This window comes from Curvibacter sp. GW821-FHT09D12 (assembly GCF_059416245.1).
In genome coordinates, this window is record NZ_JBWKOU010000008.1 from 169,866 (window position 1) to 226,903 (window position 57,038).

Below are 57,038 nucleotides of genomic sequence, written 5' to 3' on the forward strand. Positions count from 1 at the left end.
GCCACCTCATCCAGGTCGAAACCCAGGGCTCGGTGGGTGCCCAGAACACCCTGAGCGCCCAGGCCATTGCCCAGGCCGACCTGGTGATCATTGCCGCCGACACCCAGGTGAACCGCGATCGCTTTGTGGGCAAGCGCCTGCATGTGACCGGCACCAAGGCCGCCATCCACGACGCAGGCGCCGTGTTCAACGAGGCGGCACGCCAGGCGGTGGTCTGGAACACTGCCACAGACCCCACAGCGGCGGCTTCGGCCAGCGCAGCACCGGCCGGCCCCCAGGCCCGCACCGGCGCCTACAAGCACCTGATGACCGGCGTGTCGTTCATGCTGCCCTTTGTGGTGGCCGGTGGCCTGTTGATTGCACTGGCCTTTGCGCTGGGCGGCATCTATGTCTATGACGATGCCCACAAAGGCACGCTGGGCTGGGTGCTGTTTCAGGTGGGGGCCAAGGCCGGCTTTGCGTTGATGCTGCCGGCCCTGGCCGGCTACATCGCCTACTCGATCGCCGACCGCCCCGGCATTGCACCGGGCATGATCGGCGGCCTGCTGGCCGGTACCGTGGGAGCCGGGTTTCTGGGGGCCATCGCGGCCGGCTTCATTGCTGGCTACAGCGTGCAGGCACTCAATCGGACCATGCGCCTGCCCCGCGGGCTGGAAGGCCTCAAGCCCGTCCTGCTGTTGCCGCTGCTGGGCGCGGCCATCACCGGCGTGCTGATGCTGATGGTGATCGGCGAACCCATGGCCGCCGTGATGAGCGCCCTCACCCACTGGCTCAAGGGCTTGCAGACCGGCAGCGCCGTGATGCTGGGCCTGGTGCTGGGCGGCATGATGGCCGTGGACATGGGCGGGCCCGTCAACAAGGCGGCCTATGTGTTCTCGACCACCTTGATCGGCTCGGGCGTGACCGAACCCATGGCCGCCGCCATGGCCGGCGGCATGACCCCGCCATTGGGCATCGCCCTGGCCTGCTGGCTGTTCCGCAGCCGCTTTCTGACCGAAGAGCGCGACGCCGCCAAGGCCACTGCCGTGCTGGGCCTGGCCTTCATCTCCGAAGGGGCCATCCCCTACGTGGCGCGCGACCCCCTGCGCGTGATCCCGGCCTGCGTGCTCGGCTCGGCCGTGGCCGGTGGCCTGAGCATGTTCTGGCACATCGGCCTGCACGCCCCCCACGGCGGCATCTTCGTGCTGGCCATCCCGAACGCCGTCAACCAGGTGCTGCTGTATGCCGCCGCGATTGCCGTGGGCACGGTGGTGACGGCGCTGGCGCTGGGGGTGGTGAAACGGGAAGTGGCGGCCAAGGCCACCTGAACGTTCAAGGCCTGCCCTCCCCGACACCCCCTCACTTGGCAAGGATGTGAGGCAACAGGGGCCGGGAAAGCCGATTCACCCACCACTTCAGCGCCTCGCCCTCGTGGCCGATCTTCCAGCCCAGCCAGAATTGCTCGTCAGGCCGGGATTCCAGGCAGGGCAGTTCGACCAGGGTGCCGCGGGCCAATTCAGCCTGTATGCAGGCCAAGGGCAGAAAGCCGTGGCCCAGCCCCGCCACCTGGTAGGCCACCTTGGCCTCCATGGAGGGCACGGTGATCCGCTTCTGGCCCAGTTGCACCCCCACCGTTCGCTCTGACAGGTGGCGTGCGCTGTCACCGACCACGATGGCGGTGTGCTTCAACAGCTGGTCCCGGCTCAAGGGCTGCGGAGCCCTGGCCAAGGGGTGGGTTGGCGCCACACAAAAGCCGAAGGCGAGCGAGCCCACGTTGACCGCCCTGTACCCACCCCCGGCAGGGCCATCCCCGGCCGCGATGACCAGATCGGCACGGTCGTCACGCAGGGCCTCCCAACTGCCGGTCAGGGCCTCGCAGGCGATGCGCAAACGGGTGCCGCAATGCAGGTCTTCGAAGGCACAGACATCTGGCGCCAAGGCGCTGGGGGGGATCAACGAGTCATGCACCAGGCGCAACTCGGACTCATAGCCGGTGGCGATCTGACACATCCGAGACTCCAGATCGGCAGCGGCATCGAGAAGCCATCGCCCCTCTTTGAGCATCTCCCGCCCCGGGGGCGTGAGGCTGATGCGCGGCCCGTTTCGCACAAACAAGGCCATGCCCAGCTGCGATTCCAGCTTGTTGATGGCATAGGACACGGTCGATGGCACCTTGTGAAGCCGCTCCGCCGCCGCGGCGAACGAGCCATGCCTGTCAATCGCGTCCATCAACTCAATGGCTTCAAGGGTGATCTTCAACATGCGTGCACTGCCCCTCTATGTTCGGATTTTTTGATTATGAAGCATGAAACTCTTCAATCCAAGCAGGCTTTTGGAAGTGGAAACTAGCATCTCTTCATCGGAAATCACCCACTGACGAGTTGATTCGATGAAATTGATCATCAACCAGATCGAAAGATCAACCAGTCCGGAGAGCAGCATGCTTGAACTTCGCAAAGCCGACCATCGGGGCCTCGCCAACCTGGGTTGGCTTGAGTCTCGTCACACCTTCTCATTTGGTCACTACCGCGACCCCCAGCAACAGGGCTTTTCTGAATTGCTGGTCATCAATGACGACAGGGTGCAGGCCGAGCAGGGCTTCGGCACCCACCCGCACAACAACATGGAAATCTTTTCCTATGTGCTCGAAGGTGCGCTGGAGCACAAGGATTCGATGGGGACCGGCTCGGTCATCCACCCCGGCGACGTGCAGTTGATGAGCGCCGGCGCCGGGGTGCGGCACAGCGAGTACAACCACTCGGCAACCGAGCCGCTGCACTTTCTGCAAATCTGGATCGTGCCCAACATCCGGGCGGCCAAGCCGGGCTACCAGCAAAAGCACTTCAGCGAAGCGGACAAGCGGGGCCGGCTGGCGCTCATCATCTCGCCGGACGGTGCGGAGGGCTCACTGCGCATTCACCAGGACGCCCGCGTGTATGCCGGCCTGTTCGACGGCGACGAGGCCAGCACTTTGGCGCTGGGGCCCGACCGCTACGCCTATGTCCATGTGGCACGCGGCAGCCTGGAGGTGAACGGCCAAAGGCTCGCCGAAGGCGACGGGGCCCGTGTGCGCCATGAAGAGGTGTTGCATCTGAGCGCTGGCCGGCAGGCCGAGGTGCTGGTCTTCAACCTGCCGCCGCGCGAATTGCCCTCGCGTTGACGCCCACCTCGACACCGCCTTGACCACCTGACAAATCTTCAAGACGGCATCGAACCGCCTTGGCACGATCGGTTCGCTTCCATTGATTTTTCCCCCACACCTACAAGGATCTCACCATGACACTCACCGCCACCCCGACACCCGGCGCCACCTTGCTCACGCCATCGGACCACGCCCTGATCCTGATCGACTACCAGTCACAGATGTCGTTCGCGACGCAGTCGATCGATGCCATCCAGCTGCGCAACAACGCGGCCCTGATCTCGCGCGCCGCCAAAGGCTTTGGCGTGCCCACCATCCTCACCACCGTGGCAGAAAAGAGCTTCTCCGGCCCCATGTACGAAGAGATCACCTCTGCCTTCCCGGGCCAGGCACTGATCGATCGCACCTCCATGAACACCTGGGAAGACGCCAACGTGATCCAACAGGTCAATGCCATCGGGCGTGACCGCGTGGTGCTGGGCGGGCTCTGGACCTCGGTGTGCATCGTCGGCCCGGCCTTGTCCGCACTGGCTCAGGGCTATGAGGTGTATGTCATTGCCGACGCCTGCGGTGATGTGTCGGTCGAAGCCCACAACCGCGCCGTGGACCGCATGGTTCAGGCCGGCGCCCGCCCCATGACCGCGCTGCAATACCTGCTGGAACTGCAACGGGACTGGGCGCGCACCGACAGCTACGAGCTGACCACGGGCATTGCCAAGCAGTACGGCGGCGCCTATGGCCTGGGCATCACCTACGCCAAGACCATGTTCGGCGCCCACGAAGGCTGACAGGCCATGAAGCCCTATCTTTTGGCACTGGCCGTCGGTCTGTTGGTGGGTGTCATCTACGGGGCGCTCAATGTGCGGTCACCAGCGCCCCCCGTGATTGCGCTGGTCGGCCTGCTGGGCATCCTGGCGGGCGAGCAGATCCCGTCTCTGCTCAGGCAGGTTCTTCAGGAGCGCGCGCACCGCGTGTCCTGGTTGAATGAGCAGGTCAAACCGCACATGTTCGGGCACCTGCCCAAAGCCCCGGTGAGGGCCCGTGAAACCAACGCCGAAAGGCAGGACAGCTGATGAACCCCGACAACCATCCCGACCTGATCCTCCACCGTGGCCTGTTCACCACGCTCGATCGCAGCCAGCCCCATGCCAGCGCCGTGGCAATCCGGGACGGGCGATTTCAGCAGGTGGGGCGCGATCACGAGATCCTGCCGCTGGCAGGCCCGAACACCCGGGTCATCGACCTGCGCGGCAAGCGCGTCCTGCCTGGCCTGATCGACAACCACATCCACATCATCCGCGGCGGTCTGAACTACAACATGGAGCTGCGCTGGGATGGTGTGCGCAGCCTGGCCGACGCGATGGCCATGCTCAAGCGCCAGGTCGACCTGACCCCCGCGCCGCAGTGGGTTCGCGTGGTGGGCGGCTTCACCGAGCACCAGTTCCAGGAGAAGCGCCTGCCCACGCTGGAAGAACTCAACGCGGTCGCACCGGACACCCCTGTTTTCATCCTGCACCTGTATGACCGGGCCTTGCTCAATGGCGCCGCCTTGCGGGCCGTGGGCTACACCAAGGACACCCAGGCCCCGCCCGGAGGCGAGATCCTGCGCGACGCGGGTGGCAACCCCACCGGTCTGTTGCTCGCCAAGCCCAACGCAGGCATCTTGTATGCCACCCTGGCCAAAGGCCCCAAATTGCCCATCGACTACCAGATCAACTCGACGCGCCACTTCATGCGCGAGCTGAATCGCCTGGGCGTGACCGGGGCCATCGATGCGGGTGGCGGCTTCCAGAACTACCCGCAAGACTATGAAGTGATCCAGACGCTGGCCGATGCGGGGCAGCTGACCCTGCGCCTGGCCTACAACCTCTTCACGCAAAAGCCCAAGCAAGAGAAAGAAGACTTCCTGCAATGGACCGCCACCTCGAAGTACAAGCAGGGTGACGACTACTTTCGCCACAACGGGGCGGGCGAGATGCTGGTGTTTTCGGCCGCCGACTTTGAAGACTTCCGCCAGCCGCGCCCTGACATGGGTCCCGAGATGGAGGGCGAACTCGAGGCCGTGGTGAGTCTGCTGGCGCAGAACCGCTGGCCTTGGCGCCTGCACGCCACCTATGACGAGACCATCAGCCGAGCCCTCGACGTGTTTGAGCGCGTGAACCAAAGCGTGCCCTTGCAAGGGCTGAACTGGTTCTTTGACCACTGCGAGACGATCTCCGAGCAGTCCATCGACCGCATTGCGGCGCTGGGTGGGGGCATTGCGGTTCAGCACCGGATGGCCTATCAGGGCGAGTATTTTGTTGAGCGCTATGGCCGGGGCGCTGCCGAGGCCACCCCGCCCGTGGCCCGCATGCTCGAAAAAGGCGTGAAGGTGTCGGCAGGCACCGATGCCACCCGCGTCGCCTCGTACAACCCCTGGGTGTCCTTGTCCTGGCTGGTCACCGGCAAGACGGTGGGCGGCCTGCAGCTCTACCCGCAGCGCAATTGCCTGGATCGCGAGGCCGCCCTGCGCATGTGGACAGACAACGTGACCTGGTTCTCCAACGAGGAAGGCAAAAAGGGCCGCATCGAAGCCGGCCAACTGGCCGACCTGATGGTGCCCGATCGCGATTTCTTTGCCTGCCCCGAGTCCGAGATTGCCGACACCACCTCCTTGCTGACGCTGGTGGGTGGCAAGGTGGTGTACGCCTCGGGCCTCTTCCAGGATCACGACGAGGCCGCGCCTCCCCCTGCCATGCCGGACTGGTCTCCGGTGCGCACCTTTGGCGGCTACGCGGGCTGGGCTGACGAAGGCGGAGCCCCCTTGCAAGCCAGTTTGAAGCGTCAGGCCGCCGCCTGTGCATGCAACGTGAGTTGCGGTGTCCATGGCCACGAACATGCCACGGCCTGGAGCCGCAAGCTGCCCATCGCCGACCTCAAGAGCTTCTGGGGGGCGCTCGGCTGCGCCTGCTGGGCCATCTGACCCCGACCGAGACGAGCATGCTCAGATCATCGACGGATCAGCCGCCCCAAGGGCCAGCGCATCACCTGGCATCGGCCATTCAATGGCTGGCCCTGCTCGGGCTTTGCGCGGCCTACCTGCAGGGGGGCGTCAACAAGCTGCTTGACTTTCCGGCAGCGGTGCAGGAGATGCAGCACTTCGGACTGGCCCCCGCCCCACTCCTGGCGGGGGGCACCATCGCACTGGAACTGGGGGCGTCCCTCATGGTCCTGACGGGTTGGTGGCGTGGGCTCGCGGCCGCCCTGCTGGCGTGCTTCACCGTCGTCGCGACCTTTCTGGCCAACCGCTACTGGACCCTGGCGCCACCGCTGCGCGACGGCGTGGCCAACGCCTTCTACGAACACCTGGGCCTGGTGGGCGGCTTCGTGCTCGTGGCCGTACAAGACTGGCGGGCTCGGCAGCGATGACGAACGCGCCCTCCCGCGACGGGAAAGCCCCGTCCAGACCGCAGCACCAGGTGATTGCCTGGCGCACCGATGACATCGGCTTTCAGCGCGTGGCGATCTCCACCGATCAACCGCTGGCCTTCAACCGGGTGTTCCACGATGACATCACCATCCTGGCCTTTCGGCAGTCCTATTGGCGCAGCGAGCAGGACCGGCGCCAGCACGATGAAACGCCTGATCACCTGGTGATTCGCAATGCCGGTCAGGTCTTTTCAGCCTGCCTCATGGAGGCCCATGCCAGCGCGGATACCGAACCCGAATGCCGGGAGATGCACCTGTCCAGCGGGCGGTTGGCGCAGATCTATGAACAGTCGCACGGCGTTCTGCCCGCGGTCGATTTCTCGTCGCCCGTGATCATGAGCCCGGAGCTGGTGCAGCTGTTCTGGGACACGCACTGGCTGTTCGAGCATCGCAACGAATGCAGCTTGCTGGCCACGACCTACCTCAGCTGGCTGTTGTCGGCCATTGCCCAGCGCAGCAGCGGGCAGGGCCTGAAGGCGTCGACCGCCCCATGCACCCATCGCCCCATTCGGGCGATCGAATACCTCAGAGCGCATTTCCAGGACAAGATCAGCCTGAGCGATCTGGCCCAGGTGTGCCAGACCAACCCTTACACCCTGCTGCGGCAGTTCAAGAAGGCCTTCGGCATCGCCCCGCACGACTACCTGCTGGCCTACCGCATCTTTCGCGCCAAGCAATACCTGCAAGCCGGCTTGCCCTGCTCCGAGGTGGCCCACCTGTGCGGCTTCGCAGACCAAAGCCATCTGAACAGGCGCTTCAAGCAGCGGCTGGGCGTGAGCCCGGGCAGCATCATCCCCAGAACGCGCAGCTGAAAGGCCGTGGGCCCCAGTTGCACGCTGGGCGGGCCGCGGCCCACAAATCAAGCACAGATGGCCAAACGATCGTCGGGTGATCTCCGCTTGATTTCTGCTTGATTTCTCCTTGATGGCGGGGCGCATCAATAACGTCCAAGACGACGCGGGACTTGATCACTACGCTGAACACATTGCCACCGTATTCAACCCACACCGGAGACGCCATGTCCCTCAATGCACCTGTCGATCGTCGCCAAGCCCTGCTGGGGGCGGCCGCTGTTCTGCCCACCCTGGCCATGGCCAAGGACAAACCCGCCACCCCGGCATCCACTCTGTCACACCCAGGAGCCCAGTCCATGACCCAAGGCAATGTCATCGTCACCCAAGACAAGACACGCATCTTCTACAACGACTGGGGCCAAGGGCAGCCTGTCGTCTTCAGCCACGGCTGGCCCCTGAACGGCGATGCCTTTGAAGATCAGATGCTGTTCCTCGCATCGCGCGGGTATCGGGTCATCGCCCATGACCGGCGTGGCCACGGCCGCTCGTCTCAACCCGGCTTTGGCAACAACATGGATCAGTATGCCGATGACCTGGCCGCCTTGACCGAGGCGCTGAACCTCAAAGACGCGGTGCACGTCGGCCACTCCACTGGTGGCGGCGAAGTGGCGCGCTACATCGGCCGGCATGGCACGAAACGCGTGGCCAAGGCGGTGCTGATCGGCGCGGTCACCCCCATCATGGCCAAGACCGACTGGAACCCGGCCGGTGTGCCCCTGTCGGTGTTTGACGGCATCCGTGCCGGTGTGCAGGCCAATCGGGCCCAGTTCTACAAAGACCTGACCCTGCCTTTCTATGGCTACAACCGAGCCGGCGCCAAGGTGTCAGAAGCCGTGCGCGACACCTTCTGGCTGCAAGGCATGACAGGCAGCATCCTGGCCCAGTACGAGTGCATCAAGGCCTTTTCGGAGACCGACCTGCGCGAAGACCTCCAACGCATGACAGTGCCCACCCTCATCATCCACGGCGATGATGACCAGATCGTGCCCCTGGAAACCACGGGGCGGGAGGCGGCCAAACTGGCACCGCGATCCAAGCTGGAGATCGTGCCAGGCGCGCCCCATGGCCTGTGCACCACGCACAAGGACCGAATCAACGAGTTGCTGCTGGCCTTTTTGCAGGCCTGAACAACACCACCGGGAGTTCACCATGGGATATGTCACCAAGATGGATCTGCCGCCGCTGGTGCGTGGGCAGGTTGCACGCTTGTTGCAGCAGCGCCTGAACGACGCCATCGACCTGGACGCGCAACTCAAGCATGCGCACTGGAACGTCAAGGGCCCCCAATTTCTGCAGCTGCACCAGCTGCTGGATTCAGTGCACGACGCGATCGAAGAGGCGGTCGACCTCATTGCCGAGCGCATCACCGCCCTGGGCGGCACGGCCGATGGGCGCCTGAAAACCGCCGTCAACGGAAGCTCTCTGGCGGAGTACCCGCTGGGCCTGAAGGGCGGCGCGGCCCACCTTGACGCCGTCAGCGGGGCCCTGAGCGGCTTCGGGACTGGCGTGCGGCAAGACATTGAGGTGGCCAGCCATCTCGGTGACGCCGGCACGGCCGACCTGTTCACCCAACTGTCGCGCGAAACAGACAAGCTGTTGTGGCTGGTCGAGGCCCACCTGATCGACGCGCCCAACCTGGAGTCTGCCAATTGAATGCCGCCGTCCTGCAGGCATCGGGCGGGGGGCTGTCCCGGCACCATCGCATTCAGGCCTTGTCCATGTTCGAACTCTGCGGGCAGGCCCATCCCCATTGCACCGTGACCGCCGTGGCACGCCAATGCGGCCTGTCGCGGGGCCACTTCAGCGTGGCCTTCAAGGCCTGGACGGGTTACAGCCCGGCGCAATGGCGCCTTGCACGCAAGATTGACATGGCCAAACTGTTGCTCAAAGGCACACTCTCGATCGCAGACATTGCGAACGAATGCGGCTTTGCCGACCAGGCCCACCTGACACGCACCTTCCGCGCTGCGGAAGGCCTCTCGCCAGGCCAGTGGCGCAGCCAGTTCCGTGCCCACTGACACCCTCTTACCGCACCGAGACCACCCCACCATGAAACCCTTACCTGCCCACCACGGCGCCACACTTTTGGCGGGGGTGGCCGGCTTTGTCGACACGCTTGGGTTTGTCGCCTTGTTCGGCCTGTTCACCGCCCACGTCACGGGCAACTTCGTGTTGATCGGTGCCGAACTGGTGCAGCCCGGGCGGGGCGTTGCGCTCAAGCTGCTGGCGTTTCCGGTCTTTGTGCTGGCGGTCGCGCTCTGCCGTTGGCTGGCTTTGGCACTCGAACGCCAAGGCCGGCCGCCTTTGGGCCCCTTGATGGGCCTGCAAGCCTTGCTCTTGCTGGCTTTCATGGCGGCGGGTGTGGCCTCAGAGCTTGTGCCAGGGCATTTTCAGCCCCTGGCCTACGCTGCAGGCCTGTTTGGCGCTGGCGCCATGGGCATGCAGAACGCCAGCAGCAAGATGCTGCTGGCCAAGCTGACGCCCAACACGGTCATGACTGGCAACGTCACCCAACTGGTCATGGAAGCCAGCGACTGGATCGCCGGGCGCCGGGATGCGGGCCTGAGCCAGCGCATCAGCCGGCTCTTCTACCCGGTTTTGACCTTTGCCCTGGGGTCGATCGCGGGTGCCCTCAGCTATTCGGCCGTCGGCTTTGTGGCCCTGTTGCTGCCGGTGACGGCCATCGCCTGCATCGCCACCGCAGGCTTGCACACCACCGAGCCCTGACGCCCGAACACGCCAAGCCGAATGCTTTGGCTTGAAATTGACTCAGCCCGTTTTGTGAGCGATACCAGCAGACGGGTGCGCGCCAAATGGGCAAGACCCTGCAACCGGGGTTCAGACTCTCTGAACCCCATTTTCAACAAGAACCCAACCGTTCTATTTCAAACAGGAATCAACATGAAAAAGCAAATTTTGATCGCCGGTCTTCTGGTCTCGCACGCCTTCATCGGCACCGCCTTCGCGGCCGGCGAGGTCGATGCTGCAGACAGCAAGGCAGCCCCCACCAAAATGGTCACACCGGAAGAGAAGAAAGCCGCACGTGCAGAGCGCAAGGCCAACGGCGCCGCGGCTGCCAAGGCAACACCGATTCCTCAAGGGGGCGAAGTGGCCCTGGGTGACAGCAAGGCGGCGTCATCGGGCAAGGTAAGCGCCGAAGAGAAAAAGGCAGCCCGTGCCAAAAGAAAGATGGAAGGTGCCGCCGCAGCGAAGGCCGAAAAGAACGGCCAGTAAAGCACTGAGCGCTCCAGGTGCGCCGGGATGGGCACACAGGCCAGCGCGTCTATCCAGTGCCGACCTGGGCCCAAGGGCCCATCGCGGGTGCCTGAGCCCTTCGGCCACCAGCTTCATCGCCTGGCGGCTGCCGATGACGCCCATCACCGGCTTCGCCAGCGCATGCCTGCCGACCACCGCGCCCTGAGGCCACAGCCAGGGAAGCAGCGAACGCAGCGCTGGCACCGAGATCCTCGCCGCCCAAAAGGGCCTGCCAAAGGGGCGATCGAGGGCTCAGCGTTGCCCAACTGACCCTGCGCCCCCCGCTTGCGCCGCCTTGCCACCCTTGCCGGCCTCCAGCTCCGACGCCAGGTCATGGCTGCGCTTGACCAGGTACTGGCGAATCAGCTCCACCTGATCCATCGTCAGCACGCCATTGAAGCTGGGCATGCCCTTGGGGATGCGGGCGCCGTAAAGGATGCCGGCAAACTGCTGGTGTTTGGCGGGGGTCAGGTAGCGCAGGTCGGGCACCACGCCGCCGCTGATGGCGTTGATGCCGTGGCAAGAGGCACACAGGCCATTGAACAGGGTGCGCGCCTGCTGCACCTGCTCGGCGCTGGCCGTCAGCGTTTGCAGCGGGGGCAGATCGCGGGCCTGTTGAGCCGGTGCGGGCAGCTTGGCCTTGCCGTCGAGCTTGAAGGTGACCACGCGCGCTTCGGGCTGCACCTGCGCACCCAGCGACAGCGGCCCCCCGATCAGGGGCAAGGCACCGCCCCAGCCCACCATGAAGGTCACGTATTGCTCGCCCTTGACCAGGTAGGTGACCGGGCCCGCCATGGCGCCGGAGTTGACGCGCTGCTCCCACAGCTTGCGGCCGGTGTCTGCGGCATAGGCCACGGCCCGGCCATCGGCCGTGCCCTGGAACACCAGGTTGCCGGCAGTGCTGAGGGTGCCGCCATTGCCCGGGGCCTGGTAGTCCACCGTCCAGGCCGGCGCCTTCTTCACCGGGTCCCAGGCGATCAGGCGGCCCTTCCAGGCGTCGCGCACCTGCGCTGTGATCTGCGGGTCTTCAGGCAGGTCGGGGGCATTCAAGCCCAGGTTGACCACCGATTTGGTGGGCAGAAACTCGGGCGCCTTGGCCGCCTCCAGGCCGGCCACCGTCTCTTGCGCCGGCAGGTAGATGTAGCCCGTCTGGGGGTTGAACGACATGGGCTGCCAGCTGTGGCCACCCAGGAACGAGGGCACCACCATTTTCGGGCCCTTGTTGTAGTCGGCCTCGCCCGTCATCACGGGCCGGCCCGTGCTCAGGTCCACATGCGAAGCCCAGTTGGCCGGCACAAACTTGTCGGCCGACAGCAGCTTGCCCGTCTGCCGATCCAGCACATAGAAAAACCCGTTCTTGGGCGCCTGCATGATGACCTTGCGCGGCTTGCCCTCGATCATGATGTCGGCCAGCACCATGTGCTGCGTGGCGGTGAAATCCCAGCGGTCGCCGGGCGTGGTCTGGTAGTGCCACACGTACTCACCGGTGTCCGGGCGCACGGCCACGATGGACGACAAAAACAGGTTGTCGCCCTTGCCTTCGCTGCGGAACTCGTAGTTCCAGGGTGAGCCATTGCCCACGCCCACATAGAGCAGGTCAAGCTCAGGGTCGTAGGCCATCGAGTCCCACACCGTGCCGCCACCGCCCCACTTCACCCAGCCATTGCCCGACCAGGTCTTTAGGGCCATCTGCATGGCGGCGTTCTCGGGCGGGTTCTTCGGGTCGCCAGGCACGGTGTAGAAGCGCCAGGCCTGCTGGCCGGTGTCGGCATCGTAGGCCGTCACATAGCCCCGCACCCCGAACTCGGCGCCGCCATTGCCGATCAGCACCTTGCCCTTCACGATGCGCGGGGCGCCCGTGATGGTGTAGCTCTTCTTGTGGTCAATGACGGTATCGACCTCCCAGACCTTGCGGCCGTTGCGGGCGTCAAGCGCGATCAGGCGGCCATCGAAGGCGCCCACATAGACACGGCCCTTCCAGACGGCCACGCCGCGGTTGACGATGTCGCAGCAGCCGGTAGACAGGCTTTCCACCCGCACCTGCGGATCGAACTTCCACAAGGGCTTGCCCGTGCGGGCATCGAGCGCATAGACGATGCTCTTGGCGCCGGTGGTGTACATCACGCCATCCACCACAATGGGTGTGGCCTCGACACCGCGGTCGATGTCGAGCTTGTAAGTCCAGGCCACACCCAGCTGGCCCACGTTGCCATCGTTCACCCGCTTGAGCGGGCTGAACCGCTGCTCATCATAGGTGCGGCCATGGCTCATCCAGTTGCCGGGCTCTTGATCCGCCCTTTGAATGCGGTGCCCATCCACATCCGCCGGCGGGCGCAGGGCCATGGCCGGCGCAGCGGTGGTGAAGAGCCCCCCGGCCAGGAGGGTGAGCGAAAGCAGGCGATGGCGGCGTGAGCTTGACATGGACAGTCTCCGAGTTGTTCTGCCGCGAATTGTCTGAAGTCAAGCCCGTTCGCGCATCGCGAACAATCGTTAAGGGTGAGCCCTAGGCTGGCGGGGGGTGTTGGGGGGTATTCAGACTGCGGTGCTGGCCTGTGAAGAGCCCATTGGCTCAACAAAGACCAGCGCGCAAGCGAGCGGCCCTCCCTCCGACGCGCTTGCGATCAAGCAAACCCGTATGGCCCCTCAAAGTCACCCATGTGGCTCACGTGGCTGATCATGCCGTGGGCCTCGTCCCACAAGTGCAGCATGCAGCCGCGCGGGCCGATGTGGGACTGCGGCTTGGCATCGGGAGCCAGTTGCAAGTCAATTTCCGTGGTGGTGCTAGGGCAAGAGCACAAGACGGTTCCACCCCAACGCCGCACCATGGTGCGATGAACATGCCCACACAGCACAAGCTCGATGTTGGGCGCCGCCCGCACCACCGCCTCCAGGGCCTGTGCCGTCATGTAGCGGTACTTGTCCATGTAATGGATGCCGCTCATGAACGGCGGATGATGGAGCATCAAAAGTGTGGGCTTGACCCTGTCTTGAGCCAGCACGCCGGCCAGCCACGCAAGGCCTTGCTCGTCGATCTGCCCGTGGTGTTTCCCTGTTGGGCACGAGTCGAGTCCTATCAGGCGAACTGGATAGTCGTCGTTGCACCAGTGCAGGGGGCCCGTCGTGGGCAAATAGGGCTGATCCTGAAACGCGAGACGGAAATTCTCACGGTGATCGTGGTTGCCCGGAATGACGAAGACGGGTATGCGCGAAGCCGCCAGCAACTCGCGCACCATCGCGTACTCCGCAGGCAGCCCCTCATCAACCAGGTCACCCGTGATCAGCATCAGGTCCGGGAGTTGATCAAGGGCGTGAACATGGGCGATCGCTTCCGCGAACATCCGGTTGGAATCCGCAACGCCTTGGTACAGCTCGCCTTTGGGACGGATGTGCGGGTCTGACAACTGAGCAATGAGCATGAGAATCCCCAATGAACCTGGCGTCAGGCTAAATCAAATCCAAGGAAGGTCTGTAAAACCTCCGCGTCCCGATCCAGATTCGACCCTGAGTTGCGCGAAATCCATGCATTGGTAAATGCCTTTGGAATTGAAGCCCAATCGGAGAGTTACGAGCCTACGGCTGCGCCTGGCCGGCAGCCGAAGCAAGCGTGCAACAGCGCTCAGCGCACCAGCGATTTCCTCATGTAGGCCAGGTAGAAGCCGGGCGCATAGTCCTCGACCCGCGCGTACTCTTCGTAGCCGTGCTTTTGGTAGAACGCGGGTGCCTGCCACTCGAAGGTGTCGAGCTTCGAATTTTTGGCACCCAGCTCGATGGCTTGCCGTTCTGCTTCCGCGAGCAGGCGACTGCCCAAGCCATGGCCGCGTACCTCGCCTTCGACAAACAGCACTTCGATGTTGAGCCAGTAGAGAAACACAAAGCTTCTCAGCCCGCCGACGCATCGGCCGTTCTCATCTCTGGCAGTTAACCGAATGTACTGCTGCTCGGGATATTCACCGACGAAGCCATAGTTGTAGCGGCGCAGCTTCAGGCCGAGCTCGCTGGAGCGGAGTTCATCGGGTGTGGCGGTCGTTATGGTGATGTTTTCCATTCGGAAGAATGGTAGTGGAACTGCTCAGCAAAGGTCGGCTTCTGGCCTTTTTCGGCCCTCCAATCAGGGGATTCGCCTACGATGTCCGCATGGACAAGCAGGCCGCGAGCAAGAGCACCAACCGCCACGACTACGAGCAGGCCGCATCACCCCTGGGCGTGATGCCCAAGGATTATCCAGACGGCTTCGTCGTCGGTTGGCACGCCCATGTCCGCGGGCAGCTCATTCACGCGGTTTCCGGCTTGATGAAGGTGCGTACCGAAAAGGGCTTCTGGCTCGTGCCGCCTTTGCATGCGCTGTGGATGCCCCCGGGCCTGACGCATGACATGCAGGCTTGCGGACCAGTTGCCTTGCGCACGCTATACGTCCACCCGGCAGTGCTGTCCCAACTGCCGGTGGTTCCCAAGGCGCTGGGGATCTCTCCACTGCTGCGCGAGTTGCTCGTACGAGCCTCTGTCATACCCATCGACTACCCCGCTGGCAGCCACGAGGCGCAATTGCTCCAGGTTCTTCTGGGCGAGGTGCAGGGTGCGTGCGAGGCCATCGATTTTCACCTCCAACCGGCCCGGGACAGGCGCTTGGCCCATGTCTGCGATGCGCTGGTCGCGCAGCCCGGCGACACCCGAGAGCTGACGCAGTGGGCCGAATTGGCGGGCTGTTCGAGTCGCACGCTCGCGCGCCTGTTCAAGCAGGAGTTCAGCCTGTCCTTCAGCACCTGGCGCCAGCAAGTGCGTCTGATGGCCGCGCTTACGCGCCTGGCGCGCGGGGAGCAGGTGACGAGCATCGCTCTGGACCTGGGCTACGGAAGTCCTGGGGCGTTCACAGAGGTGTTCCGGCGCTGGCTCGGTACCGTGCCCTCCAGTTACTTCGGCGGGATATAGCACCACCTGCCTGCTGCAGGCGTTCAGTTTGTCTGTTCTGCCGCAGTCATTGTCCATTTGGCCGCAGCGGGTCAAGCGGCGGTCTCCTAACCTTGGCTTGGGCTTTTTCGTATCAGACGCGAGTCCACGACACAAGACACCAGGAGACAACACTTTGACTTTTTTGATTCACCTATCGACAGATCACGTCTCGCTCAAGAGCCGCCGACGCGTCGGTCTATGCCTGATGGCTACCATGCTCTCCACTCTCCACGCCCCATTTGCACAAGCCACACCATCCGTCTCCCCCGATTTGGCGGCCAAAGCCGCCTTCGCGCCGCAGGCCAGTTTCAGCCGCCAGGACGTGGCTTTCGATGCCGATGGTGTTCAACTGAGGGGCTGGCTCTACTTGCCCGCCGGCAGTGGGCCAACGCGACGCGCGCCGGCCGTGGTGATGGCTGGCGGCTACGGCACCACAAAGGAGATGTTCACCGACCGCTATGCCGAAGCCTTCGCGGCGGCAGGGCTGGCCGTGCTGCTGTACGACCACCGCGGCTTCGGAGCCAGCGACGGGGAGCCGCGGCAGGAGATCGATCCCTGGCGCCAGGTGGAAGACCTGCGGCACGCCATCACCCATGCCAGCAGCTTGCCGGCCGTGGACCCGGCGCGCATCGGCGTCTGGGGCAGTAGCTACAGCGGCGGTCATGCGCTGGTGGTCGCCGCCACGGACCGGCGTGTGCGCTGCGTGGCCGTGCAGGTGCCCACCACCCATGGCAGCCAGACAGCCCAGCGTCGGGCATCGGGTGAGGCTGAGGCCGCGTTGCTACGCCGTTTTGCAGAAGAACGCTTGCGCCGCGCCCGTGGCGAAGCCCCGACCCGGCTGCGCCTGATGGGCGACGCGACTTCCAATGCGATCTACCGCAGCCAGGAGGCCGCGGACTGGTACACCGCCGCCTATACACGAGCCCCCGGTGCCGTACCGGAGGTCACGTTGCGGTCGGTGGAAGCGGCACGTGGCTACAACCCAGTGGATTTCATCGACCGCATCAGCCCGACGGCGCTGCTGATGCAGGTGGCCGAACACGACAGCGTCACCCCCACGGATCTGGCGCTGAGCGCTTATGCTCGCGCACTGGAACCCAAGGCTTTGCGTATCGTGCCGGGAGCCGGGCACTTCGACGTCTACGAACGAGACTTCGACAGCACATCCCAGGCGGCGATCAACTGGTTCCAGCGTTACCTCGGTGTACGCTGATCGGCTTACCCGGCCATGTGATGCCAATTCGAGACGGGACCCCCAGTCGTTCCTTCACCCTGCAACCACTTCTTGCAGATCTGGGGCCACCGTCTGATCTGGCGCCCCCAGCGGTCAGTAGGCATCATCGGTCCAAGGTCTGCAACCACACCAGAGCCGACTCCCGTTGCTGGGGGCCGCTTCAGGCTGGTCTGCAGACATACGGGACGCTTCCGCGAATGAGTACTATCGGCCAAGAGCCGTCACTCCCCTACCGCCCTCATCGAAGGCCCCAGGCGGTAATGCGCTTCAATTGAAATGACCCCAGAAAACGACATAGGTATTCGACTCGCTGCACTCGAACTGCAGCTTGGAGCGCCGTTGCCAAAGGACTACCTCGATTTTCTATCCTCGCATCGTGCGGTCGATGAGCCGAGCATGTATGTCTCCTCCAACCCCGACTATTGGGGGGTGCGCTCGCTTTTCAAGTTGGGAACCGGCGCAGATTTCGACCAAGTCGATTCGGTGTTCAAGATGGTCGGCGGCGTTTTGCCATCTTCATGTCTACCCGTTGCTCAGGACTGGTCAGGCAACCTATACCTGTTGGACTGCACTGAGAAATCTTCAAGCCGAGTTGTTTGGTGGAACCATGAACGGGACGTGGACGATATGTCCGTCGATTTCGTGGCTCTGTCGTTTGCTGACTTTGTCGCTTTACTAGCCTACGACAGGCTTGACGATGAATAGCAATGACAGCTCAGGAGCGACGGCAGTGTCGGCAACGGGCCCACCGGGGTCCTCCGATGTAGGGCAGAATCCGGCCGAGGCTGTGTGAAAACACTCCACGGCTTGTAGCTTCAAAAATAAAATAGGACACCCCATTTCCAGCGAGGGTGCCCCATGAAGCGATTCATCGAAGGCGAGTCCCGCCAGCAAGTGAGCTTGCTGCCTGAATGCCTCGACGACTATATCGGAGAGGACAACCCGGTGCGCATCGTCGATGCGTTCGTTGAAGAGTTGGACTTGTCGTCACTCGGTTTCAAAGGCGCCGATCCGGCCTTCACAGGTCGTCCTGCCTACCACCCGGCAGTCCTGCTCAAGCTCTACATCTATGGTTATCTGAACCGCATCCAGTCCAGCCGTCGCTTGGAGCGTGAAGCCCAGCGCAACGTCGAACTCATGTGGCTCACAGGTCGCCTGGCGCCCGACTTCAAGACCATTGCCGACTTTCGCCACCACAACGGTGTCGGCATCCGCAACGTCTGCAAACGCTTTGTTGGTTTGTGCCGCGAACTCAAGCTGTTCACCCAGGCCATCGTGGCCATCGATGGCAGCAAGTTCAAGGCCGTCAACAGCCGGGATCGCAACTTCACGCCCGGCAAGATCGAAGCCCGCCAGCGGCAGATCGAGCAAAGTATCCAGCGCTACATGGACGCGCTGGAGACGGCAGACCGCACGCAGCCCGCCGAGGTTGAGGCCAAGACCGAACGCCTGACGGAGAAGATCAAGACGCTGCGTGCGCAAATGCGGCAACTCGACCAGACGCAGGAAGAGCTTAAACAAGAGCGCGACGGCCAACGCTCGACCACCGATCCCGATGCGCGCTCGATGAACTCACAGGCCAAAGGCACCGGCCTGGTGGGCTACAACGTACAAGCGGCGGTCGATGCCAAACACCATCTGGTCGTCGCCCACGAGGTGACCAACATCGGTAACGACCGGGCACAACTGACCAAGATGGCCTTGGCGGCACGGGCGGCCATGGGCAAGAAGAAGCTGCAAGCCTTTGCGGACCGTGGCTACTTCAGCGGCACCGAACTCAAAGCTTGCGAGGACGCCGGCATTGCCACCTACGTGCCCAAGCCGATGACCTCGGGTGCCAAGGCCGAGGGACGTTTCGATAAGAGCGACTTTGTCTACATCACCGAGCATGACGCCTACCGTTGTCCGGCGGGCGAGCACGCCATCTACCGCTTCAACACGGTGGAGAAAAATGGCCTGAACGCACGCGTCTATTGGACAAGCGCCTGCCCTCAATGCCCGATCAAGGCGCAGTGCACCACCAGTAGCTACCGGCGCGTACGCCGATGGGAACATGAAGATGTGTTGGAGCGCGTGCAGCAGCGACTAGACCAGAAACTGGACGCGATGACGTTGCGACGGCGCACCGTGGAGCATGTGTTCGGCACGCTCAAGCACTGGATGGGCACAACGCACTTCCTGACCAAGACCCTGGCACATGTGGGCACCGAGATGAGCCTGCAGGTGCTGGCTTACAACCTCAAGCGGGTAATGCGGATTCTGGGTATCGAGAAGACGCTACAGGCGATGCGGCTGGTGGGGGCGTGAGCCTCTTTATGTGCCTTTGTCGCCATGCAAGACCGAAGCAAAGATGAAGGTGCCGCCACGCGCAAACAGCGCTTCTAGAGCTGCGTGTGAGGCCAGCCAGGTCATGCACAACGCCAGGATTCGGCATACTGTTAGGCAGAGTGCGTTTCCACACAGCCTCGGCCATAAGTGGACGTTCAGACCTGCATTAGCATCATCGAAATCCTTCTTCATCGACTCAAAAGCGTTTTCTACTCATACGTCCTGTGAGTATGCGTATCCCTTCAATCCTCACAGCTATTTTCGTTTGGCTGGCAGCATCGCCTTCTGCATTTGCCCGCGACCAGCATTTCTATGACGTAGCACGAAATTGTCGCGCGAATGTTGAAGTGCATTCCTTTAGCATTCGATTTTCCATTGATACACATTCAACTTTTGCATTTGTCGAAGACACGCCATTTACTCAATGCTTAGCCCAAGGAGCTGCCTCCAAGGATGATGATGGCAGGGCGGTCTCAAACTTGAAGTGCAACACCTGAACCCCAGGTAATTTGCACAGATGACTTCACGATACACACACTTGCAGCCAGAAGATCGCCTGACTGTGGCTTCTCTTTTGCAGCAAGGCCATAGCCAACGATCCATCGCCCACCTGCTCGGGCGCAGCCCCAGCACCATTTGCCGTGAGCTTTCCCGCAATGGCTCGGCCTGTGATGGCTATGCCTTCAAGCCTGCCCAGGCAGCCTGTGAGGCCCGCCGCATCGCTTCTCGGCCTTTGCCCAAGCTGCACCCGCATGGCGCGCTGTGGCGTGTGGTCTGTGATCTTTTGCTGTGGCGTTGGTCTCCCCAGCAAATTGCCCGCACACTGCAGGGCATGCATCGTGATGATCCCAGCCAGCATGTATCCCATGAGACGATCTACAACGCCATCTATGCCTATCCCCGTGGGGAGCTCAAGAAGCAGTTGATTGCGTTGCTGCGCCAGGGGCATAGTGGCCGCAGGCCCCGCTCGGCGGGGCAGGATCGGCGGGGCCAGATTCCCGAGATGGTCAGCATCCATGTGCGTCCTCCCGAGGTCAATGACCGGCTCATGCCTGGGCACTGGGAGGGGGATTTGATCAAGGGTGCCAACAACCAGTCTGCCGTGGGTGTGCTGGTGGAGCGCCGCACGCGCTTGGTGCTGTTGTGCAAGATGCCCAACGCGACGGCCGAAAGCGCTCTGGCGGCCTTCACGGCCAAGCTCAACCAGGTGGCGCAGCCCATGCGCCAAGCGCTCACCTACGACCAGGGCAAGGAGATGTCCCGTCATCGGGAACTGGCCCAGGCCACGGGTGTGAAGGTGTACTTCTGCGATCCGCACAGCCCTTGGCAGCGGGGCAGTTGCGAAAACACCAATGGGTTGCTGCGCCAGTTCCTGCCCAAGGGGACGGACCTGAGCGTGCACGATCAGGACGCATTGGATTCCATTGCTGATCTGATGAACAACAGGCCGCGCGAAACGTTGGGCTGGAAGTCTCCATACCAAGCCTTCCAGCAGTTCATGCAGGCGATTGCACAGCGCCAGAACGCTACCATTCACTGATTCTCAAATCGCTTCAATCAAGCAGTGGTGTTGCGCTTCGGATTTGAGACCGCCAGCGTTTAATCCTGATAGGAGCTCATATAAAAAAAAGCGATCAAGGCACTCGGCCAAAGCCTTGCGCTGGCCCGCCGGCGCCGGGGGCTGTCGCAGGCCGATCTGGCCTCGCGCATGGGGGTGTCGACCAGCACGGTTCGCCGGCTGGAAGACGGGCACCCCGGTATTGCACTGTCTTACCTGGCAAGCGCCCTGCAGGTGTTTGGTGAGCTCGACAAGCTTCGCCTGCTGCTGGACACGGCGACCGATTCCGTTGGCCTGGCGCTGATGGATGCGGAGCTGCCAACGCGCATCCACAGCAAGCGCCGCAGTGCCCCCAAGGCCTTCTGAAGCTTGCGCGATGCCCAGGACAGGTTTCCGGGGTCGGTCCTTGCGGGGCGACGAGCCACGCCGCGGATGCTTGAACTGGGGCAGATGCTCAACGCGTCAAAAGCCGTGGAGTTGGGCCAGGAGACAGCCGAAGATTTGGCTTATCTGCGGGGCAAGGCGACGTCTTTGGGCGGCATGCGGCCAAAATGCAGCCTCCTGGATGAGCAAGGGCATCTGGCCCTGGGAAAGTTCCCCAGTGTGAAAGACGAGCGCAACGTGACCCGTGCGGAAGTCCTGGCGCTGAAGTTGGCACGACGGGCCGGCATGGATGCCGCCCACGCCCTGGTGGCCATGGTGCAAGACACGCCGGTGGCAGTGGCGTGAGTTGGGCTTGTCACCCGAGGTGGGCATGACGCCGCAAGAGCTGCAGGCGTTTGCTCTGGCCTTCGAACACCCGGACGCGGCACTGGCCAGAACATGGGTGGCTGGGTGAGCGCTGCCTCACACCGAGGCGCCTACTCAAACACCGGCCGAAAAAAGCTGCGCTCGTAGCTGAGGATGCAGCGGGTGTCCTCGGCCAGCTTGAAGGCGGCCTGGCATTCGGGGTCGGTTTGCGAGCGGGTGCGGTAGACCTCGTAGGCCGCGAGCGAGGGGAACGAGAACGAGGCCAGCGCAATGTTGTTGGCGCCTTCGGAGGGCAGCAGGTAGCCATGGTGGATGCCACCCAGGCGGTTCACCAGACCGATCCAGAGTTTGCCGTAGTGCTCGAAGGTTTGAAGCTGGGTGGGATCGATGACGTAGCGCAGATGGCAGGTGATCATGTTCGGGGCCGGGCCGGGTTGTTGAGGTCGGGGCAATATACCGTGCCTTGCGGCCGTGGCGCGCCCGTGGGCAAGGGCCCTGGCCGCCGCATGAAACCCCTCCGGCCGCGCGTCACACCCCGTGCAAGGCCTGGCCATAAAAGGCCTCGCCGCCCATCTGGCCGCCTTTGAGGATCAGCTCCAAGCCATCGCGCCGCGGGTTCGCTGACCAGGCCCGACACAGAGGCGCGCCGGGCGTGATGCGGGCCAGCACCGTAAGGGCCTCGATGCCCAGCACACTGGCCACCTCGCCCGAGCTGTCGCCACCGGCCACCACCACGCGCTGCAGGGGATGCTGGTCCAGCAGTCGTTTCATGACCTCGGCCAGGCCCGCGCCCACCGCACGCGCCGCCTCGGCCCGGCTCAGGCCGGCCCGGGCGGCGTGCTGGTCAAAGGCCAGCACCTCGGGGTCGTCCGGGCCTTCGGCGCTGAAGACCAGGGCACTGCGCCCGACCGAGAGGGCAGCGCCGGCCTGCGCCAGCACGCGCTGCAGTTCGGCCTCGCACCGCTCGGGCAGCAGGCAGGCTGCGATGTCCAGCCGCTCGGTGGCAAAGCCATGGGCCCTGGCCCAGCGGATCTGGCCTGCCGAGACGGGCGAGCAACTGCCACTCACCGCCGCGATCACCGGCACAGGCGCGGCCTCGGGCAGGTCAGCACTGGCGGGCAGCCAGCCCTGGCTGCGCCAATAGGCCGTGAGCGCGTAGCTGAGACCCGAAGACGAAGCGCTGAACAGCCCACCGCCGCGCTGAGTCCAGATCAGGCGGCCGGCTTCGAGCAGCGTCTCATCGTCCAGCACATCGATGAACACGATGGGGGCCGCAACGTCGGCCTGACGACAGACCCTGAGTTGGGCCAGGGCATCGCCGGCCTTCAGTTGCACCATGTCGACCAAGCCCGTGCGACGCGGGGTCTGCGCGGCCAGGTGACGGCGCAGATCCGATTCGCCCATGGGGGTGACCGGGTGGCGCGACATGGTGGGATGGCGGTCCAGGCGATAGCCCACGCCCTCCACAGCCGCGAACAGGTGCCCGAACACCTGGTAGCGGCGCAGCCGGGGCGCGCCCACCACCGAGGGGCTCCAGTCGCCCCCCATGTGCTGCAGCCCGATCTCGATGGCGCAGCCGATGGATCCAATGGCGGGCGACGAGTCAAAGGTGGAGCACACCTTGTAATGCAGGATGGGCGCCCCCAGCGCCTTCAGGCTGGCAAAGGCCTGGGGCAGGTGGCGGGCCATCCACTCAGGGCTGCGACCGCGCGACGAGCCCGCCAGGCCCACGCAGCGCACGCCCGGAAAACGCTGCAAGGCCTCTGGCGCAGGTGGCTCCAGGAACAGCACGGTGGGCACGCCAGCAGCGGTCATCGCCTCCATGGCGTCGGTGGAGCCCGTGAAATCATCGCCGTAGTAGGTCAGCAGCAAGCCCTCGGGCAAAGCCGCCTGCAAGGGGCTTTCTAAGGCATTCATCGCATTCATCGCCAGAACCCCAGGGCCTGGGCCAGGGCCGGTGAATCCAGGGCCGCCCGCTCCAGCTCAATGCCCTCTTGCGCCGCCTGCCAGGCATCGCGAAACGACTGTACCCCTGCGGCCACGCCACCCGGGTGGCCAAAGATGCCACCGCCGGCGGTGTGGATCAGGTCGGCACTGCCCAGGCCGGCGTAGGTGTCGTGCGCCTGCAGCCCGGTCTGACCCGAGCTGAAGACTGGCATGCCGGTCATGGGGGCGCTGTCCATCACCGGGGCCAGCACGGCGCGGGCGGCCGCCATCACGCTGTCGTCGGCTTCGCTGAACTTGTTGCGCAGCCCGTTCACGTGCAGGTGGTCGGCCCCGGCCAGGCGCCACAGCTTCTGCCAGGGCGCGTAGTCAAAGCCCAGTTGCGGCGAGCGGCTCAGGTAACCCCAGCCGGCACGGTGGGCGTGGATCGGCAGTTGGGCGTGGCGGCGCAGCTCGGTCATGCCGACCAGGCCGATCGAGTTCAGGCAGGCCATCACGCAGGTGCCGCCCTCGGCCAGCACCAGGTCATGGCGGCGCTTCATCTGGTCCAGATTGCCGGTCAGGTTGAAAGCCACCATGGGCATGCGGCCCAGCCGGTCAGCCGCCGACCGCACCACGCGCATGACGGCCTTCACGCGCTCGTCGAAGGGGCAGGCCGGGCCGTCGGCCTGCAGCTCGTCGTCCTTGATGAAGTCGATGCCGCCATCCACCAGCAGCTGCACCTGCTCGGCCGTCTCCTGCACGCTCAGGCCCACGCTGGGCTTGATGATGGTGCCGATCAAAGGCCCGCTGGACACGCCGCTGAGGCGGCGCGTGCCAGCCACGCCAAAGGCCGGGCCGGGGTAGGCCTGGGCAAAGGCCGGGGGCAGTTGCAGATCGATCAGGCGCAGGCCGGTGACGCAGCGCAGCTCGTACAGATTGCCGGCCACGGTGGCCATCAGGGTGGGCAGGCAGGGCCCCAGATTGGCCAGCGGCCACGACAGCTCCAGCAGCGCCCGCGTGTAGCGCCCGTTGGCCGCGGGGGCGGGCGTGGGCAGGCTGGGCACCAGGCTGCTGTCGAGGATCTGCAGGCGTTCGACCCGGGCGCCGGCCCGGGCCTTCAGCTCAGGCGTCTCGGTGGGCAGGGCCACAAAGGTGCCGCTGGACTGTTCGCCGGCAATCACCTCGGCCGCCCGGGCCGGGTCGTCGCCGGTCTCCAGCCAATAGGTGGCGTGTATGCGTTCCATGGGGTGCCTTGCTCAGGTGATGCGGCGGATGCTTTCGGCGATCTCTTCGCGCTCGAAGACCTTGATCCAGTCGTCGCGCATCAACCGTGGCTTGCCGAAGGTGATGGCCTTGTTGCAGGCATCCGAGAAGGCGCCCGGGATCTCCTTGAAGATCACCGCGGCCAGGATGTTCATGTGGCCCAGCAGAAAATCGCGCGCGCACTCGGCCGGCACCCCTCGGCGCACGGTTTCGTCCATGGCCTCGCGCATCACGTCGAGCAAGGTGGCACAGACGGTTTCTGACAGGCCCGGCTCCAGCAGGGCCATCTGGTCCACCGTCAGGCGGTAGGAGTTGAGGATGGGTGCATAGATGGTCTTGGCCAGTTCCTCACCCAGGTCAAAGGCCGACTCGGGGCCCTGCATCAGGGCACTGGTGATCGATTGCTTGGCAAAGCCGCCGCCAAAGTAGTCCTTGCGCGCGGCTTCGCTGGTCTCGTTGTTGTAGATCGGTGGGTGGCAAGGATGGGCCACAAAGTAGGTGAGGTCGGCCCGCTGGGGCAGGTGGCCGGCAAAGGGGGCGGCGGCATCCAGCACCATCACCATGGCGCCGGACTTGAGCTGGGGTTCGATCTGGTGCGAGATCTTGCCGATCAGGGTGTCGGGCACGGCCAAAATGACCACGTCCACATCCTTCAGCGCCTCTTCGGTGCTGACCACCGACAGGCCCAGCTCATCGTGCAGGCGCTGCTGCCCCGCCGCGCCGGGTTCGACGTGGGCCACGCGAAAGCGTGAATTGAGCAGATTCTTGGACAGGCGCACGCCCATCTTGCCGCCAGCGCCAAACAAGGCAATTTTGGGATTCATCTGGAGTTCTCCTTGAAGTCGATGGGCCCAGGCTTGGGCCCTTGCAGAAAAAGCTGCGCTGAGCGCAGAGGGTTCAGGCCAGCGCCGCGGCACGCGGCATGGCGGGGTGTGCCACCTTGAGCACCAGCACACCGGCCACGGCCATCAGGGCGCCGACCACCAACATGGGCAGCTGGTAGCCGCCGCTGCTGTCTTTCAGCGCGCCGGTGATGAAGGGGGCGGCAAAGCCGGCCAGGTTGCCCACGGTGTTGATCAGCGCCAGGCCCGTGGCGGCCCCGGCACCGCTGAGGAAGCGCGCCGGCAGCGCCCAGAAATTGGGCAGCGCGGCAAAGATCGCGCAGGCCGTGACGGTGATCACCGCCACCGTGGTCACTGGCGACTGCATGTACAAGGCGCAGGGAATGCTGGCCGCCCCAATGAAGGCGGGCAGCCCGACATGCCAGCGCGACACCCCGTGGCGGGTGGCATGCTGGGTGGCCAGGTACAAGGCCACGGCCGCCGGCAGGTAAGGGATGGCCGTGATCAGGCCCTTCTGGAACACATTGAACTTGCTGCCGAACTGGGCCTCGAAGCCGCCGATCACCGTGGGCAGGAAGAAGGCCAGCGCATACAGGCCGTAGATGAAGCCGAAGTACACCAGGCTGAACAGCCACACACGGCCATCGCGCAGCGCCAGACCCGCCTGGGCGCCGGGGGTCTTGGCCTTCTGGCGGGCCTCCTGAGCCAACTCGTCAGTCAACCAGCGCTGCTCTTCGGCACTGAGCCAGCGGGCATCGGTGGGCTTGTCGGCCAGGTAGAACCAGGCGATGAAGCCGACCACGATGGCCGGCACGGCCACGCCGAAGAACATGATGCGCCAACCCGCCAAACCGAACAGCCCGTTGGCCTCGATCAACAGGGCCGCCAGCGGCGCACCGATCACGGTGGTCAGGGGTTGTGCCAGGTAGAACAGGCCCAGGATGTGACTGCGGTAGCGCGCCGGCACCCACTGGCTCAGGAACAGGATGGCGCCCGGAAAAAACCCGGCCTCCGCCACCCCCAGCAGAAAGCGAAGTGCGTAAAGGCCCTCGACGTTGCTCACCCAGGTGAACAACAAGGCCACCACGCCCCAACTCACCATGATGCGCGACAGCCAGCGACGCGCGCCGTACTTGTGCAGCGCCAGGTTGCTGGGGATCTCCAGCACGATGTAGCCCACAAAAAAGATGCCGGCGGCCATGCCGAACTGAGCCGCCGACAGCGCCAGGTCCTTGCTCATGCCGTTGGGGCCGGCAAATGAAATCGCGGTGCGATCCAGGAAATTGATGAAAAACATCAGCGCCACAAAGGGCACGAGCCGCCACGACACCTTGCGGATCGCGCTTTGCTCCACGGTTTTGACAGAACTGTTCACGAAGTCTCCTCGTTGTTTTGAGCCGCCCCACGTCATGGACAGGGCCTCTTCCAGCTGGTCTGATGAACTGGTGTGATGAGTAGACCATTGATTGAAAAATCCCCGCACTGGGGTTTTCACGGAGGACGCCTACCTGGCTTGGCGAGGGCCGTGACCAGGCCTCGGAGTGAGTCACTGACGGGCCATAATCGAAAATCGCCGATTTCGCCCAGCCCCTGCCACCGAGCCCGCCCGTCATGACCGAACCGATCCAGCGCCGCAAACTGTTCCAGGAGGTTCTTGATCGCCTGATGACGCGCATTCGCTCAGGCGCCATCCCACCGGGCGGGCAGTTACCCTCCGAGCGCGAACTGATGGAGGAATACGGCGTGGGCCGCCCTGCCGTGCGCGAGGCACTGCAGGCCCTCGAACGATCAGGCATCGTGGAGATCGCGCATGGCGAACGCGCCCGTGTGGTGGTGCCTACCGCCGACCGGCTGATCGCTCAGATTGCTGGCGGTGCCATGCACCTGCTGCGCAGCCAGCCCGACTCGCTGGAGCATTTGAAGGATGCCCGGCTGTTTCTGGAGATCGGCATGGCCCGCCAGGCCGCCGAACGCGCCACCGAGGAAGACATCGCCCGTTTGCGCCTCGCGGTGGCACGCCACCGCGCCTCGCTGAACGACCTGGAGCGATTCATCGAACTGGACATGCATTTCCACCGTGAATTGGCCACGGTGAGCGGCAACCCGATCTTTCCGGCCATCGTCGAGGCCCTGTTCCGCTGGGCTGGCGAATACTACCAAGCCATGGTGCGCGCCCCCGGGGTGGAAGACCTGACGCTGGCCGAGCACGACCGCATCGTGGACGCCATTGCGCTACACCAGCCCGAGGCCGCCGCCGAAGCCATGCGCGCCCACCTGACCCGCGCCAACAAGCTCTATCTAAACCCGCAAGGGCAGACCGTGTGACGGCCCCGGGCAGCCAGAACCCGGGGTGCTCAGCCTGCACTTTCACACGTGAATAGCGCCGTCATGCCATGACGGCCTCCTGAACCGATCCAGGCACCCGGTCCCACCACGCCGGCTCACCGATGGCCGCCCGCAGGTGGGCCATGAACAATCGTGCCCGCTGAGAGCGGCCCCTGCCCGGCGCACGCACGGCGTGGATACCTGGCAAACCCGCAGCCGGTGGCGCACCCAACTCCTCCGGGAACAAGGCCACCAGGCTGCCGTCGCGCAGGTGGTCGCTCACCACCCAGGTGGCGATGTGCAGCACGCCCAAACCGCCCAGCGCCGCTTGCAACATGCCGTCCTTGTCGTCGGTGCGAAACCGCCCCCGCACGGCCAGGGGCTGATTGCGGTTGACGCCCGCATAGCGCCAGATGAACGACGGCGCTGGCGGCGTGGCCACACTGATGCATTCGTGCTGCAGCAGCTCGATCGGCGAGGCCGGCCGCCCGGCCCGCGCCAGGTAGGCCGGGCTGGCACAGGTGACCAGGCGCACCGGCGCCAGCAAGGTGGCCTGCAGGTCGCTGTCGGGCAGCACGCCGATGCGGATGGCCACATCCACCCCCTGCTCGGCCAGGTCGATCACCTGGTCGCTGAGGTGCAGATCCACCTCCACACCGGGGTACTGGTGCATGAAGCCAGCCACGGCCGGCACCACATGGCGGCGCCCTAACACGGTGGGCGCCGCCACGGTCAGCGGGCCACGGGGCAGGTCGTCGAGTTGGTGCAAGGCATCGCGGGCCGCGGCGATCTCGCTGAGGATGGTGCGGGCCCGTGGCACGAACTGCTCGCCCGCATCGGTCAGGTGGATGCGACGCGAGCTGCGGTGGAACAGTGGCGTGCCCAACTCGGCCTCCAGCGCATCCACCTTGCGGGTGACGGAGGACACCGCCACATCCTGCTGGCGTGCCACCTCGGAGAAATTGGCGCTGCTGGCCACGGCGAGAAAGGTCTTGAGAGAATCGATCATGGGGCTTGGGAACCGAACCGGGTCAGGGAGATGAACGCTGCCAGAGCCTGCGGGCAGGCCCGCATTGACTTTGCAAACATCGCAAAGATACTTTGCACATCTTCGTATTGTTCTGTTTTTCGCAAAAAACAACAATAGCCGCTGTTTCCATTCCATCCCTGCAACCTGCACCCAAGGACACTTCATGAAAACATGGCATTCAAACCCCATCTCCAAGCCCGCAGCACGCCTCGGGCTGGCCCTGGCGCTTGCTCTGGGCGGCTTGGCCGGCACCGCCAGCGTGGCCCAGGCCGCGGCCCCGATGCAGAAAACCCAGGCCCCGGGCTGGTACCGCCTGATGGTGGGCTCGTTCGAGGTGACGGCCCTCAGCGACGGCACCGTGGACCTGCCGGTCGATCAACTGTTGCACGCCCCCAAGGGCCGGGTGGCCCAGGGCCTGGGCAAGCACTACCTGAAGGCCCCGCTCGAGACCTCGGTCAACGCCTTCCTGATCAACACCGGCAGCCGCCTGGTGCTGGTAGACGCGGGCGCTGGCGCCCTGTTCGGCCCCACCCTGGGGCGCCTGTCAGCCCAGATCAAGGCCGCGGGCTACCAGCCCGAACAGGTGGACGACATCGTCATCACCCACATGCACCCCGACCACGTGGGCGGACTGGTGTCTGAGGGCAAGGTGGTGTTCCCCAACGCCACCGTGCACGCCGACCAGGCCGACAAGGATTTCTGGCTGTCGCCCGCCAGCCTGGCCGCTGCGCCCGATGCACAAAAAGGCTTCTTCCAGGGCGCCATGGCCTCGCTGAACCCCTATGCCGAGGCCGGTAAGCTCAAGACCTTCCAGGCCGATGGCGAGATCGTGCCGGGCCTGCGCAGCCAGGCCACCCATGGCCACACCCCGGGCCACAACGTGTATGTGCTGGAGAGCGATGGGCAGCGGATGATCCTGCTGGGCGACCTGATCCATGTGGCCGCGGTGCAGCTTGAGTCACCCGAGATCACCATCGGCTTCGACAGCGACGAGGCCCATGCCCGCACGGCCCGGGCCAACGTGTTCAAGGCCCTGGCCAAGGACGGCAGCCTGGTGGCCGTGGCGCACTTCCCCTTCCCCGGCGTAGGCCGCCTGCGCGCAGCGGGCAAGGGCTTTGTCTGGGAGCCGTTGAACTACAGCAGCCAGGTGAAGTAAGGTCAGGCGGGCCTCAACGCCCGCCCAGACACTCCAACTCAAACAAAGGCAGATCGGCCTGGCGGCTCAGCCAGACGCCACCGCCCAACTCGACAAAGCCCTCCTGCAGGCCGCGTCGGTACAGCGCGGCGCGGTGACGGAACAGGCGGGCGTCGGTCAGGTCTTCGTCGATGATGTCGCGCTCATAGTCCTCACGGGCCACGGCCTCCACGTAGAGTGCGCCCTTGCACAGCCGGGCCAGATTGCGCAGCGCCAGGGTCAGATCGGCGGGGCTCAGGTAGGGCAACACGCCCTGGCAGATCACCAGATCAAAGGGCTGCGCGCTGGCGTAATCGACCACCGAACCCTTTTGCCATCCATAGCGCTGGCACAGGTAGTCGCTGTACTCCACGCCCTGGTAACTGGCGCCCGGAAAGTGGCGTGCGATGGCCTCGCGCCACAGGCCGATGCCGCAGCCCACATCAAGCACCCGGTGCACCGGCACCCGCAGGTACTGCAGGTAATGGCAGACAAAGGCCCCCAGACGCTCGGCATGACCGGCGTCCACCACACGGGTCTTCTTGTCAAAGTAAAAGCGCTGGTAATACGCCTCGTCAAACCACTGCTCACTGGCTGATTGCACAACGGATCCTTGTCACCAAAACCCCCAACCGCTGGGGGAGCCGGGAGTATGGCGCAGCGCCGCCCAGGTGAGGGCACGGCGGCTTGCAGTTTTTGACTTTCAAATTCAAATACGAATCATTCTCATACAATTCAGACTCTGACATCACCACCAGCCCAGCGGCCTGACCCATGCCCATCCTGAAACGCCCCAGGCGCAATGCCCTGTCCCTCCTGCTTTTCACAACCCTGGCCCTGCCCGGCGCCCGAGCCCAAACGGCGCAGCCCCCGCGCGAAGGCGAACCCGAAGCCGCGCTGAAGACCGTGACCGTACAGCAGGCCCGCGCCGACGGGTTTGTGCCCGAAACCGTGGAGGCCGGCACCTTCCGGGGCGCCTCGGTGATGGAGGTGCCCTCCACCGTCAACGTGGTCACCCGCGAGGTGCTGGAGCTGCAAGGGGCCAGCGGCCTGTACGACGCCCTGCGCAACACCGCCGGCGTGACGCGCCAGCAAAACGGTGGCGAGACCTGGGATCAGTTGGTGATCCGCGGCATGCCGGTGGAAAACCGCACCAACTACCGCCTCAATGGCTCGATGCCGATCATGAACTTTGCGCAGATCCCCATGGAGGACAAGGAGCGCGTCGAGGTGCTCAAGGGCGCCTCGGCGCTGTACTACGGCTTCACCTCGCCGGCAGGCGTGGTCAACTTTGTCACCAAGCGGGCCGGGGCCCAGCCGGTGAACTCGGTCGGCATCACGCTGGACAACCAGGGCCGGGCCATCGCCAGCGCCGAGATGGCGCGCCGCTTCGGCAGCGAGCAAGAGTTCGGTCTGCGCCTGAACGCAGCCGGCGGCTCGCTGGGCTCTTACCTGGAGAACACCGGCAAGGGCCAGCGGCGGTTTGCCTCGGCAGCACTGGATTGGCGGGTCAACAGCCGCCTGAAGCTGCAGGCCGACCTGTCTTATGACAAGCGCCAGACCAACGAACAGATCGGCATCAACCTGCCCACGGCCGTGAACGGCACGATCACCCTGCCGCACCCGGTGGATGCGCGCAAATTGGTGGCGCCCGCCAACACCGCGTTCGACACCGAGTCGAGCCTGGCGCAGTTGCGGGCTGACTACGCCCTCAGCGACCAATGGGCGCTGACGCTGGAGGCTGGCCATTCGCAAACCCTGCGCGACCGCAACCTGGCGATCTTCCGCTTCAACGACCAGGCCTCGATTGCCACCGGCGCCGGGCGCATCACCGGCAACAGCCAGCACCTGGCCGTGGGCTCAGACCTGCTGCGCGCCGAGCTGTTCGGCAGCGTGCAAGCCCTGGGCCTGCGCCATGAGCTGACCCTGGGCCTGAGCCGCACCGACAAAACACAAGACCCGGTCTACCAGCGCAGCTACAGCGTGGCGTCGCAAAACCTGTACAGCCCGGTACCGCTCACCAGCGTGGTCTGGGGCTCTTTACCCACCAGCCCCACCACCGCCGGGCTCAAGACCAGCGACACCGGGCTGTACGCCGTGGACCGCATCGAACTGCGCCCCGGCTGGCAGGTGATCGCGGGCCTGCGCCATACCCGCTACCGCAGCGAGCAGGGCACGGCCCTGTACGACGTGGCCAAAACCACCCCGATGGCCGCGCTGATCCACCAGATCACCCCGCAGGTCTCGGCCTACGCCAGCTACGCTCAGGGCCTTGAAGAAGGCGAGGCAGGCCCCACTGGAACGGTGAACCAGAACGTGCGCCTGGCCCCCGGCGTGAGCCGCCAGCAGGAGCTGGGCGTGCGCTGGCAGCGCCCGGCCGGCCTGCTGCTGTCGGCCGCGGTGTTCGACATCCGCCGGCCCGGCTACTACACCAACAGCAGCAACGTGTATGTGGCCGACGGCCAGCAGCGCTACCAGGGCCTGGAGCTGGCCGCTCAGGGGCCGCTCACACGTCAGTGGTCCTGGCAGGGCTCGGCCCAGTGGCTGGACCCGCGCTTTCAGCATGTGAGCAGCGCCTATGAAGGCAAGCTGCCCGAGAACGCCTCACGCCAGACGCTGAGCAACTTCGTGTCGTACAACGTACCCGCCCTGCCGGGCCTGTCGCTCAACGCCGGGGCCTATACCACCGGGCGCCGGCCGGTGAACGACCTGAACCAGGCCTGGCTGCCCGGCGTGACCCTGTACAGCCTGGGTGCCCGCTATGTGGACCGCACCCTGGGCCAACGCAGCACCTGGCAGGTCAACCTCGACAACGCAGCCGACAAACAGTACTGGGCCGCCGGTGGCACCCGCCTTGCCGCGGGTGCACCGCGCACATTGAAGGCCTCGTTGAAGGTGGAGTTCTGATCTGTCGACACAGGCCCGAAGGCATCGCCAGGCTCAGACCCTGCGCCCCTGCGCATCCACCACGGCCTGACCGTCTTCCTTGGTGAAGGCGGCCTGCTGGGGCTGAGGCAACAGATCCAGCACCCACTCGGAGGGCCGGCACAGGCGTGTGCCCAGGGGGCTGACCACGATGGGTCGGTTGATCAGGATGGGGTGGGCCAGCATGGCGTCCACCAGTTGGGCGTCGCTGATGCCGGGGGCATCCAGGCCCAGCTCCTTGAACACAGCCTCCTTGGTGCGCACCAGCTCGATCACCGGCTGGCCCGTGGCGGCGATCAGGGCCAGCAGTTGCGCGCGATCAGGTGGCGTCTTGAGGTAAAGGATGACCTCGGGCTCGACGCCGCTGTTGCGGATCATGGCCAGGGTGTTGCGCGAGGTTCCGCACGAGGGGTTGTGGTAAATGGTGATGTTGCTCATGGGCGGTATTGTTTCAAACTTGGGTGAAGCTGGGATGGCAGCGGTGCACAAGCCCGCCCGGCGCCTGAACAAATTCAGCCCCGTCTGCCTGGCAGGCCGCTCCGGCGTCCACAATCGCCTCCCATGAACCTGCGATTCGTCGAAGCTTTTCACTGGGCCGCCTCGCTCAAAAGCATCACCCGTGCGGCTGAGAAGCTGCACATCACGCAATCGGCCATGTCCAACCGCATTGCCTCGCTGGAGGAAGAGCTCGGCGTGGTGCTGCTGGACCGGCGCGAAAAGCAGTTCCGGCTCACGGTGGCCGGACAGCGATTCCAGCTGCATGCCCAACGCCTGCTGGAGCTGCAGCGCCAGGTCAAACAGGAGCTGGGCTCGGGCAGTGGCGGGCCGATGGCGCTGCGCATCGGGGCCATCGAATCGGTGGTCCACAGCTGGCTGCCGGGCTGGTTGCAGGAGGTGCGCCAGCAGCACCCCGACTTCGAGCTGGAGCTGACGGTGGAAACCTCGCCCGTGCTGGTCGACCAGATCCGGCGCGGCGCACAAGACCTGGTGTTCACCTCGATCGCGGGCAGTGACAGCGAGGTGCACACCCGGCTGATGCCGGCCATGGAGATGGTCTTCGTCGGCCACAAGGCGCTGCACGCGCAGGCCCGCTACACGCTGGCCGACCTGGCGCAGCACGATCTGATCACCTTTCAGCGCGGCTCTCAGCCCCACCAGAGCCTGCTGCAGCGCTTTCAGGAGGCGGGTCTGCCGGCCCCGCGCATCCATGCGATCTCATCGATTTCGGCGATGGTGCAGCTGGTGGAAGGGGGTTTTGGCATTGCCACCCTGCCCCGCGCCGCCACCCGCCACCTGTCGAGTCGCCTGTTGCTGCGCATCCTGCGCTCGGAGGTGACCTTGGCGCCCCTGCCCATCCACGCCAGCTACCGCGCCGACCCCGGCTCGGGGGTGGCCGAATCGGTGCTCGAATCGGCACAAGCCTACGTAGGCCGCACCAAGCCGGTACGCCGCAGCCGCGCCGGCGCCTGAAATGCACCAGCCTGGCGCACCGGGCCCCTGGGGTAAGTCCTGATGGCCTTGGCACGCATTTCGCAATATCGAGAATTCTCTCGGCGTCATCGATTTTTTCGATGACAAACACAGCAAATTTTGCGTTGGATTCAAGGCGCGGTGGCTTCCACAATCCGCCCCATCGCCACTGATCACGCCTGATGCGTGATGGCAACTGAAGACACGCACCATGAACAGCCCGAGCACCTCCGCCCAGACCCCCACCCCAGGCACCCTCCAACCGACCGCCCTGCCTGGCCCCGATGCCAGCGCCCTGACCGTGCGACTGGCCGCCCGCTCAGGCCGGCTGCAAGGCCACACCAGCGGCCTGGCCCGCGAGCACGTGCAGGTCAACCTGGCCATCCTGCCGCAAGCCCTGGCCGAGGACTTCAAGCGCTTTTGCGAACTCAACCCCACGCCCTGCCCGCTGCTGGCGGTGTCCGAACCGGGCTCGCCCGCCCTGCCCGCGCTGGGGCTGGACCTGGATGTGCGCACCGATGTGCCGCGCTACCACGTGTGGCGCCACGGTGAACGCGTGGCCGAGACCAGCGACTTGCGCGACTGGTGGCGCGACGACCTGGTGACCTTTGCGCTGGGCTGCTCGTTCTCGTTCGAGCACGCGCTGCTGGAGGCCGGCATCGCGCTGCGCCATGTCGAGCAAGGACTGAATGTGGCCATGTACCGCAGCAACATCCCGACCCGATCGGTCGGTGTGTTCCATGGCCCCACTGTGGTGTCCATGCGGCCGCTGAAGGCGGCCGACGCGATCCGGGCCGTGCAGATCACGGCCCGCACACCGCAGGTTCACGGCGCCCCCATCCACATCGGCGACCCGGCCCTGATCGGCATCGCCGACCTGACCCGACCCGACTACGGCGATGCCGTGGCCGTGCACGACGACGAGCTGCCCGTGTTCTGGGCCTGTGGCGTGACGCCTCAGGCTGCCATTGCAGCCGCACGTCCGGCCTTCTGCATCACGCATGCACCGGGCCACATGCTGGTCACCGACCGGCTGAACCGCGAGCTGCGGCAAGCGCACTGAGCGCCGCGGGCCTGGTGCCCGCCCCCTGTCCGAACCTTTCAGGCCCCAACGCCCAGTGCGCGGGGGCCGGGACCCGCACAACCCGGATTTTCTTCACCCTCCCTCAACCCTCAACCAGAACCTCACCATGTGGCTACAACAAACAACCCCTTCTGAGCGCCGCACGCTCACCGCCACCTTTGCCGGCTATGGCGTGGACGGCTTTGACTACATGATCTACACCTTCCTGATCCCCACGCTGCTGGCGGCCTGGAACATGAGCAAGGCCGAGGCCGGCTACATCGCCACCGGCGCCCTGCTGACTTCGGCCGTCGGCGGCTGGGCCGCCGGCGTGCTGGCCGACCGCTTCGGCCGGGTGCGGGTGCTGCAATGGACGGTGCTGTGGTTTGCGCTGTTCACCTTTCTGAGCGGCTTCACCAACTCCTTCGGCCAACTGTTCTTCACCCGCGCCATGCAGGGCTTCGGCATGGGCGGCGAATGGGCCGTGGGCTCGGTGCTGATCGCCGAGACCATCTCGGCGCGCCACCGCGGCAAGGCCGCCGGCCTGGTGCAAAGCAGCTGGGCCGTGGGCTGGGCGGCTTCGGCGCTGGCCTTCTGGGGCATGTACGCGGTGCTGCCGCCCGAACAGGCCTGGAAGGTGCTGTTCTGGATCGGCATTGCGCCCGCCGTGCTGATCCTGTACATCCGCCGCAACCTCGGTGAGCCCGAGGTGTTCCTGGCCGAGCAAGCCCGGCTGCGCGCCAGCGGCCAGCGCAGCAATTTCCTGCGCATCTTCCACCCCAGCCTGCTGCGCACCACCGTGCTGGCCAGCCTGCTGGCCACCGGCATGCAGGGCGCCTACTACTCGGTGACCACCTGGTTGCCCACCTTCCTGAAGACCGAGCGCCAGCTCTCGGTGCTGGGCACCAGCACCTACCTGCTGGTGCTGATCGCCGGCTCATTCGTGGGCTATCTGACCAGCGCCTGGCTGTCGGACGCCATCGGCCGTCGACGCTGCTTCATCTTGTTTGCCGCCATGGGCGCCGCCCTGGTGCTGAGCTACACCCAGATCCCGATCACCGACAGCCTGATGCTGGTGCTGGGATTTCCGCTGGGCTTCTTCCTGTCGGGCATCTTCTCGGGCATGGGGGCCTTCCTGTCGGAGCTGTTCCCCGGCGACGTGCGCGGCTCGGGCCAGGGCTTCAGCTACAACTTCGGCCGCGCCATCGGCGCCATCTGCCCGGCCCTGATCGGCCAACTGAGTGCCACCTTGCCCCTGGGCCAGACGATTGGCTGGATCTCGGCCTTCTGCTACGGCCTGGTGATCATCGCCGCCCTGGCACTGCCCGAAACCCAGGGCCGAGAACTGAGCCCCAGCGCCGCCCCGGCGCGCTGACCCCTTTCTGCCTATTTTTGACCGAGCACGAGCATGTCCTCCATGACCTCCCCACTTGAAAACCAGACCCCGAGCCACGCCAGCAACAACGCCCTGTGGGAGTTCTGGATCGACCGCGGCGGCACCTTCACCGACCTGGTGGGCCGCGACCCGGCCGGCGGCTTCCACACCCTGAAGATGCTGTCGGAAAACCCCGAGCAGTACCGGGATGCCGCGGTCGAGGGCATTCGCCGCCTGCTGGGCCTGCAGCCCGGCGAGGCCATCACGCCGCAGCGCGTGGCCTGCGTCAAGATGGGCACCACCGTGGCCACCAACGCACTGCTGGAGCGCAAGGGCGACCGCACCCTGCTGGTCACCACCCAGGGCTTTCGCGACGCCTTGCGCATCGCCAACCAGGCCCGCCCCAAGCTGTTTGCCCGGCACATCGAACTGCCTGAGCTGCTGTACGAGCGCGTGATCGAGGCCCAGGAGCGGGTGGATGCCGACGGCGGCCTGGTGCAGCCCCTGGACCAGGCCGCCCTGCGCCAGGCCCTGCAGACCGCCTTTGACGATGGACTGCGCGCCTGCGCCATTGTGCTCATGCATGGCTACCGCTATCCGCAGCACGAACTGCAGGCCGAGGCCCTGGCACGCGAAATCGGCTTCAGCCAGATCTCGGTGTCACACCGTGTGAGCCCGCTGATCAAGTTCGTGCCGCGCGGCGACACCACCGTGGTCGACGCCTACCTGTCGCCCATCCTGCGCCGGTATGTCGAGCAGGTGGCCCAGCAGATGCCGGGCGTGCCGCTTTACTTCATGCAAAGCTCGGGTGGCCTCACCGAGGCCCAACGCTTCCAGGGCAAGGACGCCATCCTGTCGGGCCCGGCAGGGGGCATCGTGGGCATGGTGCGCACCGCCGTGGCGGCCGGCCACGACAAGGTGATCGGCTTTGACATGGGCGGCACCTCGACCGACGTGAGCCACTATGCCGGGGAGTTCGAGCGCACCTTCGACACCGAGGTGGCCGGCGTGCGCATGCGCGCCCCCATGATGAGCATCCACACGGTGGCCGCAGGGGGTGGCTCCATCATCAGCTTCGACGGTGCCCGCCTGCGCGTGGGCCCCGAATCGGCCGGCGCCAACCCCGGCCCGGCCAGCTACCGGCGCGGCGGGCCGCTGGCCACCACCGATGCCAACGTGATGCTGGGCCGCATTCAGCCGCAGTGGTTTCCGCAGGTGTTCGGCCCGGCGGCCGACCAGCCGCTGGACCGCGGCGTGGTGCAACAACGCTTTGAAGCCATGGCCGTGGCCATGACCGCCGCCAGCGGCCGCCCCACCCACGCCGAAGAGGTGGCGGCCGGCGCGCTGCAGATTGCGGTGGGCAGCATGGCCAACGCGGTCAAGCGCATTTCGGTGGCCCGCGGCTATGACGTCACCACCTACACCCTGCAATGCTTTGGCGGCGCGGGGGGTCAACACGCCTGCCTGGTGGCCGATGCCCTGGGCATGACCCGGGTGCTGGCCCACCCGTTTGCAGGCGTGCTGTCGGCCTATGGCATGGGCCTGGCTGACCAGATCGCCCTGCGCGAAACCTCGATCGAATTGCCGCTGGACGCCGCGGGCCTGGCCGATGCCGCACGACAGGCAGCCACCCTGCAGGCCCAGGCCGAAGGCGAGCTGAGCAGCCAGGGCCTGGGTGCTCAGGCGCTGCAGACCCGCCTTCAACTGCAGCTGCGCTATGCCGGCACCGACACGGCCCTGCCCTGCCCCTGGGAGCCAGCGGCTGCGGCCCCCGAGGCCCTGACCGCGCTGCGCGAGCACTTCGAGACGGCTTACCGCCAGCGCTTTGCCTTTCTGATGCCCGAACGCGAGCTGGTGATCGAAGCGGTGAACGTGGAATGCACCCTGCCCGGCGTGAGCACCGCCGCGCCAACCCTGGCCCACGCCGCGGTTGAGCATGTGGCCAGCCTAGTCTCCAGCGTGCGCATGTACTGCCTGCAAGACGAGGCCCCCGCTGGCTGGCGCGACGCCGCCTTGTACCAACGCGAGGCCCTGGCCCCTGGCGCCACCCTGAACGGCCCGGCCGTGATCGCCGAGCGCAATTCGACCACCGTGGTCGAGCCCGGCTGGCGGGCGCAGATGGGCGCCGACGGCTGCCTGCTGCTGCAGCGCGTGTTGGCCCGCAGCACCGTGCACGCCGTGGGCACCCAGGTGGACCCGGTGATGCTGGAGGTGTTCAACAACCTGTTCATGAACATCGCCGAGCAGATGGGCCTGCGCCTGCAGAACACCGCCTACTCGGTCAACATCAAAGAGCGGCTGGACTTCAGTTGCGCGGTGTTCGACGCGGCTGGCCAGTTGATTGCCAATGCTCCGCACATGCCGGTGCACCTGGGCTCGATGAGCGAGTCGATCCGCAGCGTGGTCGAGCGCAACCCCGGCATGCAGCCCGGCAACGTGTACGTGCTCAACGACCCCTACCACGGCGGCACCCACCTGCCCGACATCACCGTGGTCACCCCGGTGTACCTGCAAGACGACGACGCCCGGCCCAGCTTCTTCGTGGCCTCGCGCGGGCACCATGCGGACGTGGGTGGTACCACGCCCGGCTCGATGCCGCCCTTCTCCAGCCGCATCGAAGAAGAAGGCGTGCTGATCGACAACTTCTTGCTGGTCGAGCGTGGCGTGCTGCGCGAAGCCGAGATGCTGGCCCTGTTGCAAAGTGGACCCTACCCCAGCCGCAACCCGGCACAGAACCTGGCCGATCTGCGCGCCCAGATCGCCGCCAACGAAAAGGGCACGCAAGAGCTCAAGGCCATGGTGGCCCGCTACAGCCGTGCCACGGTGGCCGCCTACATGCAGCACGTGCAGGACAACGCCGAAGAGTCGGTGCGCCGCGTGATCACGGCCCTGAAAGACGGCCAGTACACCTTGCCCCTGGACAACGGCGCACAGATCCAGGTGGCGGTGCGGGTGGACGCAGGGCGCCGCGCAGCGGTGGTCGACTTCAGCGGCACCAGCCGCCAGCTGCGCAACAACTTCAATGCCCCCAAGGCGATCACCATGGCGGCCGTGCTGTACGTGTTCCGCACCCTGGTGGACGACGCCATCCCGCTCAACGCGGGTTGCCTCAAGCCCATCGAGGTGATCGTGCCCGAAGGCTGCATGCTGAACCCGCGGGCCCCGGCGGCCGTGGTGGCCGGCAACGTCGAGACCTCCAGCTGCGTGACCAATGCCCTGTATGGCGCGCTGGGCGTGATGGCCGCGGCCCAGTGCACCATGAACAACTTCACCTTCGGCGATGCCGAGCACCAGTACTACGAGACCATCTCGGGTGGCTCGGGTGCGGGCCCCGGCTTTGCCGGGACCAGCGTGGTGCAGACCCACATGACCAACTCACGCCTGACCGACCCCGAGATCCTGGAGCTGCGCTACCCCGTGCGCCTGGAAACCTATGAGATCCGGGCCGGCTCGGGCGGCAAGGGCCAGTGGCAGGGCGGCAATGGCGGCAGCCGGCGGGTGCGCTTTCTGCGGCCGATGACGGCCTCGATCCTGAGCAACAACCGCCTGCAGGGTGCCTTTGGCGCTGCCGGGGGCCAGGCCGGCGAGCCGGGCTGCAACCGCGTGCTGCGGGCCGATGGCCGCACCGAGACCCTGGACCACATCGGCCAGGTCGAGATGGGCGTGGGCGATGTGTTCATCATCGACACCCCGGGCGGCGGCGGCTACGGCGCGCCCACCTCGGCTGCCACCGCTGGCGCAGCCCCCCAGGCCCAAGCCTTGACCACCGAGGCCTGACGGGCCGCGCCCCTGCCAACGGCCCCAGGGGCGCTGGCAGGGGCCATCTGCTCTCCCCCCATCCCACCGTCTGGAGTCGATCACCATGCCTACTTTGTCCCTGCGTCAAAAACTCTGGCTGCCGCTGGTGCTGGCCTGGCTCAGCCTGCTGGCCCTCAGCGTGTTCCATGCCTGGCAATCGCGTGAGCTGCAGTTCGAGGCCCGGCGCGCCGCGCTGGCCGACATCACCGACATGTCGCTGAGCCTGGTGCGTGACCTGGCCCGCCAGGCCAGCGAAGGGCAGCTCACCGAGGCCGAGGCACGCGAGCAGGCCCTGGCCCGCCTGGCCGCCCAGCGCTATGGCAAGGATGGTTATGTGACGGTGGTGGGTGCCGACTCGGTGATCGCCATGCACCCCATCAAACCCGAACTGAAGGGGCGCAACATGATCGCCTTCAAGGACGCCAAGGGCACGCCGCTGTACGTGAACATTGCCGCCGCAGGCGCCTCGGCCGAAGGCCACGGCTACGTGGACTATTGGTGGCCGCGCCCGCAAAGCGAGGCGCCCAGCCCCAAGATCGCCTGGGTGGTGCGCTTCAAGCCCTGGGACTGGGACCTGGTGGCCGGCGACTATGTGGACGACATCGAGCAGGGCTTTCACCACGCACTGCTGCAGTCGGGGGCCGCCCTGCTGGTGCTGGGCCTGCTGATGTCGGCCCTGAGCGCGGTGCTGGCGCGCAGCATCGAGCGGGCTGTGGGCGGCGAGCCAGCCCTGGTGGCCCGCCAGGCCCTGAGCATGGCCGAGGGCGACCTGGCCAGCGAACTCGCCCCCCGTGGCGCCCAAGCCCACAGCCTGGCCCATGCCGTGAACCACCTGCGCCTGCAGATGGGGCACAGCCTGGCCCAGGTTCGCGAAGCCACCACCACCATCGACCATGCGGCACGCGAAATCGCCCAGGGCAACCTTGACCTGTCGCAGCGCACCGAGGCCCAGGCCAGCGCCCTGCAACAGACGGCGGCCACCATGGACCAGTTCAGCACCACGGTGCAACACAACGCCGACAACGCCCGGCAGGCCAAACAACTCGCGCTGGACGCCTCCGAGGTGGCCAGCCGGGGCGGCAGCGTGGTGGCCCAGGTGGTGCACACCATGAAAGGCATCAACGACAGCTCGCGCCGCATCGGCGACATCATCGGCGTGATCGACAGCATCGCCTTTCAGACCAACATCCTGGCCCTGAACGCCGCCGTCGAGGCCGCCCGGGCCGGCGAGCAGGGCCGCGGCTTTGCCGTGGTGGCCAGTGAAGTTAGACAGCTGGCCGGCCGCAGCGCCGAGGCGGCACGCCAGATCAAGACCCTGATCCACACCAGCGTGGGCCAGGTGGCCGAGGGCAGCAGCCTGGTCGACCAGGCGGGCCAGACCATGGACGAGGTGGTGAGCGCCATCCGCCAGGTCAGCGAGATCGTGAGCCAGATCAGCGCCGCCAGCGCCGAGCAGAACGCGGGCGTAGGGCAGATCGGCCAGGCCATCAGCCAATTGGACGAAACCACCCAACAAAACGCCGCCCTGGTCGAAGAAGCCAGCGCGGCCACGCACTCGCTGGCGGCTCAGGTGAGCGTGCTGCGCGAGCAACTGGCCTTGTTCAGGCTGGGCCCGGTGGCGCCGTCGCAACCCTTGCGCCTGGCCAGGGCGTGACCCGCCCTCACACCCGCACCAAGGCCTCACGCAACTGATCAGCCAGGGCCGAGGCCCGCAGGCGACTGATGCGCTGCGCGTGCGCCACGATGCCCAGCGCACCGTCGGCGCAATCACCCAACGCAAAGCGCATGCCCACACCTGTCAGGCCCTGGGCGTGGATGTGAGAGTAGCCCTGCTGCCGGGTCTGCTGAACCCAGCGCCACAGGCGGGCTTCGCCGAGTTGCCATTGGGCGTACTCGCGGGCGTGCTGGGCCAGGTGCTGGCGGATCTGATCATCATCGAGTGCCGACAACAGCGCAAAGCTGGGAATGCCCAGGCCCAGCAGCTTGGTAGCGCCCACGTGGTCGGCAAAACTGCGGATCGGGGCCTCACCCTGTTCCAGGTGCAGGCAAAGGCTGTAGTCACCGGCCCGCACCACCAGGAACACCGGCGCCCCGCAACGCCGGGCCAGGGCTTTCATGGTAGGAGTCATGCGGGCGATCAGGGGCGAGTGCTGCATCGCCGCCAACCCCAGCGCCAAGGCCTGCAGGCCCAGGCCGTAGCGCTTGTCCTGCGCCCGCCGCGTGGCCAGCCCCAGGGCCTCCAGCGCCTTGATCATGCGGTGCACCGTGGTGCGGTCCAGCCCGCTGTGCGCCACCAGCTCGGCCATGCCCAGGCCTTGCGCCTGATGCTGGGCCAGCAGCGACAGCAGACCCGAGGCGCGTTGCAGACTTTGAGCGCCGGCCACACCCCTTCGGGCGGTCTCGATCGTCATGGTTTTCCCTTGAATGTGCATATTGTGAACATTTAAGAACTTCGAAATTGTCGCGCTCCAGGCCCTGCGCTGCAATCGACTCCGGCATCGAACCTTGCACACGGAGTCTTCATGAAACCCTTTGAGTCGCGGGCCGCCTTGAGCGGCCCGGTGTACGACCAACAGCGCAGCGGCATGCTGGCCCTGATCGAGCAGCTGCGCCAACTGGAGCAGCGCCCCGTGGCCGCCTCGGCCCGCTCGGCCGAGCGCTTTGCGCGCCGTGGCGCCCTGCTGCCACGCGAACGCCTGGCCCGCCTGCTGGACAGCGGGCAGCCTTTTCTGCCGCTGTGCAACCTGGCCGGCTACGGCATGGACGGCGAATCGCCCGAGCACAGCGTGCCAGGGGGCTCGCAGATCGCGGGCATCGGCGTGGTGGCCGGGGTGCGCTGCATGGTGGTGGTGACGGATTCAGGCATCCAGGCGGGCGCCCTGACCGAGGCCGGCAACCAGAAGCTGATGCGCTGTCAGGAGCTGGCCTTGCGCCACCGCCTGCCCTTTGTGCACCTGGTGGAATCGGCCGGCTCCAACCTGCGGCAGTACCGGGTGGAGAAGTTCATCCGGGGCGGCGCCCTGTTCTACAACCTGGCACGCCTGTCGGCGGCCGGCCTGCCCGTGATCACCGTGGTGCATGGGCCTTCGACCGCTGGCGGCGCCTACATGCCGGGCCTGTCTGACTATGTGGTGATGGTGCGCGAACAGGCCCGCGCCTACCTGGCCGGCCCGCCGCTGCTCAAGGCCGCCACCGGCGAAGTGGCCAGCGACGAAGAACTGGGCGGCACCGAGATGCACGCCAGCCAGAGCGGCCTGGCCGAGTATGTGGCCGAGGACGACGGGCATGCCGTGGAGATCGCGCGCGACATCGTGGCCAGCCTGCCCCTGCCGCGCGTGCCCCCGCCCGTTGCGTGGCCAGCCCCGCGGCTGAGCACCGACGACCTGGCCGGTGTGATGGCGCTGGCGCCGCGCCAGCCCATGGACATGCGCGAAGTGATCGCCCGCCTGACCGACGACTCATGCTGGATGGACTTCAAACCCGACTACGGCCCGGCCACGGTGTGCGGCCATGGGCCGCTGGAAGGCCATACGGTGGGCTTCATCAGCAACAACGGCCCGCTGGACCCGGCCGGGGCCACCAAGGCGGCCCAGTTCATCCAGCTGTGCGAGCAAGGCGGCGTGCCCCTGGTGTTTTTGCAGAACACCACCGGCTTCATCGTCGGCCGCGCCTCGGAGGAGGCCGGCATGATCAAGCACGGGGCCAAGCTGATCCAGGCCCTGTCAAACGCCTCGGTGCCACGCATCACCGTGATGTGCGGGGCCTCGTTCGGGGCCGGCAACTACGGCATGTGCGGGCGGGCCTTTCAGCCTGATTTCTGTTTTTCGTGGCCCAACGCGCGCACCTCGGTGATGGGGGGCGAGCAGGCCGCCATGACGCTGGAGATCGTGGCCCGCCAGAAGGCCGAACGCAGCGGCCAGCCCGCCGACGAGGCCGCGCTGGTCAAGCAAAAGGCCGAGATCGTGGCGCACTTCGATCGCCAGGCCAGCGCCTTCTACACCAGCGGCCACCTGCTGGACGACGGCGTGATCGACCCGCGCGACACCCGCGCCGTGCTGGCCCTGGCGCTGGCCACCCGGCGCGAGGCCGAACGCCACACGCCACGCGCCCTTCAATTCGGCGTCGCCCGATTCTGAGATCCGACATCTGAGACCTGAACCCGAGACGCCCCCGACACGGAGACACCCCATGATCTACACCCCCGCACACCAGGACCTGATGGACAGCCTGCGGCGCTTCATCAGCGCCGAAATCGACCCCCACGTGGACGAGTGGGAGGCGGCCGAGATTTTTCCGGCCCACGAACTGTTCGCCAAGATGGGGCGGCTGGGCTTTCTGGGCATCACCAAGCCCGAGGCCTTTGGCGGCCTGAACCTTGACTTCAGCTACGCGCTGGCCGCCTCCGAGGCCATGGGCCATGTGCGGGCCCAGGGCGTGGGCATGGCGGTGGGGGTGCAGACCAACATGGCCACACCGGCGCTGGCCAGCTTTGGCTCGGATGCCCTGCGCCATGAGTTCCTGGCCCCCGCCATCACCGGCGAGCAGGTGGCCTGCATCGGCGTCTCGGAGCAAGGCGCGGGCTCGGACGTGGCCTCGCTGCAGACCCGGGCCCGACGTGACGGTGACGACTACGTCATCAACGGCGCCAAGATGTGGATCACCAATGGCACCCAGGCCGACTGGATCTGCCTGCTGTGCAACACCTCGGACGGGCCCTCGCACAAAAACAAATCGCTGATCGTGGTGCCGCTGAAAGACGACAAGGGCCAGCGGGCCCGCGGCGTCAGCGTGCAGAAGATCCGCAAGTTCGGCATGTGGTCGTCCGACACCGCGCAGATTTTCTTTGACGAGGTGCGGGTGCCCGTGCGCCACCGCATCGGTGAAGAAGGCCTGGGCTTCATCTACCAGATGAAGCAGTTCCAGGAAGAGCGCCTGGACGGTGCGGCACGACGCCTGGCCGCCATGACGCTGATCCAGGAGACGGCCGACTACCTGCGTCAGCGCCAGGCTTTTGGCCGCCCGCTGCTGGACAACCAGTTCATCCAGTACAAGCTGGCCGAGCTGAAGACCGAGCTGGAGGCCCTGCGCGCCCTGACCTACATGGCCACCCACACCTACATCCACGGGGGCGATGTGGTGGAGCTGGCCTCGATGGCCAAGCTCAAGGCGGGGCGCCTGTCGCGCGAGATTGCCGAGTGGTGCATGCAGTTCCAGGGTGGCATGGGCTACACCTGGGACAACCCCGTGTCACGCGCCTACCGCGACTACCGGCTGGGCTCGATCGGAGGCGGCGCCGACGAGGTGATGCTGATGGTGATCGCCCGCCACATGGGCCTGATGGGGGCACGGTCATGAACACCCCCGAACCCGGCACCCTGCCGCTGACCCCGACACCCGCAACCAGCGACACCCCTTTGCGGGTTCGCGAACACCAGGGCGTGCTGTTTGCCACCCTCAACGATCCTGGCACCCGCAACGCACTCTCGCCCACGATGGTGCAGGCGCTGGACCAGGTGGTGCGCCAGGCGGGTGAACAGCTCGAATTGCGCGCCCTGGTGCTGCGCGGCAGCCAGGGCTTTTTCTGTGCCGGCGGGCATGTGGGCAGCTTTGAGCAACGCCTGAACACGCAGCAGGCCCAGCCCCCCGGTGGGGCCGACCCGGTGGCGGCCCGCAACCGCGAGTTCGGGCATTTCATGCAGCGCCTGGCCGCGCTGCCCGTGCCCGTGCTGGCCGTGGTCGAAGGGGCGGCCATGGGCGGCGGCCTGGGCCTGGCCTGTGCCGCCGACCTGGTGCTGGCGTGTTCGGACGCCCGTTTTGCCCTGAGCGAGACCGGCCTGGGCCTGATCCCGGCACAGATCGCCCCTTTTGTGGCGGCCCGCATCGGCGCCCCCGCGACCCGCCGCCTGGGCTTGACGGGCGAACGCGTGGCCGGCGAGCAGGCCCTGCGCCTGCAATTGGTGGATGAGCTGGCCGCCGACTCCGCCGCACTCAGCGCGCGCCTGGCCCATTGGCTCCAGCTCATTGGCCGCTGTGCGCCCGGCGCCAATCGCAGCCTCAAACCCCTGCTGGGCAGGCTGCCCGGCCAGACCGCCGACGTGCCGGCCTGGCTGGATCAGGCCGCGCTCACCTTCAGCACCTGCATGGCCCACGAAGGCCGCGAGGGCCTGGCCGCCTTGCGTGAGCGCCGCGCACCTGCCTGGCAGGTGCATTTCAGTGCCGAACAAGTCCATGCCCTGACCCTGCCGGAGGCCCCATGACCCCCTTCACCCCGCCGCTGCTGCGGCCCTTTCACACCGTGCTGGTGGCCAACCGCGGCGAGATCGCCCTGCGCATTCTGCGCACGGCACGCCGCCTGGGCTACGCCACCGTCGCGGTGTACTCCGAGGCCGACGCCGGCAGCCCGCATGTGCTGGCGGCCGATCAGGCCATCGCCATCGGGCCCGCCCCGGCGCGAGACTCCTACCTGAACATCGAGGCCTTGCTGCAGGCCGCCCGGGTCACCGGTGCCGACGCGGTGCACCCTGGCTACGGCTTTCTGGCCGAGAACGCCGAATTCGCCGAGGCCGTGGCCCAGGCCGGCCTGGTGTTTGTCGGCCCTCCGGCCCGGGCCATCCAGGCCATGGGCCACAAGGCGCAGGCCAAGCGCCTGGCCGAGGCTGCTCAGCTGCCCTGCATCCCGGGCTACCAGGGCGAGGACCAGAGCGATGCCGCCCTGCTGCGCGCCGCCACACAGTTGGGCTACCCCTTGATGGTCAAGGCCAGCGCCGGGGGTGGCGGGCGGGGCATGCGCCTGGTGCACAGCGCTGACGAGCTGCCCACGGCCCTGGCCTCGGCCCGCTCCGAGGCCCTGAGTGCCTTCGGCTCGGGCGAGCTGATCCTGGAGCGGGCCTTGCACCGCCCGCGTCACATCGAGATCCAGCTGCTGGCCGACGCCCATGGGCAGGTGCTGCACCTGGGCGAACGCGACTGCTCGGTACAACGACGCCATCAGAAGCTGATCGAAGAGTCACCCTCGCCCGCAGTGGATGCCGCTCTGCGCGAGCGCATGGGCCAGGCGGCGGTGCGCGGTGCCCAGGCCATCGGCTACCTGGGCGCCGGCACCATGGAGTTCTTGCTGGATGCGGACGGGCAGTTCTACTTCATGGAGATGAACACCCGGCTGCAGGTGGAGCATGCGGTGACCGAGGCGGTGACCGGCCTTGACCTGGTGGAATGGCAGTTGCGCATCGCAGCCGGCGAGGCGCTGGAGCTGCGCCAGCAAGACCTGCGCTGGCACGGCCATGCCATCGAGGTGCGGCTGACCGCCGAAGACGTGCCCGCCGGTTTTCTGCCCCAGACCGGCCCGGTGCTGCGCTGGCACGACCCGGCCACCGATTGGCCGGTTCGGGTGGACCATGCCCTGGCCGAGGGCGCGCTGGTGTCGCCCCATTACGACTCGATGGTGGCCAAGCTGATCGCCCACGGCCGCACCCGCGAGGAGGCCCGGCGCAAGCTGCTCAACGCCGTGCGCCATTGCGTACTGCTGGGCGTGCCCAGCAACCAGGGCTTTCTGGCCGACTGCCTGGCCGATCCCGTGTTTGCGGACGGCAGCGCCGTGCACACGGGCTTTGTGGCCGAGCGCTTCGGCCTGTCCCCGCGCCCGCCGGCCTTGCCCGGGGCCACCCTGGCCCTGACGGCCTTCGCAGCGCTGATGCACCCGAGCCACAGCCCCGGCCCAGGCCAGTTGCTGAACCCGCCGCCCCTGGCCGGAGCCGGCTTGGGCCAGACGATCACCTTGCAACAAGGCAGCCAGCGCTGGCGCTGGCGACTGCAGGCCCAGGGCGGCGACTGGCAGCTGCAGGGCGAGCGCTTGTTCTCGCCTTCCGCCCCCGGCGACTTCGCCCCCCTGGGGCCCTGGCGCCTGCGCGGCGCTGCCTGGACCGACGCCACCCGCAGGGGACTGCAGGCCGAACTGGACGGCCGCCTGGAGCGCGTCTGGCTGGCCCCCCAAGACAGCACCTGGCATGTGTTCCACCAAGGCCGGGCCTGGGCCCTGGAACAGGTGAGCGAGCGCCGTGAGCGCGCCGCCCCCACCCCCAGCGGGCGGGTGCACGCCCCCCTGGGGGCCCGGGTACTGGCCGTGGCCGTGCAAGCCGGCGATCGGGTGCAGGCCGGACAGAAGCTGGTGGTCCTGGAGGCCATGAAGATGGAGCATGTGCTGCTGGCACCCTGCGATGGCGTGGTGGCCGAGCTGGCCGTGCAAGCCCAGACCCAGACCCGCAAAGGCGCGTTGTTGATGCGCATCGAGGAGGCGTCAGCATGAGCGAACCCACACGGCCCCACCCTCGGTCATCGCGCCGGGTGCGCATTGGCGGCGCCAGCGGCTTCTGGGGCGATTCGGCCCTGGCCACACCGCAGTTGCTGGCCGTACCCGGCCTGCAGTACCTGGTGTATGACTACCTGGCCGAGACCACGATGGCGATTCTGGCCCGGGCCCGCCGCAAGCGCCCCGAGTTGGGCTATGCCACTGATTTTGTGCACGACGCGATGGCCCCGCACCTGGCACAGCTGCTGGCCCAGGGCGTGCGCGTGGTGGCCAACGCCGGCGGCCTGAACCCCCAGGGTTGCGCCGACGAACTGGCCCGGATCGCGGCACAGCAAGGGCTGCGGCCCCGCATCGCCGTGCTGCTGGGCGACGACCTGATGCCGGCGTTGCACCGGGCAGCCACCGACCAAGGCAGCGCCCCGGCCTGGCACGACCTGCAAGGGCAGCCCCTGCCCAAGGCACTGATCTCGGCCAACGCCTATGTAGGTGCTCAGGGCATCGCACTGGCCCTGGACCAGGGCGCCGACATCGTGGTGACCGGGCGCTGCGTGGACAGCGCGGTGGTGCTGGGCGTGCTGGCTCATGAGTTTGGCTGGTGCTGGGACGACTGGGACCGGTTGGCCGCCGCCACCCTGGCCGGCCACGTGATCGAATGCGGCGCCCAGGCCACCGGGGGCCTGTTCACCGATTGGCAGCAGGTGCCCGACTGGGCCGGCATCGGTTACCCGGTGATCGACGTGGCCGAAGACGGGTCGTTCGAACTCGGCAAGCCAGCGGGCACCGGCGGGCTGATCCACCCCGGCGCCGTGGCCGAACAGGTGCTGTACGAAGTGGGCGACCCGGCCCACTACCTGATGCCCGACGTGAGTTGCGACTTTCGCCAGGTGCAGGTACGGGCCCTGTCGGCCGACCGGGTGGCCGTGAGCGGTGCGCGCGGGCGCCCACCGACCGACACCTACAAGGCCAACGGCACCTGGCAGCAGGGCTACCAGATCCAGGTGCTGATGGCCATCCGGGGCATCGAGGCGCCAGCCAAGGCCCGCAAGACCGCCGAGGCCTTGCTGCTGCGCACCCGGCGGCAACTGGCCCAGGCCGGCCTGGACGACTACAGCGAGACGGCCGTCGAACTGCTGGGCTGCGAAGCCCTGTACGGCCCGCAACGCCAGATGCTGCCCACCCGCGAGGTGGTGCTGCGACTGGCGGCCCGCCATGCCGAGGCCCGGGGATTGGTGTATCTGCAGCGCGAGTGCGCCTCGGCCGGTACCTCGATGGGGCCGGGCACACGCTCGTCTTTCTCGGGCCGGGCCGAAATCCAGCCGGTGATCCAGGTGCTGTCCTTTCTGGTGCCCAAGACCGAGGTGGCGCTGCAACTGCGCCTGGGTGATCAGACCTGGCCCGTGCCGCCCGGGCCGGTGGCAGCGGCGCAGCCTGCCGCGCCCCTGGACGCCGCACAGCGCCCGGATGACCCGGTGGGCGATCCGTTGAACGACGATGGGCCTCCGGGCCCGTTGGTGAGCGTGCCGCTGCTGCGCCTGGCCTGGGCCCGCAGTGGCGACAAGGGCGACGACGAGAACATTGGCGTGATCGCCCGCCAGGCGCGCTACCTGCCCCTGCTGCGGGCCCAGTTGACGGCCGAGGTGGTGCGGCACTGGCTGGCCCACCTGGTGCAGGGCCCCGTGGAGCGCCATGAAGTGCCCGGCCTGCAGGCTTTCAATTTTGTGCTGCACCAGGCCCTGGGCGGCGGCGGGGTGTGCAGCCTGCGCTCTGACCCGCTGGGCAAATCATTTGCCCAGATGCTGCTGGACTGCCCCCTGCAAGTGCCAGCCGCCTGGCTCGATTGAGCCGCCCCCCGGCCCAGCCCCATGAACACCCCGGAGACCCGCATGACCTTGACCCACCAGGCCCCGCAAGGCCGACACACCCCATCCGGCCGCGGCCGCCGCCTGGCCCTGGGCGGGGCCCTGGCCCTGCTGACCACCCTGCAGGCCGTGGGCCTCCCGCTGCCCGCCCGGGCCCAGGAAAGCTACCCCAGCAAGCCGATCCGCGTGGTGGTGCCCTACCCGCCCGGCGGCGTGTCGGACGCGGTCACCCGCACGGTGATGCAAAAGCTGGCCGAGCGGCTGAACAACCCCATCGTGGTGGACAACCAGGCCGGCGCCAACGGGCAGATCGGTTCGGCCGCGGTGGCCCGAGCCGCACCCGACGGCTACACCTTGCTGGTGGTGGTGGCGGCGCACGCCATCAACCCCAGCCTGTACACCCGCATGAGCTACGCCCCGCTGAGCGAGCTGACAGGGGTGAGTCTGTTCGGCCACATCCCCTTGCTGCTGGTGTCCAGCGCCAAGGTGCCCGCCAGCCAGCTCAAGGACCTGGTGGCCTGGGGCCAGGCCCACCCGGGAGCGCTGACCTTTGCCTCCAGCGGCACCGGCTCAGGCGCGCATCTGGTGGGCGAGCTGTTTGCCCAGACCGTGGGCCTGCCCATGACCCACGTGCCCTACAAGGGCATTGCACCGGCGCTGCCCGATCTGTTCTCGGGCCAGGTGTCGATGATTTTCGACTCGGTGCAGACCATGGGGCCCCACGTGAAGGCCGGCAAGCTCAATGCCCTGGCCATGACCAGCGCGCAGCGCTGGCCCGGCGCCCCCGAGGTACCCACCCTGGCCGAGCTGGGCTACCCCAGCCTTACCACGGGCAGCTGGATCGGCCTGCTGGCGCCGGCCAAAACGCCCAAGCCGGTGTTGCAGCGCCTGGCGGCCGAAACCCAGAAGGTGCTGGATGCGCCCGAGATGCGGCAAAAGCTGATCGACTACGGCATCGACCCGGTGGGAGGCACCCCGGCGCAGTTCGACGCCTTCATCCGCAGCGAGGCAGCACGCTGGGCCCAGGTGGTGCAGCAAGCCCATATCCACCTCGACTGATCCCCGGGAACCACGATGACCCCCTCCATCCTGCAGCAGATCAAGGTGCTGGACCTGACCCGCGTGGTGGCCGGCCCCATGGCCACCCAGATGCTCGCCGACCTGGGCGCCACGGTCTACAAGATCGAGAAGCCCGGTGAAGGCGACGACACCCGCCGCATGGGCCCATTTGTGACGCTGACCCCGCCCGAGGGCGGCCCGGCGCGCACCGAATCAGCCGCCTACCACGCCTACAACCGGGGCAAGCAATCGGTCACCCTGGACCTGGCCTCCCCCCAGGGCGCCGCGCTGGCCCAGGCCCTGGCGCTGCGCTGTGATGTGGTGATTGAAAACTACAAGGTGGGCGCGCTGGCCCGCTACGGGCTGGACGCAGCCACGCTGCGGGCGCAGCAGCCCGGGCTGATCTATTGCTCGATCACCGGCTTTGGGCAGACCGGGCCCTATGCCACCCGGCCGGCCTACGACTTCATCACCCAGGGTCTGGCCGGGCTGATGAGCACCTGCGGCGAGGGCGACGGCCCCCCCATGCGCACCGCCATCCCGATCACCGATGCGGTGACGGGCCTGTACGCCACCGTGGGCATCGTCAGCGCGCTGTACCACCGCCAATTGACGGGCCAGGGCCAGACCCTGGACATGGCCTTGCTGGACGCCTCGGTGGCGCTCAACGGCCACCTGGCTCAAGGCTACCTGATGGGCGCCCGGGTGCCGCACCGCGCCGGCAATACGAACCCCATCGCCGCGCCCTCCGAGGTCTTTGCCTGCGCCGATGGCGAGCTGATCGTGGCGGCCGGCAACAACCTGCAATTCAAGGCCCTGACCGAAGCGCTGGGCCGGCCCGAGTTGGCCGCCGACCCGCACTTTGCCAGCAACACCGAGCGCATCGAACACCGCGAGGCCCTGCGCCAACAACTGGCCCCCGCCATCGCCCGCTACACCCGGGGCGAACTCAGCGATCTGATGGCGCGCAGCGGGGTGCCCAGCGGCCCCATCAACCGCATCGACGAGGTGTTTGCCGACCCGCAGGTACAACACCGCGAGTTGGTGCAGCAACTGGGTGATGAGGGCGACGCACCCGGCGCAGGCTACCCCGTGATCCGCAGCCCGCTGCGATTTTCAAACACGCCGGTGCACCACGCGCCCTCGCCTGGCTTGGGGCAGCACACAGAGCAGGTGCTGCAAGGCGAGCTGGGCCTGTCCGCCCAGGAGGTGGCGCAGCTGCGTTCGCGGGGGGTGATTTAACGGACGGCCCCGCCCTCAAGCCACCTGCAAACCCAGCGCCGCCACCAGGGCCACCGCCTGGCGCACCGAGATCGTGGCGCCCTTGAACAGGGCCAGGTTGCCCGGTTGCAGGCCGCCCAGGTCCACCTCGCGCAGATCAGCCCCTTCAAAGCGGGCCTGTTTGAGGTGGGCATCGCGCAGGCTGCCGCCCTCGAACACCGCGTCGCGGAAGTCGCTGCCCGACAGATCGGCCTCGGAGAAGTCGATCTGCTCCAGGCGCTGCTTGCGAAACGAGAAACCCCGCAGGGTCGCGGCCACCAACAGGGTGTCGCGAAAGCCCAGGCCCAGCGAGCTGTTGTCGGCAAAGCGCGCCCCCGTGAGCTTGACACTGGCAAAGCTGGCCGAGGCCAGCTTGGCCCGACCCCACTCGGTGTTATTGAGGTCGCAGCCCACAAAGCGGGCATCGCTCAGGTCGGCCAGCCCGAAGTCGGCCTGCCTGGCGCGGCACCCCGACCATTGGCTGCCCTGCAATTGAGCCCGGGTGAAGTCGGTCTCGGCCAATTGACAGTCGATGAAAGCGGCCTGCCCGAGCGCGAGCTGAGCCAGATCCTGCTGATCAAAATCGCAGCGCTCAAAGCGCAAAGCGGCCCCATTCGCAGCCCGCAAAAGGGCCTGGACCTCATCGCGGCCCAAGCGCAGATCACAAAAGGTGGTGTGTGACGCAGGGAGGGGTTCAGAGGCAAACAACTCGGGCTGGTGCATGGCAGGTGACGGTGGCGCACAGAAGCAAAAAGGGCCACAGCTTGCCACAAGAAGACCGGCCCTGCGGCAGGCGTGTTGGGCCTGCCGTGTTCAGGCTGCCAGCAGTTGTGGGACGGGCCTCCGGGTTGAGGCAACGGTCTGGCGAACCGCTTCGTGGCTCAGTTTGAAGATGGACACGGCCGCCACCAACTGCTGTGCCTGGTGCTCCAGGCTTTGGGCTGCGGCTGCGCTTTCCTCCACCAAGGCGGCGTTCTGCTGGGTGGTCTGATCCAGCTGGGAGATGGCCTGGCCAATCTGGGCCACACCCGCGCTTTGTTCAGCGCTGGCGGTGCTGATGTCGCCCACAATGCTGCTGACCCGCGAGATGGCCTCAACCACCTCCCCCATGGTCAGGCCCGCCTGGTCGACCAGATGGGACCCCTGCTCCACTTGCGCCACACTGGCCCCGATCAAGGCCTTGATTTCCTTGGCCGCCTCGGCGCTGCGACCGGCCAGTTGGCGCACCTCGCTGGCCACCACGGCAAAGCCGCGGCCCTGCTCGCCGGCCCGCGCGGCCTCCACAGCGGCGTTCAGCGCCAAGATATTGGTCTGAAAGGCGATGCCGTCGATCACGCCAATGATGTCGCCGATCTTCTTGGAGCTGTGGTTGATGCCCTTCATGGTGTCCACCACCTGGGTCACCACCAAGCCGCCCCGGCTGGCCACCTCAGAGGCGGTGTGGGCCAATTGATGCGCTGTGTGCGAATGGTCGGCCGTGTGACGCACCGTGATGCTGAACTGGTCCATGGTGGCAGCGGTCTCCTGCAAGGCGGTGGCCTGTTCTTCGGTGCGCTGGCTCAGATCGATGCTGCCCATCGACACCTGCGCCGAGCCGGTGGCAATGGAATCGGAGGCACCGCGCACCTGGCTGACGATCCGGACCAGGCTCTGCTGCATCAGGCCGAGCGAATCCAGGACACTGCCCGAAGGCGCCGAAGCCACGCCCTCGACCGGGCTCAGATCGCCGTTGGCAACCCGTTGAGCAGCCTCCCCCAACAAGCCGGGCTCTGCGCCCAGGGCTCGGCCCAAGCTGCGAACAATCCACCCACCCGCCAGAATGGCCATGGCAAACGCCAACAGGCAGGCCGCCATGAGCCAGTTGCGCTGTGTCACGTAATGCGCTTCAGCCGCATCGATCAGAGCGGCCGACCGGTGGGCGGTGACTTCGGCATAGGCATTGGTCTTGTCAATCAGCCTGGCCAGCAAGGGCCGGCACTCATCGTTCATTTTGGCAATGGCCTCTTCACGTCTGTTTTGCAGGCCCAGTTGCACGATGGCCAGGGCCACCGGCCCGTAGACCTGCTCAACCTGCTCGATGTCTGCGACCAACGCCGTGACGTTGGAAGGCACGTCACGGCCCGCCACCATCTCTTTCAAGGCCGCCAGATCCGTCTGGACTTGCTGATGGGCACGATGGACGGCCGCCTTCTCAAGCTCGAGGTCGCTGGCTTGGGTGACCAGGACCAGATTGCGGGCAGCAATTGCCCGCGCATCCACTTCTGAGCGGATGCGGGCCACCAGGATCGCGCGGGCATTGATGCCCTGCACAAAGGACTCAAAGGCCCCGTTGGCCTCCTGGAGCGCATTCACGGCAATGCCCGCAGCCAGCATGACCAGGACAGCCAAGCTGCCAAAGGCAGCGCACAACTGGGTCCGCACGGAGAGACGTTGTAGGGTCATCGGGCACCTCGGTACTGAATCGTTGAAAGAACATCGAATTGATCAAATTGTCCAGTCAAATACCAATTCAAGCAATTAACAATGATTACTCAGATGAAAATGCGGGTCACTATCAATTCATGGTGATTTCTGCTAAAAGTTCGCATCGCGACCACGGCAGGGATGACGCGCCATGCGCCACCCACCCAATCGATACCAAGCTCAAGGCCGGCCCACAGACCTTGCCCTGCCGAGAATCCAAGACGTTTGGCCCTTAGAACGTCCATCACCGGCAAGTGCCGGTGCGCACGCAGTTGCACCGCCCCAGCCCCTTGAACCAGCGCGCCTTCTCTCCCTTGCAGGCCCCTCTCAGAGCGTCAGGGCTCGGACCTGGACGTTCGTCAGCGACACAATGACCCCGTTTAAATGCGGGATATGGCATTAAAAAAAGATTTATTTGATACATTTGGCAAAACCACTTTGACACCGGCCTGACATGCTGAGACAAGCCCTGCACGACACCCTGAGCCCGCGGCTGCGCACTCAGTTGATCCGCCGTGCATGGGCCGGAACTGGCATCGTGGGTGTCTGTCTGGCGGCCCTCGCCACGTTCTGGCTTTACGCCAGCCAGGCCAGCCTGAAGGCCCAGGCCTTCGAGACCGCACGGGTGACGGCGCAGAGCCTGCAAAAAGTGATCGAGCTTGATCTGCTGCATCTGGACAGCCTGCTGACCGATGCCGAATGGCGTCGGCACGCTCGGCTCGCGACCGGGTCGTTTGAACAAGCCAGCGGACAGACCCTGCTGGCCCAGGGCCTGATGGCCGTGGGAAGGCTCGACCCGGCGGGCCGACGAATCCGATGGAACAGCCGAGAACCGATCGCAGGATTGCCCGCTCTGGAACAAGAAATCATCGGGGCCTTGCAGGCCGCCAGTACAACCAGGCTGTCGGTCCTGGCCTTGGTTCAACTGGCCCAGCCTGATGGGCGGTGGGTGCTTGTGTTGGGTCGCCAAGGGCTGAGCCCGGCCGGGGACAACGATGGGGCGGTCCTTGGCTTGCTGCCCGCAGCGCATTTTCAATCCTTGATGGACACGGTCGCCATGGGGCCACAGGGCGCCATCAGCCTGCGCCATACCCCCTCGATGCGCCTGCTTGCCAGCAAGCGCTTCGGGCCGGGTGGCGAGGCACAAGACCCCTTCGGTGAATCAAGACTGTCCGACGACTTTCTGCATGCTCTGGCCCGCCAGACCGACACGGGCGAATTCACGGCTCGCGGCGACGTCGACTCCGTGGAACGCAACTATGTCTACCTGAGCGTGCCCGACCAGGCCGTGACGGTGATCGCGGGTGTGGCCACCGCAGGCTATCTGCACCTCTGGCGCCTTCAGGCGCTGCAGGTGATGGCGCTGGCCCTGCTGGCACTGAGTGT

The 57,038-nt window shown here is 66.2% G+C and carries 50 protein-coding genes (2 of these 50 cut by a window edge); 35 read left to right on the forward strand and 15 right to left on the reverse strand.

All coding sequences use genetic code 11. The annotated features are described in order from the left end of the window. Nucleotides 1-1,307, forward strand: the 3' portion of a protein-coding gene (locus AC07PT_RS15130; RefSeq protein ID WP_494657146.1) for a fructose-specific PTS transporter subunit EIIC. Its footprint begins 490 nt before the window's first position; only the last 1,307 of its 1,797 coding nucleotides appear in the window; its start codon lies beyond the left edge, outside the window; its stop codon occupies nucleotides 1,305-1,307. Between the two features lie 31 nt (nucleotides 1,308-1,338). On the opposite strand, the gene AC07PT_RS15135 is transcribed toward AC07PT_RS15130, so the two are convergent. Then, the gene (locus AC07PT_RS15135; protein ID WP_494657147.1) at nucleotides 1,339-2,241 is read right to left on the reverse strand and encodes a LysR family transcriptional regulator; all 903 of its coding nucleotides are present in this window, start codon (nucleotides 2,239-2,241) and stop codon (nucleotides 1,339-1,341) included. Between the two features lie 178 nt (nucleotides 2,242-2,419). Here AC07PT_RS15135 and AC07PT_RS15140 point away from each other — a divergent pair, with 178 nt between their 5' ends. The 11 genes from AC07PT_RS15140 (at nucleotide 2,420) to AC07PT_RS15190 (ending at nucleotide 10,677) form a co-directional block, all read left to right on the forward strand. Further along, the gene (locus AC07PT_RS15140; protein ID WP_492346105.1) at nucleotides 2,420-3,139 is read left to right on the forward strand and encodes a pirin family protein; all 720 of its coding nucleotides are present in this window, start codon (nucleotides 2,420-2,422) and stop codon (nucleotides 3,137-3,139) included. A gap of 116 nt (nucleotides 3,140-3,255) precedes the next feature. Further along, complete coding sequence (locus AC07PT_RS15145; protein WP_492346106.1) at nucleotides 3,256-3,909, forward strand: hydrolase; 654 nt, start codon at nucleotides 3,256-3,258, stop codon at nucleotides 3,907-3,909. Nucleotides 3,910-3,915: 6 nt separating this feature from the next. Further along, a complete protein-coding gene (locus tag AC07PT_RS15150) occupies nucleotides 3,916-4,194 on the forward strand; it encodes a DUF1427 family protein (RefSeq protein WP_492346107.1) in 279 nt (92 codons plus the stop codon). Then, the gene (locus AC07PT_RS15155; protein WP_492346108.1) at nucleotides 4,194-6,083 is read left to right on the forward strand and encodes an amidohydrolase; all 1,890 of its coding nucleotides are present in this window, start codon (nucleotides 4,194-4,196) and stop codon (nucleotides 6,081-6,083) included. Before AC07PT_RS15150 ends, AC07PT_RS15155 begins: the two co-directional genes overlap by 1 nt. A 17-nt stretch (nucleotides 6,084-6,100) precedes the next feature. Then, the gene (locus AC07PT_RS15160; protein ID WP_494657149.1) at nucleotides 6,101-6,529 is read left to right on the forward strand and encodes a DoxX family protein; all 429 of its coding nucleotides are present in this window, start codon (nucleotides 6,101-6,103) and stop codon (nucleotides 6,527-6,529) included. 50 nt (nucleotides 6,530-6,579) lie between these two features. Beyond that, a complete protein-coding gene (locus AC07PT_RS15165) occupies nucleotides 6,580-7,401 on the forward strand; it encodes an AraC family transcriptional regulator (protein WP_494657150.1) in 822 nt (273 codons plus the stop codon). Between the two features lie 338 nt (nucleotides 7,402-7,739). Beyond that, on the forward strand, nucleotides 7,740-8,570 hold the full coding sequence (locus tag AC07PT_RS15170) for an alpha/beta fold hydrolase (protein WP_492346170.1): 831 nt from the start codon (nucleotides 7,740-7,742) through the stop codon (nucleotides 8,568-8,570). Between the two features lie 22 nt (nucleotides 8,571-8,592). After that, complete coding sequence (gene dps / locus AC07PT_RS15175) at nucleotides 8,593-9,096, forward strand: DNA starvation/stationary phase protection protein Dps (protein ID WP_492346111.1); 504 nt, start codon at nucleotides 8,593-8,595, stop codon at nucleotides 9,094-9,096. Beyond that, complete coding sequence (locus tag AC07PT_RS15180) at nucleotides 9,093-9,461, forward strand: helix-turn-helix transcriptional regulator (RefSeq protein WP_492346112.1); 369 nt, start codon at nucleotides 9,093-9,095, stop codon at nucleotides 9,459-9,461. The genes dps and AC07PT_RS15180 overlap by 4 nt, the downstream gene beginning before the upstream one ends. 31 nt (nucleotides 9,462-9,492) lie before the next feature. After that, nucleotides 9,493-10,170: a YoaK family protein gene (locus AC07PT_RS15185; RefSeq protein ID WP_494657151.1), complete on the forward strand. Its 678-nt coding sequence runs from the start codon at nucleotides 9,493-9,495 to the stop codon at nucleotides 10,168-10,170. A gap of 174 nt (nucleotides 10,171-10,344) precedes the next feature. Then, nucleotides 10,345-10,677: a hypothetical protein gene (locus AC07PT_RS15190; RefSeq protein ID WP_492346114.1), complete on the forward strand. Its 333-nt coding sequence runs from the start codon at nucleotides 10,345-10,347 to the stop codon at nucleotides 10,675-10,677. A 273-nt stretch (nucleotides 10,678-10,950) separates the two neighbouring features. On the opposite strand, the gene AC07PT_RS15195 is transcribed toward AC07PT_RS15190, so the two are convergent. From AC07PT_RS15195 to AC07PT_RS15205, 3 genes are all read right to left on the reverse strand, one after another. After that, complete coding sequence (locus AC07PT_RS15195) at nucleotides 10,951-13,119, reverse strand: PQQ-dependent dehydrogenase, methanol/ethanol family (RefSeq protein ID WP_494657152.1); 2,169 nt, start codon at nucleotides 13,117-13,119, stop codon at nucleotides 10,951-10,953. Between the two features lie 200 nt (nucleotides 13,120-13,319). After that, entirely contained in the window at nucleotides 13,320-14,114 is a 795-nt protein-coding gene (locus tag AC07PT_RS15200) for a phosphodiesterase (RefSeq protein WP_494657153.1), read from the reverse strand. 200 nt (nucleotides 14,115-14,314) lie between these two features. Further along, a complete protein-coding gene (locus AC07PT_RS15205) occupies nucleotides 14,315-14,743 on the reverse strand; it encodes a GNAT family N-acetyltransferase (RefSeq protein ID WP_492346117.1) in 429 nt (142 codons plus the stop codon). A gap of 14 nt (nucleotides 14,744-14,757) precedes the next feature. On the opposite strand from AC07PT_RS15205, the gene AC07PT_RS15210 reads away from it, so the two are divergent. The 7 genes from AC07PT_RS15210 to AC07PT_RS15240 all read left to right on the forward strand — a co-directional run bounded on the left by AC07PT_RS15210 (nucleotide 14,758) and on the right by AC07PT_RS15240 (nucleotide 21,494). Then, a complete protein-coding gene (locus AC07PT_RS15210; RefSeq protein WP_494657154.1) occupies nucleotides 14,758-15,624 on the forward strand; it encodes an AraC family transcriptional regulator in 867 nt (288 codons plus the stop codon). A gap of 235 nt (nucleotides 15,625-15,859) precedes the next feature. Beyond that, entirely contained in the window at nucleotides 15,860-16,858 is a 999-nt protein-coding gene (locus tag AC07PT_RS15215; protein ID WP_494657155.1) for an alpha/beta hydrolase, read from the forward strand. A gap of 297 nt (nucleotides 16,859-17,155) precedes the next feature. Continuing rightward, complete coding sequence (locus AC07PT_RS15220) at nucleotides 17,156-17,584, forward strand: SMI1/KNR4 family protein (protein ID WP_494657156.1); 429 nt, start codon at nucleotides 17,156-17,158, stop codon at nucleotides 17,582-17,584. A gap of 153 nt (nucleotides 17,585-17,737) precedes the next feature. Beyond that, nucleotides 17,738-19,186 (forward strand): IS1182 family transposase, encoded by a 1,449-nt coding sequence (locus tag AC07PT_RS15225; protein ID WP_494657157.1) that lies wholly within the window; start codon nucleotides 17,738-17,740, stop codon nucleotides 19,184-19,186. Nucleotides 19,187-19,724: 538 nt separating this feature from the next. Then, nucleotides 19,725-20,747 carry an IS30 family transposase gene (locus AC07PT_RS15230; protein ID WP_494657158.1) on the forward strand — a complete coding sequence of 341 codons (1,023 nt, stop codon included), beginning with the start codon at nucleotides 19,725-19,727 and terminating at the stop codon, nucleotides 20,745-20,747. A 93-nt stretch (nucleotides 20,748-20,840) separates the two neighbouring features. Then, nucleotides 20,841-21,131 carry a helix-turn-helix transcriptional regulator gene (locus AC07PT_RS15235; protein WP_494657237.1) on the forward strand — a complete coding sequence of 97 codons (291 nt, stop codon included), beginning with the start codon at nucleotides 20,841-20,843 and terminating at the stop codon, nucleotides 21,129-21,131. 3 nt (nucleotides 21,132-21,134) lie between these two features. After that, on the forward strand, nucleotides 21,135-21,494 hold the full coding sequence (locus AC07PT_RS15240) for a HipA domain-containing protein (RefSeq protein ID WP_494657159.1): 360 nt from the start codon (nucleotides 21,135-21,137) through the stop codon (nucleotides 21,492-21,494). A gap of 131 nt (nucleotides 21,495-21,625) precedes the next feature. Here the strand turns inward: AC07PT_RS15240 and AC07PT_RS15245 are convergent, their stop codons facing one another. The 5 genes from AC07PT_RS15245 to AC07PT_RS15265 form a co-directional block, all read right to left on the reverse strand. Then, a complete protein-coding gene (locus AC07PT_RS15245) occupies nucleotides 21,626-21,931 on the reverse strand; it encodes an NIPSNAP family protein (protein WP_494657160.1) in 306 nt (101 codons plus the stop codon). A gap of 112 nt (nucleotides 21,932-22,043) precedes the next feature. Next, nucleotides 22,044-23,432 carry a 3-oxo-isoapionate kinase OiaK gene (oiaK, locus tag AC07PT_RS15250; RefSeq protein WP_494657161.1) on the reverse strand — a complete coding sequence of 463 codons (1,389 nt, stop codon included), beginning with the start codon at nucleotides 23,430-23,432 and terminating at the stop codon, nucleotides 22,044-22,046. A 5-nt stretch (nucleotides 23,433-23,437) separates the two neighbouring features. Next, complete coding sequence (locus AC07PT_RS15255; protein ID WP_492347736.1) at nucleotides 23,438-24,685, reverse strand: ribulose-bisphosphate carboxylase large subunit family protein; 1,248 nt, start codon at nucleotides 24,683-24,685, stop codon at nucleotides 23,438-23,440. Nucleotides 24,686-24,697: 12 nt separating this feature from the next. Further along, nucleotides 24,698-25,528, reverse strand: coding sequence for a phosphogluconate dehydrogenase C-terminal domain-containing protein (locus AC07PT_RS15260; RefSeq protein ID WP_494657162.1), 831 nt, complete (start codon nucleotides 25,526-25,528; stop codon nucleotides 24,698-24,700). Nucleotides 25,529-25,601: 73 nt separating this feature from the next. Continuing rightward, nucleotides 25,602-26,921 (reverse strand): MFS transporter, encoded by a 1,320-nt coding sequence (locus AC07PT_RS15265; protein ID WP_492347734.1) that lies wholly within the window; start codon nucleotides 26,919-26,921, stop codon nucleotides 25,602-25,604. Between the two features lie 236 nt (nucleotides 26,922-27,157). Here AC07PT_RS15265 and AC07PT_RS15270 point away from each other — a divergent pair, with 236 nt between their 5' ends. Continuing rightward, nucleotides 27,158-27,871, forward strand: a complete 714-nt coding sequence (locus AC07PT_RS15270; RefSeq protein WP_494657163.1) for a transcriptional regulator NanR — start codon at nucleotides 27,158-27,160, stop codon at nucleotides 27,869-27,871. A gap of 61 nt (nucleotides 27,872-27,932) precedes the next feature. Here the strand turns inward: AC07PT_RS15270 and AC07PT_RS15275 are convergent, their stop codons facing one another. Continuing rightward, nucleotides 27,933-28,880 (reverse strand): LysR family transcriptional regulator, encoded by a 948-nt coding sequence (locus AC07PT_RS15275; RefSeq protein WP_494657164.1) that lies wholly within the window; start codon nucleotides 28,878-28,880, stop codon nucleotides 27,933-27,935. 184 nt (nucleotides 28,881-29,064) lie between these two features. On the opposite strand from AC07PT_RS15275, the gene AC07PT_RS15280 reads away from it, so the two are divergent. Next, nucleotides 29,065-30,057 carry an MBL fold metallo-hydrolase gene (locus AC07PT_RS15280; RefSeq protein WP_494657165.1) on the forward strand — a complete coding sequence of 331 codons (993 nt, stop codon included), beginning with the start codon at nucleotides 29,065-29,067 and terminating at the stop codon, nucleotides 30,055-30,057. A 13-nt stretch (nucleotides 30,058-30,070) separates the two neighbouring features. On the opposite strand, the gene AC07PT_RS15285 is transcribed toward AC07PT_RS15280, so the two are convergent. Further along, nucleotides 30,071-30,679 (reverse strand): class I SAM-dependent methyltransferase, encoded by a 609-nt coding sequence (locus AC07PT_RS15285; RefSeq protein ID WP_494657166.1) that lies wholly within the window; start codon nucleotides 30,677-30,679, stop codon nucleotides 30,071-30,073. Nucleotides 30,680-30,849: 170 nt separating this feature from the next. Here AC07PT_RS15285 and AC07PT_RS15290 point away from each other — a divergent pair, with 170 nt between their 5' ends. Continuing rightward, entirely contained in the window at nucleotides 30,850-32,982 is a 2,133-nt protein-coding gene (locus AC07PT_RS15290; protein WP_494657167.1) for a TonB-dependent siderophore receptor, read from the forward strand. A 33-nt stretch (nucleotides 32,983-33,015) separates the two neighbouring features. Here the strand turns inward: AC07PT_RS15290 and arsC are convergent, their stop codons facing one another. Next, entirely contained in the window at nucleotides 33,016-33,438 is a 423-nt protein-coding gene (gene arsC / locus AC07PT_RS15295; RefSeq protein WP_492347673.1) for an arsenate reductase (glutaredoxin), read from the reverse strand. A gap of 123 nt (nucleotides 33,439-33,561) precedes the next feature. On the opposite strand from arsC, the gene AC07PT_RS15300 reads away from it, so the two are divergent. From AC07PT_RS15300 to AC07PT_RS15320, 5 genes are all read left to right on the forward strand, one after another. Beyond that, nucleotides 33,562-34,470, forward strand: coding sequence for a LysR family transcriptional regulator (locus tag AC07PT_RS15300; RefSeq protein ID WP_492347672.1), 909 nt, complete (start codon nucleotides 33,562-33,564; stop codon nucleotides 34,468-34,470). Nucleotides 34,471-34,681: 211 nt separating this feature from the next. After that, entirely contained in the window at nucleotides 34,682-35,533 is an 852-nt protein-coding gene (locus AC07PT_RS15305; protein WP_494657168.1) for a putative hydro-lyase, read from the forward strand. A 127-nt stretch (nucleotides 35,534-35,660) separates the two neighbouring features. After that, nucleotides 35,661-36,908: an MFS transporter gene (locus AC07PT_RS15310; RefSeq protein WP_494657169.1), complete on the forward strand. Its 1,248-nt coding sequence runs from the start codon at nucleotides 35,661-35,663 to the stop codon at nucleotides 36,906-36,908. Between the two features lie 42 nt (nucleotides 36,909-36,950). Then, a complete protein-coding gene (locus AC07PT_RS15315) occupies nucleotides 36,951-40,685 on the forward strand; it encodes a hydantoinase B/oxoprolinase family protein (RefSeq protein WP_494657170.1) in 3,735 nt (1,244 codons plus the stop codon). 85 nt (nucleotides 40,686-40,770) lie between these two features. Then, nucleotides 40,771-42,360, forward strand: a complete 1,590-nt coding sequence (locus tag AC07PT_RS15320) for a methyl-accepting chemotaxis protein (RefSeq protein WP_494657171.1) — start codon at nucleotides 40,771-40,773, stop codon at nucleotides 42,358-42,360. Between the two features lie 7 nt (nucleotides 42,361-42,367). On the opposite strand, the gene AC07PT_RS15325 is transcribed toward AC07PT_RS15320, so the two are convergent. Next, complete coding sequence (locus AC07PT_RS15325; RefSeq protein ID WP_494657172.1) at nucleotides 42,368-43,117, reverse strand: IclR family transcriptional regulator; 750 nt, start codon at nucleotides 43,115-43,117, stop codon at nucleotides 42,368-42,370. Nucleotides 43,118-43,228: 111 nt separating this feature from the next. Between AC07PT_RS15325 and AC07PT_RS15330 the strand changes: the two genes are divergently transcribed. The 7 genes from AC07PT_RS15330 to AC07PT_RS15360 are packed head-to-tail and all read left to right on the forward strand — an operon-like array spanning nucleotide 43,229 to nucleotide 53,171. Next, nucleotides 43,229-44,842 carry an acyl-CoA carboxylase subunit beta gene (locus tag AC07PT_RS15330; protein WP_494657173.1) on the forward strand — a complete coding sequence of 538 codons (1,614 nt, stop codon included), beginning with the start codon at nucleotides 43,229-43,231 and terminating at the stop codon, nucleotides 44,840-44,842. A 52-nt stretch (nucleotides 44,843-44,894) separates the two neighbouring features. Then, nucleotides 44,895-46,061 carry an acyl-CoA dehydrogenase family protein gene (locus tag AC07PT_RS15335; RefSeq protein ID WP_494657174.1) on the forward strand — a complete coding sequence of 389 codons (1,167 nt, stop codon included), beginning with the start codon at nucleotides 44,895-44,897 and terminating at the stop codon, nucleotides 46,059-46,061. Then, the gene (locus AC07PT_RS15340) at nucleotides 46,058-46,963 is read left to right on the forward strand and encodes an enoyl-CoA hydratase/isomerase family protein (protein ID WP_494657175.1); all 906 of its coding nucleotides are present in this window, start codon (nucleotides 46,058-46,060) and stop codon (nucleotides 46,961-46,963) included. The genes AC07PT_RS15335 and AC07PT_RS15340 overlap by 4 nt, the downstream gene beginning before the upstream one ends. After that, nucleotides 46,960-49,008, forward strand: a complete 2,049-nt coding sequence (locus AC07PT_RS15345) for an acetyl/propionyl/methylcrotonyl-CoA carboxylase subunit alpha (RefSeq protein WP_494657176.1) — start codon at nucleotides 46,960-46,962, stop codon at nucleotides 49,006-49,008. Before AC07PT_RS15340 ends, AC07PT_RS15345 begins: the two co-directional genes overlap by 4 nt. Next, entirely contained in the window at nucleotides 49,005-50,852 is a 1,848-nt protein-coding gene (locus AC07PT_RS15350) for an acyclic terpene utilization AtuA family protein (protein WP_494657177.1), read from the forward strand. The genes AC07PT_RS15345 and AC07PT_RS15350 overlap by 4 nt, the downstream gene beginning before the upstream one ends. Before the next feature lie 42 nt (nucleotides 50,853-50,894). Beyond that, complete coding sequence (locus tag AC07PT_RS15355; protein WP_494657178.1) at nucleotides 50,895-51,929, forward strand: tripartite tricarboxylate transporter substrate binding protein; 1,035 nt, start codon at nucleotides 50,895-50,897, stop codon at nucleotides 51,927-51,929. A gap of 15 nt (nucleotides 51,930-51,944) precedes the next feature. Next, entirely contained in the window at nucleotides 51,945-53,171 is a 1,227-nt protein-coding gene (locus tag AC07PT_RS15360) for a CaiB/BaiF CoA transferase family protein (RefSeq protein WP_494657179.1), read from the forward strand. Nucleotides 53,172-53,186: 15 nt separating this feature from the next. Here the strand turns inward: AC07PT_RS15360 and AC07PT_RS15365 are convergent, their stop codons facing one another. Both AC07PT_RS15365 and AC07PT_RS15370 read right to left on the reverse strand, forming a co-directional pair. Next, nucleotides 53,187-53,912 (reverse strand): pentapeptide repeat-containing protein, encoded by a 726-nt coding sequence (locus AC07PT_RS15365; protein WP_494657180.1) that lies wholly within the window; start codon nucleotides 53,910-53,912, stop codon nucleotides 53,187-53,189. Between the two features lie 90 nt (nucleotides 53,913-54,002). Then, nucleotides 54,003-55,631: a methyl-accepting chemotaxis protein gene (locus AC07PT_RS15370; RefSeq protein WP_494657181.1), complete on the reverse strand. Its 1,629-nt coding sequence runs from the start codon at nucleotides 55,629-55,631 to the stop codon at nucleotides 54,003-54,005. 475 nt (nucleotides 55,632-56,106) lie between these two features. On the opposite strand from AC07PT_RS15370, the gene AC07PT_RS15375 reads away from it, so the two are divergent. Next, nucleotides 56,107-57,038: the beginning of a diguanylate cyclase domain-containing protein gene (locus AC07PT_RS15375; protein ID WP_494657182.1), read on the forward strand. The gene runs 1,756 nt beyond the window's last position; 932 of the gene's 2,688 nt are visible here — the first part of the coding sequence; the start codon lies at nucleotides 56,107-56,109; its stop codon lies beyond the right edge, outside the window.

Excerpts from the sequence above, each read along its gene's own strand:
- AC07PT_RS15135 (WP_494657147.1), bottom strand. The coding sequence starts at position 2,241 with ATGTTGAAGATCACCCTTGAAGCCATTGAGTTGATGGACGCGATTGAC.
- AC07PT_RS15140 (WP_492346105.1), top strand. The coding sequence starts at position 2,420 with ATGCTTGAACTTCGCAAAGCCGACCATCGGGGCCTCGCCAACCTGGGT.
- AC07PT_RS15145 (WP_492346106.1), top strand. The coding sequence starts at position 3,256 with ATGACACTCACCGCCACCCCGACACCCGGCGCCACCTTGCTCACGCCA.
- AC07PT_RS15150 (WP_492346107.1), top strand. The coding sequence starts at position 3,916 with ATGAAGCCCTATCTTTTGGCACTGGCCGTCGGTCTGTTGGTGGGTGTC.
- AC07PT_RS15155 (WP_492346108.1), top strand. The coding sequence starts at position 4,194 with ATGAACCCCGACAACCATCCCGACCTGATCCTCCACCGTGGCCTGTTC.
- AC07PT_RS15160 (WP_494657149.1), top strand. The coding sequence starts at position 6,101 with ATGCTCAGATCATCGACGGATCAGCCGCCCCAAGGGCCAGCGCATCAC.
- AC07PT_RS15170 (WP_492346170.1), top strand. The coding sequence starts at position 7,740 with ATGACCCAAGGCAATGTCATCGTCACCCAAGACAAGACACGCATCTTC.
- dps (WP_492346111.1), top strand. The coding sequence starts at position 8,593 with ATGGGATATGTCACCAAGATGGATCTGCCGCCGCTGGTGCGTGGGCAG.
- AC07PT_RS15185 (WP_494657151.1), top strand. The coding sequence starts at position 9,493 with ATGAAACCCTTACCTGCCCACCACGGCGCCACACTTTTGGCGGGGGTG.
- AC07PT_RS15190 (WP_492346114.1), top strand. The coding sequence starts at position 10,345 with ATGAAAAAGCAAATTTTGATCGCCGGTCTTCTGGTCTCGCACGCCTTC.
- AC07PT_RS15195 (WP_494657152.1), bottom strand. The coding sequence starts at position 13,119 with ATGTCAAGCTCACGCCGCCATCGCCTGCTTTCGCTCACCCTCCTGGCC.
- AC07PT_RS15200 (WP_494657153.1), bottom strand. The coding sequence starts at position 14,114 with ATGCTCATTGCTCAGTTGTCAGACCCGCACATCCGTCCCAAAGGCGAG.
- AC07PT_RS15205 (WP_492346117.1), bottom strand. The coding sequence starts at position 14,743 with ATGGAAAACATCACCATAACGACCGCCACACCCGATGAACTCCGCTCC.
- AC07PT_RS15215 (WP_494657155.1), top strand. The coding sequence starts at position 15,860 with ATGCTCTCCACTCTCCACGCCCCATTTGCACAAGCCACACCATCCGTC.
- AC07PT_RS15220 (WP_494657156.1), top strand. The coding sequence starts at position 17,156 with ATGACCCCAGAAAACGACATAGGTATTCGACTCGCTGCACTCGAACTG.
- AC07PT_RS15225 (WP_494657157.1), top strand. The coding sequence starts at position 17,738 with ATGAAGCGATTCATCGAAGGCGAGTCCCGCCAGCAAGTGAGCTTGCTG.
- AC07PT_RS15230 (WP_494657158.1), top strand. The coding sequence starts at position 19,725 with ATGACTTCACGATACACACACTTGCAGCCAGAAGATCGCCTGACTGTG.
- AC07PT_RS15245 (WP_494657160.1), bottom strand. The coding sequence starts at position 21,931 with ATGATCACCTGCCATCTGCGCTACGTCATCGATCCCACCCAGCTTCAA.
- oiaK (WP_494657161.1), bottom strand. The coding sequence starts at position 23,432 with ATGAATGCCTTAGAAAGCCCCTTGCAGGCGGCTTTGCCCGAGGGCTTG.
- AC07PT_RS15255 (WP_492347736.1), bottom strand. The coding sequence starts at position 24,685 with ATGGAACGCATACACGCCACCTATTGGCTGGAGACCGGCGACGACCCG.
- AC07PT_RS15260 (WP_494657162.1), bottom strand. The coding sequence starts at position 25,528 with ATGAATCCCAAAATTGCCTTGTTTGGCGCTGGCGGCAAGATGGGCGTG.
- AC07PT_RS15270 (WP_494657163.1), top strand. The coding sequence starts at position 27,158 with ATGACCGAACCGATCCAGCGCCGCAAACTGTTCCAGGAGGTTCTTGAT.
- AC07PT_RS15275 (WP_494657164.1), bottom strand. The coding sequence starts at position 28,880 with ATGATCGATTCTCTCAAGACCTTTCTCGCCGTGGCCAGCAGCGCCAAT.
- AC07PT_RS15280 (WP_494657165.1), top strand. The coding sequence starts at position 29,065 with ATGAAAACATGGCATTCAAACCCCATCTCCAAGCCCGCAGCACGCCTC.
- AC07PT_RS15290 (WP_494657167.1), top strand. The coding sequence starts at position 30,850 with ATGCCCATCCTGAAACGCCCCAGGCGCAATGCCCTGTCCCTCCTGCTT.
- arsC (WP_492347673.1), bottom strand. The coding sequence starts at position 33,438 with ATGAGCAACATCACCATTTACCACAACCCCTCGTGCGGAACCTCGCGC.
- AC07PT_RS15300 (WP_492347672.1), top strand. The coding sequence starts at position 33,562 with ATGAACCTGCGATTCGTCGAAGCTTTTCACTGGGCCGCCTCGCTCAAA.
- AC07PT_RS15305 (WP_494657168.1), top strand. The coding sequence starts at position 34,682 with ATGAACAGCCCGAGCACCTCCGCCCAGACCCCCACCCCAGGCACCCTC.
- AC07PT_RS15310 (WP_494657169.1), top strand. The coding sequence starts at position 35,661 with ATGTGGCTACAACAAACAACCCCTTCTGAGCGCCGCACGCTCACCGCC.
- AC07PT_RS15315 (WP_494657170.1), top strand. The coding sequence starts at position 36,951 with ATGACCTCCCCACTTGAAAACCAGACCCCGAGCCACGCCAGCAACAAC.
- AC07PT_RS15320 (WP_494657171.1), top strand. The coding sequence starts at position 40,771 with ATGCCTACTTTGTCCCTGCGTCAAAAACTCTGGCTGCCGCTGGTGCTG.
- AC07PT_RS15325 (WP_494657172.1), bottom strand. The coding sequence starts at position 43,117 with ATGACGATCGAGACCGCCCGAAGGGGTGTGGCCGGCGCTCAAAGTCTG.
- AC07PT_RS15330 (WP_494657173.1), top strand. The coding sequence starts at position 43,229 with ATGAAACCCTTTGAGTCGCGGGCCGCCTTGAGCGGCCCGGTGTACGAC.
- AC07PT_RS15335 (WP_494657174.1), top strand. The coding sequence starts at position 44,895 with ATGATCTACACCCCCGCACACCAGGACCTGATGGACAGCCTGCGGCGC.
- AC07PT_RS15340 (WP_494657175.1), top strand. The coding sequence starts at position 46,058 with ATGAACACCCCCGAACCCGGCACCCTGCCGCTGACCCCGACACCCGCA.
- AC07PT_RS15345 (WP_494657176.1), top strand. The coding sequence starts at position 46,960 with ATGACCCCCTTCACCCCGCCGCTGCTGCGGCCCTTTCACACCGTGCTG.
- AC07PT_RS15350 (WP_494657177.1), top strand. The coding sequence starts at position 49,005 with ATGAGCGAACCCACACGGCCCCACCCTCGGTCATCGCGCCGGGTGCGC.
- AC07PT_RS15355 (WP_494657178.1), top strand. The coding sequence starts at position 50,895 with ATGACCTTGACCCACCAGGCCCCGCAAGGCCGACACACCCCATCCGGC.
- AC07PT_RS15360 (WP_494657179.1), top strand. The coding sequence starts at position 51,945 with ATGACCCCCTCCATCCTGCAGCAGATCAAGGTGCTGGACCTGACCCGC.
- AC07PT_RS15365 (WP_494657180.1), bottom strand. The coding sequence starts at position 53,912 with ATGCACCAGCCCGAGTTGTTTGCCTCTGAACCCCTCCCTGCGTCACAC.
- AC07PT_RS15370 (WP_494657181.1), bottom strand. The coding sequence starts at position 55,631 with ATGACCCTACAACGTCTCTCCGTGCGGACCCAGTTGTGCGCTGCCTTT.